The organism is uncultured Maribacter sp. (assembly GCF_947495965.1).
Lineage (GTDB): Bacteria > Bacteroidota > Bacteroidia > Flavobacteriales > Flavobacteriaceae > Maribacter_B.
Map to the genome: position 1 here is coordinate 230686 of NZ_CANMBB010000005.1, position 57671 is coordinate 288356.

Below are 57671 nucleotides of genomic sequence, written 5' to 3' on the forward strand. Positions count from 1 at the left end.
ATAAAATCTTCTTGCAGCAGTATTTTGGATTGTTTGAGGAATTGTACCTTCTAAAGGGTCTATATATGTAAGAGTAAAGTTTGTTGTTATACTCGTACCTCTAGAGGGTATTTGATAATTAGCATCACATATAGGATCATAAGCTACCCTTGTTAGAAAGAATGTAGATCCCAATTTACCTGCAATTTGATCGGCAGCTATATGGTTTTCATACGTAAACTCAATTTCTGGCGTAGACGAATCATCATTCCTTGTAGGAACTCTTTTTAAATTTATAGCACCTTCAGGTGTAGTGTTAGTACCTGTATTAGAAAATGGATAACCTTCTCTAATACTATAGTTTGATGGAGGCTCTACTTTATAGGTGCCAAAAATTAAAAGAGGTCTATATTCATTTGGAAAATCGTCGGATCCTGTAGCAGAATCCATTCTAAAATAACCATTATCGGTAATTCCAGTACATGTGATATCTCTAGTAATATCATATACCTCTAATTCAGGTATTAAAATAGAAAAATCAGTGGGTTGAGAAGTAGTACAACCATAATCTCCATTCGTTTTTACTCCATAAAACTTAGCTCTAAAAACATCGAGCTGAAAAGCTCCACTATTAAGCGAAGTAGCCGATTTAGAGGGGAATTGTAATTCTAATCCTGTTACCGTAATCTGTTGCTCAACACTATTAGTAATATTAACTCCTGTTACAGTATAAAGATATGTTATTCTTTCCCCTGCAACTGTAATTTGAGGGTTACTTAAAGTATATGAGCTACCTCCAACTGAAATAGAACCATTTGTTTGATGATTTAACAGACCGGCATCATCTTCATTCACTCTATTATAAGCGAACTCAAAAAATAACGTATTATATGTTTCAATAACGGTCCCTTGAAGTACTCTACCTTCTGCTTCAACTATGACTTTATCTAAAGGGTAAGCCTTATTTAACTCTATTCCAGACGAAGTTGAAGAAATTCTAGGAGCACTTGATAATTCATTATTTGTATAATATGAACTTGAGGATGGATCAACGTAACCAAAAGTATTCCTATCCACATTAAAAGAATCCGTAACAAAATCGCAACTACCTCCACCTCCACCACCTGGACAGTCATAATCTGTAAAAATAGATTTTGTTAGACTGGCTATTGAAATAGGCTCCAATGAACTATAATCACTACAGGCATCTAAATACATATCCCATTTAATGTCAGCAATTTCTGGAGCAGCAACATCTGGGCATGCAACAACAATATCTAATTCATAACTCCCCGAATTACCTCCTCCAAAAACCCTATAGGTGTTTCCGCTTTGTGAAACAGTTAAGGAAACAGATGGATTTTGAGACCATCGAGCTCCTACAACACTAAAACCTAATGGTAATACAAAATCTGAATAATAACCCCCAAAAATTAAACCATTTACAGGTCGCGCATTCATTGCTGTACGATTAACACTAAATTCAAATATAGCAGTTTCTCCAGTTGATATCTCTGAAGGAAAAGTTCCACTTGGTTCACTAAGTACTGCTGAAGAGTAATATAAATGCCCCATAGAAGTAGAATAACTAGATGGATTACAATCAGTATTTGAATAATAACCATACGGTCTTAACAGCCATTTTGTATTGACATCAAATAAAGTAGCATTCCAACTGGTAGAGAATGTAACTCGTAGGACAATACTATTACCTGCTGGTAAATCATCATAATAACCATCCTTATCAACATCCTCAAGTCCAACACCAATACCATCAGGATCTGTAGTTAGCAACGAACTATCTTTTAAATTAGCGCGATAAGCAGTTCCCGGATCAGCGTCTGGAAAACTAATTCCGCCTATAGTATAAGTTGTTCCATAACCATAAGTTTCTATAATAAAAACATCCAAAGCATTCCCTGAATTTGAAACTGAAGAAGAACTCACATTGTTCTTTAATTTAAATTCATAAATTCCAACATCTGAACACAGATTTCCAGAGTCAACCACTACTGCTTCATTAAATGATATTGACGGGGAGCTACTAACATATGAAACATACGCAATAGAAGTAGCTTCTAAATCACCTACATTACAAAATGTAGCATCACATCCCCAATTAGCTGTATAATTCGTCTCTAAAGCTGACTCACAGGTTCCAAAAAGCAAAGAAACTTTATCTTCAAAAACAAAAAGTTCATCTTGATCAAAATAGGAATCGTTATTTCCTATTCCTGTAAAGTCCGTAAAAACATAAGTATACCTATCCAAATTAGAATTTGAAGGAGATACACCATTGGATGTTGGAGTTATAACTTGTCCTCCAAGCGAAATTTCACTGAACGAGATTCTATTATCTATATCTACATAAAATGTATATTCAGAAAGTTTTCCTAAACCAGAGTTACGGACTTCTATTTCTCTTGTAAAAACAGTACCATCCGTATCTTTCTCAAGTACCCCTGTAAATTGATTTACATCCTCATCTTTTACCTTAACCTCTAATTCTGCAAAACGGACATTAAACGATTCTGAGTTTCCAGTAAAACTTTGAGACGGCCCATTATTTAAACTGTAACTAATAGTATTTGAAGCGGAAACTTCGAACTCCGTTTCATCATCAATGGTACCATTAAACTCTTCTAACCATTCACAAGTACCCTTAATAGTGTAGCTAAAAACATACGTTTCATTTGGGTTTATCGCAGGGATTTCAAAAAAAGGGAAATCACTAGATCCTGTATTAGGTAAGACTAATGAGGATTCTACAGAAATACCAATAGGTAAGTCTGATTTATATATAATATTTGTTGCAATTACAGGAGACAAATTAGTTACAGTTACCGTTACAGTTTCTGCATCTCCACATAAATTTAATGCATTGGAAACACTTGTTGTAACCGATACATTAGTATCCGATTGCGCTTTGACAAACAGAGAAAATAATAAGAATACTAGGATATAATAATTTCGCATTTCCAATATTTTTTTAATCTATATTTTTTTGGTAAGAATCGATAACCTTAAAATCTTTATCTATAAGTTTTACTATTACGGATGGCTCTGATAATAAACCATAATTATGCGTAAACTTAAACTCTACATTGTCTAAAAAAACTTGGTTCTCTTCTCCTTTAAAAAAGAGATAATATCTACCATCTCTCTTTTTATTTAGAGAAGCTTCATAAATATCTAAAGATTTTCCTTTTTCTAAAAAGTGAATCTGAATATATTGTATATCAATATCTCCTGAAACTTGTAATTTTAGTTCATAATTATTCCCATCTATTCTTTCTATCTCATAATCAAACAAAGCCCCATCCTGAGCAGTAGTAATAAAAGAAAATAGTATAAACACGAATAAAACTGCTATTTTTTGCATATTGCTGGCTTTTTAATTTTGGTCGATTTTTACTTCAATTCCAACTTTTGGTGATTCTACAGGAGTAGTAAAAGAAGGATCATTTGGTGAAATTGGTGTTGTATTTGTTTTAATATATTTATCTCTTTCTACAAAAGTATCTCCAGGCCCTGTTGGGTTATCTCTTGTTACATACGGGCTTTCACATTGAGAAAAGTCTTGTACTACCCACTCTTCATCCTCATTCATTACATATACTGCTTCTATAGGAAAACCATCCACATCATACGTAAGAGACGTATTGTAATTTCCATTAGCATCGCATTTGCTTGGAATATCTAGTACTATATCCCATTCTTTAGCTTGTATCCACCTAGAATATTCCGCATAGGTTAGTGATCTTCTTATATCCCAAATAGAGGGGTTAGAATTATAATCATATTTTTCAAAAGTTCCTGTTGTCGATATATTTTCAATTATTGTTACCTCACCAGTATCTACAATAGATGCATTATTAGGATCTATAACTTTAAGAGTTTGGTTTTCTCTATTAGATAACCCAGTTACCACGGGGCCACTTACACCGAAGTCTATATAGGAAATATTAAAATCGTTACTTGTTGCTGGACTACCACCAAATTCTAACGGAGATCTTGTTGGCAAACGACATGGTTCATCTGTACAAGCAAATGAAGTAATAGCACATTGCGATTTGCATTGTTCCACTATTTGATCTACCATTAATTCTATATCTGCTAATGGTACAATATTATCATTTGCCGTTATTTTACATTCTCCTATCTCATAACAACGATCCACAAAAGCTTTAATTAACTGCTCCCTAAATTCACTCCTTCTTTCATCGCAATCTCCTGCGCATTCTTGTTGCATAGCATAGGCATCATTCTCTATAAGGCTGACCCCGCTAGTTTGCACATCTCCATTAATATCCTTTAACTCCACAACACCATTAGACTGTAGAGAAGAAAAAGTATTAACTAGATATGTATCTACTAACCCTTTGGATAAGTATTTTAAATCTACCAAAGCATCTAAAGTAATATCGCTATTCGTATACTGCAGTTGAAAATCACCCGTATTACTTTGATCTTCATTTAATAGTATACCATAATCCGGATTTATAACATACTCGGTATCTTCATAATAATTTTCGCAATTAATTACCACTCCTGCTTCTGGCTCTACAGTTTCTTTATAGTTTTTAATCATATCATAAAACGTAAAGCGCTGATCACAACTCCAGTCTTTTTTAGTATAAGGACAGGTTATATAACCTAATCCACAAAAGTTACAGGGCACAGGGTCTTCAACTGTACCGCCACAACAAGGCACCTCATTACCATTAATATCATAACAAATATTGGGGTCTCTATAGCAAGTTTGCACCTCTAAATCTGGAAAAGTACCCGATTCATACCCATAATATTTAAATGCATACACCGGATCCTGTAGATAAGGAAAAATTTCTTTAAGAATATTAGCAGTCTCTATCTCAGGATCCGAAGGCGGAGTTACATATGTTCCTGCAGAAACATCTGGATCTATAGAAAAGTAAGACCAATTCTCTCCTTGTCCTCCATTTGAAAGTCTTTCTCTGTCATATTCCCCATTACCAGGAGACCCATCAAAATCCGTAGAAAATTCTGAAAATTCGCTAGTCTGATCGGTTTCATCTGGATCCAATATATCTGCAAAAGCATAGCCCGTGCATTCCAAAAAGGTCTTAACCAAACTTCCATTTTGTTTTTCTACCTCGTCTGCTATATTGTCCGTTGTGCCTGCTTTTTGCTTTTTTAGTTTCCTTTTTATTTTTGCTCTAGAAATTAAACGAATAATCCAGCTATCAATACTCTCCGCAATATCATCTACTGATGCCCCCTCTTCTTCTTGATCATCTACATTATCCGATACATTGCTACTTTGATCTATATCTGCTTGAAAAGGTTCAATGCAAATACGATTTACAAGTTCTATTACCAAAGGCTCCCAACATTCAGCTAACTCTTGAACAGAATATTGTGCGTTGTTAATTCTAACAGGAGCTTCTGCACCATCGCAAACGTGATAACCGTCTATTGGAGGTGGCAATGGATCTCCCGTATTTGCTAATATATCTCGACTATCTGAACCATCAATTCTATTTGCACAACCAACACTACCATAGCTATCGGTTGCCATATGATAAACCATTTGATTTAACAAACCTGGTTTATGCCAACCACGCATAGCATTATAAATATCGTTTTCTGCATCCGTTATTAAATACGTTGGGTCTACCGTACTCTTACATTGGTACAACATTGAAATAGCATATCCTTCAAAATCTAATGGATAGGCGTTTCTGTTAATAATTGTGATATTTCCATTTCCATCGTCTTCGTATAGAAAATTTTCCTCTGTTTGTGTTAGAAAAAATGTATTTGGGTTTATAAGATTGGAAGATGGTGAGTAATAATTTGTTGCTGTATTTACTTGGTCTACAGCAACAGGGTCATCAATATAAGCCTCCATAGCTTCTGTTGAAGGTTTTTTAAATGGTGGTGTAAAGGCAATTGGTATATCAAAATCACAACAAGGTGTAGAAAACCGCACTTCGACAGGTACAATATCTCCTAAACTTGTGGTAGATCCATAATCTAAAGGAACAAATTCACCAGCGTCATCCACAAAAACTATAGTAACACTATATAAACTTTCGTTGCCTTCATAAAAATCTAAAAATTCAGCAGGGGCTTCTGGATCAGCACTATCCTTTCTATTAAATTGATACGAAATATCTGAACACCCTTCACAATTAAATTCTAATAATCCATTATTCTGAGCTAATTGCTGTTGGTATATTTTCTGTCCATAAAAAAAGATATCATGGTACAAATATTCCATTTCTTCCTCACAGTCTATTTCGTCCAAAGCACTGACTAACCAAGCAAAATAAGGTTCAATAAGTTTTTTCGTATTTTCCTGAGAGGTTACTAACTTTCCAGTTATATTGTTGGAAGGAACTAAACTTTTTTGAATGTAATAACTTCCAGTATCCAAAGTTACAGCTCCAAAATCAATAGTAATTTGTTCATCTAATGGATCTAATAAGGAATCTGCTATACTTTCTCTGTAGAACTCTTTCACTACTTCTCCTGTTTCCACGTCAAATATCTCTATGCGCAGTTCATAATCTAACTCAATTTCTAGATTATTACACAACCCTTCTAATACGGGTTTAGTAATTGAATAACTAATATTAACCTCGGTAGCATCCTCCAAAATAGTAATTCGTTTGGAGGCTTTAAATCCTTTTTCAGTTTTAATATTATTAGATATTTTATCATTTACCCCTGAAACAGAGGAAGATACTGTATCTATATTATCTAATACAGAATCATCTTCACTAAAAGTTAGTCCAGTTGCAATGGTATTTCCTTCTTTAGTGATGTATGCTACAGATTTTGTATTATTTGGATCAATTGTTATTACTTTCGCGGTGCTTTCTGGATCTGGTGCTTCATCTCCAAAAAGGGATACTAATTCTTCTTCCGTTGGAGTACCGTATAGTGTTCTGACAGTACGCCCTTGATTAGATGCCTGACTACCAATCATATGAGTTTTCCCAACTCCAGACTGCTCCACCACTCTATCTGTACCATCATTACTAAAAATTACTCTAGTATATGGATACCCTTCTGCATCAGGAATTCTTTTGTCTACATTAAGACTAGAGTAATAACCAAAAGCACCCGTAGCGTCAATTACAGCAGGTTGTGTATAATTTAAGGCATCATCAAAATGTTTTGCACGATACAATTCTCCATTAGTAGTTACCAAATTACTTTTGTATTTGTTAATTCTTTCTCCTTCCAAAGGAACTGGTAAAGTTGTTAAGGTTGGTCTTCCTGAATTATCTAATATTGTTTGAGAAATAATTTTATAATCCTTGGACGGAAAATAACGCTGCGTTTGTTTTACCTGATTTAAAGTGGTGGCATATGTTGCTTGCTCACTTATTTTATTTCCTTCGGTAAAAACTCTACTATATTGATAATTTGTATTATCATCTGGATCCGTAAAGAAAAAAGCCTCATTTGTTCCTGTAGGTACAACAAAAGAATAATCACTTGCATCGTACATAGAAGTATTCCAAGCGCCCCAGTTTTTACTATTCCCTGCTCCATTTTCATAAAAAGTACCTAAAGGTCTAACTCTCCAGACATAGAATCCTTGCCCTTCTCCTATAGTTAAAGAAATTTGTTTCTCTGAACTATAGGTTTGAAAACTTAATGCTTTAGACCAATCTAAATTGGTTGTAATATTTTGCTCGTCGGTAATTTTTGCAGCATCTTTATTATATAATCGTAAAAGTTGAAATTCATAATTAGGAGCATCACAAGTATCTAACCACTCAAAAGAAACTTCTTTACTATCCGTAACAGAAGTACTACCAACTAAGCTAACTAGATTATTGGATACATCTAACCCATATTGCAACTCATAATTTAGACTTATCTCTAAATTAGTTTGTAAGTCAATTGCGGTATTAGAATCTACTGCCGAATTAACCACAACGGTAACTGCGTTTAGTGTTTCTGTTAAGTAAGACAATCCAGTAGCAACATTCGTATCATCTATGTATTGATTTAAATCTAAATAGACTAAACCCTCTGGTTTTTGATTATCTAAATTCAAATCAAAATTTATAGTGGGGTTAACAGCTCCTGTTGTCTCTAGAATAACATCAAGATTAACAGTAATATCAAAAGGAATACCTACTGTTCCACTTCCAAAATTATACTGTTGTCCTAAATCTAATTTCACCCATACCTTTCCATTTTGAACGATAAAGTTGGAACATGGTGTAGTAAAATTTAAACTTCCTGTTGTTGTAATCCCAGAAGTAGGAACAGCAATCATAGTATTATCTGTTTTAACTCCTAAATCTTGAGAATGTAGATTCATAACCATAACAAAAAGGCTTATGGTTAGTAATAGCTTGGTATAAATCTTTTGACTTTGCATTCTTATCTATTTTCTCTATTATCAATTATTTCAAATCCCTTATATGCAGGCTTTAATTCTTTAGCCCTAAACAAGGCTGTAATTGGGGATGCTATTTTTTTTGAGCTATTAAAATCAAGAGCCTCATATACTATAGTCTGATTCTTTATTTTGTTATATCTATTATAACTATTGTCTACACTTATAATTCGTTCCGACTTATTATTATAAGTTATTTTTTGTTGTAGCAACTTAGTACGCTTAGAAAATTCTGCACTTGGTTTTACTGTAATAATAGTTATATCGTTTTGTTTTACACAACTAATTTCTACAGCAGAATTTAAAAGACTTCGTTGTATATCTAAAAACTTCTTGTAAGTATTAGCATCATTAAAAATTCTTGGATCTGATTTATTCCAATATATTTTTTTAATTTTTGGTATTACAACAAAAACATTTTCTTCATCACCAAAGACCTTCATGTTTTGATCTTTCATCATTAGCATATTCTTACTGGTCATTACTTCCGTAACTGTTTCACTGGAAGATATCTGAAGTTCTTTCGAAAATTCAGTATGCATACGATATCGCACATAATAAACCTTTCCAGATTCTGGTTTATTCATCTTTTCCATTTTTTCTAAATAGGAAAGAATTTTATTTTTACATTCATCAAATGGCGTAACCGTATTAGAGATACTATACACCGGCATTAAAAGAAAAATAATTGCTGTTATTTTAAAAATCTTCACGGTCTTCACGAGGTGTATTATATTGAGTTTCTGTTATCGTTTTTAGTCCTTTTTCCGTTTCTATCAACTTCCTAACCAACTGTCCTTCATTATTATATTGATAATACAAACCAAAATGTTGATCATCAAAAAGGGTCAACAATCTTAGAGATTTTACATCATAGACAAAACAAGTTGTTTGTGATTCTTTTGGGTTAAATTTTATATCATCTATATAAGTAGTATTTACATTATCAAAAGTTAATTGCATGCTTACTTCCTGATTTATAGGAAGAGAATTAGCATTAACAAAGACTCTATACAAACTCCACTCTCCTGTTTTAGCTACAAATTGCGGGATATAAGAATCGCCCTCTACCAAAATATTAGGGTTTTCTAATTTATTCTCCGATTTTGTCCAAAATTTAAGCCAACCACCTGTATCACTTAACAACTTTCTTGATATAACATTATTTACAATGAATGCCCCAGAAGTAATTTGCTGAGAATATTGTCCGGAGTGCGCTACTCCAAAAACTAAATTTGGAAGTGTAACGTCTTGTTTATCTTCAAAATGCTCAAAGTAAATCTCATCATATCTTGCATTTTGTGCAATCATTACCGGCTGTGTAAAGTTGTATCCAAATCTAGAAGAGCTAGGCACTCCCAGTACATCTTCTTCCTCCAATGCATTTCCGTTTGGAGAATACTTAGTAACTTCACTTAATTTAACCCATCTTTCATCTTGAGATGCATTTGAAGTATAATTAAATGGTGTATAACCTTCTAAAATACCACCATTAAATATTTTTCCGAACTCAGTTATCCTATTAGAGGATTTGCTAACCTCTCCTTTAAAAACAAAACTTTGATGTAATCTCCATATCTTCTCTAATTCCGTTGTTGCTCCCGATGAATTATATATAGAATTAATATTGTCATCAATCCATGTAGTTACACCTGCCAAAGTATTAAATGTGTTGGCTCCAGAAGATATTACTTTATCCCCTTTAATATTCCATGTTCCACCTAAATTTATCGGATTGGCACCATCGCCATAAGTTATAACCTGTCCTGAGCTAGCCAATAATTGATTTGTATAACTCTCATCTTCCGTTTTTCTTCCCATTGCAGCATAGTTCCAATGCGCAGGAATATTCATGCTATAAATAGACCCGTCATGTTTCTCTCCTTCTGCAGATACTATTCCATGATAAGCATCATATGTTTTAGTAACCACTGATCTTCCTGTTGCATTATCAAAACCTAAATTTTCTGTAATAGACGCTATATTATCACTATAAGAAACTATTTTCTTTTGAATTGCTGGATAACGAATAACTTTAGAAACAGCATATTTACTTAATTTCTGCTCAGCAAACGAAAACTGAAGCCATCCTGAAACAAATATTGGAGGAGGAAAAGTTAAACCTGCACTCACATCTATTTCAAAATTAAAATCTAAAATTTGATTTTTAAGTTTAAAATTCTCCATAGTAACATCCATTTCCTTACCAGGAGTGTCCATGTAATAGGTTCCATTACCTTTTAACATAGGCACTTTTTCGCCAGGTTCGTAGTAATAAAAATCTTGACCTGAAGAAATAAAACTACTATTTCCATTAGCGTAATCACCTCCGTACGTTCTAATTGATTTTGGTTTACCATCCATACCACTTTGAATAAAACGGAAACCTTGAGAAGCCCATGCCTTATCTAAACTATAACTAAAATTTGGTGTAGGAATACGCAATTTATCATCATAACTCTCATCTTGAAGAACAGAGTAATCAACACCTTTAACTGGTTTAGCTACTCCTATATCATATTCACGATTATCATTAGGGTCATTTTGAGAGTAGTCATAAAGTTTATCAAAAGGATAATCTCTACACGTAAAATACTCGTATACTGTATGGCCAGATCCCGTTTTACCTCTATGGATATTTTCAACAACAACTCTTGCATGCTTAACTGAAGGTGATGGTAATAAGGATTCCCCTATAGGCCCCTCAGATTGCTCCCTATCTTTACCAGCAACCAATCTATTTAGCCAAGATTGATCCTCTTTAGGCAAAAACCCAACTAAAGGGTTTTCTTCTCTCATATCATTTGGTTCATTAGTAGCTACCCCGCTACTTCTCCCATCTTCTAGTTGGTAATTATACTGCTGTCCGTAAATAGCAGCATCCCCAGTTTCAATACCTTTATCAAACATTAAAACTCTTTTCACTCGCATACCATCACCTCTTTTTGCCTTATTAATTGGTATTTTTAAATACGAAAGCGAAGGGTTTATTGCTTTACAAACTTGTGTTTTTAATGGGTATTTACTATTAACTGCCAAGCTGGAAACCAAAGTCATACCAGATGCAGTTATTCCTGCGACTTTTACTGCATCTCCAATATTATCTATCAACTTACCATCACAATCTGCAAGTTGATCCATTTCTTTTCCAAATATTTTTTCAATTTTTGATTCGCAACCTGCTGTATACTTACCCCATCGTTGCGTAACATAATAATCATAACATGCTTGCCTTGGTGTTAGTCTATACCCTTCATCTTCCACGGGATCATCAAACAAACCAACACCTATTAAATTTTTACCATCATTACTCCCGTCTAATTCAATAGAAATTGCCCCGCCATTGAGCTTAACTTTTTTTACTTTAGCATAACCAGTTAGGTATTCTGACTTACAATCTTCCAAATCGGGATAAGAGCCTTCTAAAGCGTACAATAATTTAAAATATATTCGGTTATCTGATTTTAAATTACCAAAGTCATTACTGTATACATTATTGTTTGACAAATTAGTAGCATCGTAGTCCTTCAAAAAATATGCTCTTAAATATTCATATAATTCTTGAATTTTATCCGCATCTTCTGTGCTATTATATCCAATATCACTTAAATCTAATGTATATTCAGGATTTTCATAATTATCATTGGCAGATATTAATTTAACCAATGCCATAACATTACGATCTTGGACATAGGAATAATCTTTACTTTCATATTCTACTAAAATTTGACCCCCTGAAGGTAAAGTTACCTGCTTCAATTGCCATGCAGCTGGGTCAAAAGAATTTATTGGGATATCTCCTTGGTATGGCCATTTTACAATATTTAAATGCCTCTCTGCACCTGCGTACTGATTACCCCCCCATGCATCTAAAGTATAAGGACTATATTCCGGGTTTTGAACATTTACAGAATAGGTGTTACTCAAATTAAAAAAACTATCCAACTCCGAATGTTCATCTATTAAATAAGTGGGATAATCTGCAAAATCTTTATATCTATAATCAAATTTATAAGAGCTTGTACGAGCATTAACTACCCCTTCAAATTCGGACCACACTTTTCTAAGGGTTAACTTACCACTATTTAACTTTGTTGTATTTGATGGAAAGTTACCATTAACATTATTTGGTAAATTAGGAACAAGCGAATAGTCGTATTTAAAATTGGTTGTCTGTAGCGGAACATCTGGCCTATCTTTAGAAAATAAAACAACTTTTTCTAAATATTCTAATTGTTTCAATTCATTTTTAGCACTAGGATTAATAGCTGCTGGATCACTAAATGCCAAATCCGCTGCTGCCAAACCATCAAATCTATCCAAACCAGAACCTTGCAAATATTTTGCCTGAATATCCGAATCATTAACACCAAAACGAGTTGGCTCACTTTTATTTGTAACAAAATAAGCTACATGCGTTTTTGTCTCTACTTTTTTAAGAAAATTAATTTCTTTCTCCCCTGTTGTCACAAAACCAGTATCATCCTTTAAATCCGAAATAGAATTTTTACTATAAAAAAGTCCGTTATACGGTATTCTCCAACGATACCAATTGGAGTTACCCTCATCATTGATATCTCCATATTTTTTAAAGTATTCAAAGGAAGTCCATCCTCCGAAATCTGATTCATCAGGACCAGGAGTACCTAAATCTATATAATCAGAAGTTACAATATTTGATAGAAGAGAAGTAGCTGCATACCCTTCTTTCTTAACATCTCCAACCACAACTCTATGTTGGCACTCTTCAACATTAAACTGATTATCTAAATACAAATTCTTAAAAGCAAGATAATTTTTCTCTACGATATCTTCTTTCTGAACATCAATAGATAGAGAAGCTGTATTTTTAACCATCATATCTACATCATAGGTATATTTTAAACCTGCCTCGTTATAAATACTAAAACCGCTATTTGTTCCTTTTTGAATAAAAGAAGAACCAATTGCTTCTGATTCATTTAAATTATTTACACCAGATGGAGCAGAACCAGAAACATTTGTTATTCCTGGAAAATTTGGTGAAGCCTTTAATTTAGATTTAGAAATATTAGTATCTCCATATTCTACTTTGCCTCCCATATCTCCATAAAAACGATATTGATAATCATTATTAGAATCACTAAATTGGTTTTGATTACTCCATTCTTTAATAGTAGATTTATTATTCCCAAAAGCAAGATTTACACCAACGCCTACATTGGTTCCGATAGCCAATTCCACTCCTAGTCCAAAAGTTTTTATTTTGTTATCATCCCCTTCTATTTTTTCGGGAAAATAATTACCAACACTTTTCCTATATGGCCTAAAACCTCCAGAAAGTCCTTCTCCAGTTAACATATAATTATCCGGAGTTGAGAATGGAATACCTATGAAATAATCACGCTTATCAAAAGACTGTGCTTTTTCTGTAAAATAGTCCATTCTATATTTACCCATCTCACTTGGGGTATTTTCATACCCATAAGTGAAAACCGTTTCAAAAGCTTCTGATATATTTAAGCTAAATGCTCCTGTTAAACCTGTTTCAATACCCACTGGTGCTACTGCTGGGTTTATTTCTACACCAAAACTGGTATTAAAATTGTATCCTTTAAGTTTAGAAAGTGATGTTTGTACTCCGTTATCGGTAAAACTCTTAAATCCAAATAAACTCTGTGCAACTGTCCCTGCTGCAGATAAAGCCGAACCTTTACTAGCCAATATTTGTTCATTAGCCGTAACCTCTTTATCAAATTTAATTAATCCTTTATTTTTTACATTTTGTTTCTCCTTAAGAACTTTTTTTTGCTCTTTCTTTAGTAAACTAAAAGGATTAATAGTTGCACTAAAAGTAATCCCTGTAGCAGACCTATTCATAGAAAGACTCCCAAAACCCTTAGAAAGACTTAATGATATTGTTTTTGCTAGACCTTGAAAATTATTGTACCTAACATATTTTGACACTCCTAAACCTAATCCTCCGCCAGAACTACCACCAGAATCTTCACCTGAATTACTAAAAAACTCAAGATTAAGCTTTTCTGAACCACTAAGCGTCCAATTTGGCCTTGTCCTATTATATATATCTACAGGAGTATTATCATACTCATCTGGGAGCCCTCTTACTCCCTTATTAATAGCTCCAGGATTTAAAGTCCATCCATGGCCAACCCAGGAAGACTCTTCTTCTGGTGATGCCCCGCTATGATAAGATAATGACATAGCATAACCTCCTCCATCTGGACCAGGAATTTGTATAACAGGTAAATTATAAGTAAAGTTACCAGATAATGGGTCTACTAAATTAGTAGTTGCAACTGGCTCAAAACTTGAAAATTCAGGCGAAGCTGGACCTGATGTTAAAGCATAAATAGTATTACCCGATGGTATTACAATAGTTAACATCATATCTAACAACAAAATATAACTCGCTGCTTTTATGTATTTTCTACAAATAGAAATCATAATCTTATTAGTTTATAAATAGTAATTCTGGTAAACACTTAATTTTTTTTTTGTCGAACACAAAATGATTAATTCCTGTTTCAAAAAAAGGATCTTCAAAAACTATATCTATTTTATCTGAATCATCTTCTATCTCTTTAACTTTTGAAAAAACAATGTAAAATGTTTTTTTTCCTCCAATTTCATAGAGATTTTCAAAAGTTGTTAGAACTGGTTTAAACTTTTTTCCATTTTCTGTTTTAAAAAAAATATATTCTTTTATTTGAAAATTAAGTTTTGACACCCTTTCCTTAAATTCTGAAACACTTTGAATATTGTAATTAGTTGCATCTACTCCGGGAATCTGATGCTCAATTGTAAATAAAAAAGTTCTAGACTTATTAAATTCATTAAATAATGATTCATATTTTTCATCAGAATCAAGCCCCCCTTTTTTAACTTCTAAATATGCTAAATACTCCGGAGGAAGATATTTTAAGGATAAAGAAAACCCATTAGCGGAATTCCTTTTGAGATAACCATTTTCTATTTGATTAAGCCAATAGAGAAATTCACCTTCGTTCTTAAAAGAAGAATTACACCCTGTACCCAATAATATACTTAGAAAAATAAACCAAAATCTATTCTTCAACCCCTTTAACATATTCTTGATTTAATGCTTCAATTATTTCTTCTGTAATATCACTTTTACCTTCGACATATAGTATATTCCCTTGTCCATTTGCACCTAAAATGACTTTATAGCCTTTTGACTTACCATATCTTTCAATAAAACCATTTACTTTATTAAAAACTGCTTGAAGTATTTTTCCCTCTTCTTTGGAGGACTTTTCTTCAATGGTAGCTCCCGTTTTAAGCAAGACTTCTTTCATCTTGACCAACTTAGCTCTCTTTATGTTTTTTTCCTGCTCATTAAGTTCCGACTCTAATATTTCAAATTCTTTACTTTTAGATTCATATATTTTGCGCTGCTCTTTAAAAGATTTACTAAATTCCTTTACACGCAATTCATAGGCATCTTTAGCTTCCTTAAAACCATCATATTCCTCTATTACTTTTTGAGAATCTACTACAACAACAGAATCAGTTTTTAAAAAATTAGATATTAAAAAACATAAAAAAACTATGATCAAAAAAATGACCAAACTATATAAAATTTTAATTTTCATTATTAAAAAATAATAAATTGACCATTAAATACTTTTCCCTGCAATTGTACTTTAAACTTATAAACCCCTGGTGATGCTTGTGTTCCATCCCATACGAATTTATTCCCAGCAATATCTGGATCTATAATCACTGAAAAATCAGAAGGGCCAGTAATCTCCCAAGTCCCTCCCTCAATATCAATCAAATCATCCAATACCAGATCTAAGGGGGCAATTCTATTATATTCAACTCCGTTAATTAGATTAAGATCAAACGGATTAACTTTATTAAAATCTTCTTTACTATAAAAGCTTATATTATCCCCTTCTACTTTATAAAATTCAGGAGACAACAATAACCAAAGACCATTTTGAAATACCTCTATTTTATATTCTTCTTGTAACTTAGTTATCTTAAGATTTAAAGCCAAATTCTCTAAAGTTTTAGCAACATTAATTAATACAACCTCATTCTCTCCAGGTACAGATTGCAATTCTACAAAAACTTCGCTACTATTAGCCCCACTAGTTAAATCATTAATAACAGTATCTCCTGATGTAACTTTAAAAGTAGAAATTGGAAGACCACTTGTGTTAATTGTTATTCCAGAAATTTCAGAATCACAAGGCTGAGTAGTTGCATCCAAATAATCATCATTAACATCCGTATACCCTCCCTCTTTAATTACTCTTCCATTTTTATTTACGCGAGGAACACCCTCACCTATAACACCATCATTATCTGGATCCAAAAATCCTGCTTCTAAAACATCATTACATCCATCGCCATCACTATCCAAATCTAAACTATTTAAAATACCGTCACCATCAATATCCCGATTTCCAGAAGCTGAATTAATTATGAATTCAGAAAATATAGCCCTTTTATAATACCCATTTTCACCTTTAAAAGAAGTATCTAAATAAAAATCTAACCCTTTACCTACTTTAATAGATTTAATTTTATTAGCATTCTTAAAGAATACTAACTTACCATTAACATACCTAATTCTAAAATCATCACTATACCTATAAAACTTTTTATTAGTTACACGACTACCGTTTACATATATGGAGTACTTACCTCCGTCAAATCTTATACCGTAGTCAACATCAGAAAAATTAATACTTTCTTCATCAATACCAAAACCTACTATCGCTTTTGTAGATACTTTAGCTTTAAACGATACGACAAAATTATCTAAATAGCCAAAGGAAGTAAAAGGTTGAGAGTTAACGGAATTATTCCATCCACTATTACCACGAGTAAAGTAAACATTATTCTTATAAACGCTTACATTGTTACGATTAACCCAATTATTTATCTTAATTTTTCGAACCCTATTTTCGAATCTATCGAAAATACCATCATTATCATCATCAACATCTTTTTTATCTATAACCCCATCACCATCAGTATCTATTCTATTCTTTTTTTGTGAATAAGATGTACTAATAAAAAAAGTAGCAAGAAAAACAAATACTAATTTTCTGTTCATTAATTCGTTAATTTGGTTAGTTTCGATTTAACTAAAATTAGCTTTATACACTAATAAATAATTATAACAGTTATACTATGAGAATTTAAGTTCCTATAGGTATCAAAATTAATTCATATCACTCTAGTAAAGTGATAGTTTTTATATCATAATCTAAAAAACAAAAAAATCGCCTTCGCATTATTAAAAAACAGGAATTCAAAAAATTTTAACCCTTCAACTGAGTTGTATTTTCTTACATAAAAAAGAATTACACATAAACCAAGTAAACTATTAACCACTTTTTTTAACAAAATTTTATGCAAAAAAAATTACGCCTTCTTATTATAGACGACCATCCTATGACGACTTATGGTTATGAAATTTCTATAAAGAATATTGTACAAAATGATTTTATAGATATTCAAAAAGCTTGTAGTATAGATGACGCACTAAATTTTGTTAATACATCTATTGAAAACCCTTTTGATATACTTTTACTAGACATAAACATGCCTCCTTCAAAAAATCACAAGATTTTAAATGGAGAAGATCTTGGTTTTAAAATTAAAGAACTATCACCTAAGTCTAAAATTATAATTCAAACTTCTTTAACTAATTCAAATAGGATTAAATTAATTCTAAACAAACTACAACCAAATGGTTTTTTAATAAAGACACAAATTACACCTGAAATACTTATTGATGCAATATATGCGGTCTTAGGAAATGAAAATTACTACAGTGTAGAGATAAAACAATTATTAAAGATTAAAAAAATGGAGATTGATTCTTTAGATCAAAAGATACTATACTATATTTCGATTGGAGAAAAAATGAAAAACCTTCCCAATTATATCCCTTTGTCAATAGCAACAATCCAAAGAAGAAAGGCTAAAATTAAAATGAAATTTAATATTCCAGATTGTACGGATAGAGAATTATTATCAGAGGCAATTAACAAAGGATACATTTAATTAAATTCTTTTTATTATTAGTAAATTACAATCAGAAATATAGTAAGGAAAGAAAACGTCTATATTTTTAAATATCCAAGTTTTTTGTGGCTTTATAAAATTTAAATTAACATAATCATCCTTTACATGGCAAATAATTTTTCGGCTAGCCCTCAATTTTTATTTGCTATGAAGAGATTCAATTTAGAACAACTTTTTGTTGGAACAAATCTCGAGTCAATACTAACTAACACTCAAAAAATATTACATAGAACAACCATAATCATTTAACTTTTACTTTCAAGTCACCTATTCGGAGAGCATAAAATTAGAGACTTCTAAAACCTCCCGTATTTAAGTAATTAAGGCGATAGGTTCGAATCCCTCCGGCTCCACATAAAAAAACCACCAATTTTGGTGGTTTTATATTTTTATAGACCTCTCTGGTAATAAGCAATTAACTTTAAAAATTCTCTGCAATACGTTTTAATAAAAAAGTCTCGCGCTCTATAGACATCCCTTTTTTTTCACTTGTAGCAATAGTTTTTTCGTTATGCATTATGGCTTCATGAATATTTACCCACACAGCTCTCATTCCATTTTTTGTTTCGTATTCTTCCATTTTTGATGCTCCAAGTTTCTTATTAATAGTACAGGTATAGCAATAAGAAATCATGTGTTGCACATCATAATCTGGTTTATACCATGGCCTGTATTCTTCGTAAATTCCAAAAGGTTTTATATTCTTAATATTTTTTGCACCAGTTTCTTCAATAAGTTCTCGTACCATACCATCTACTTTATCCTCACTTGCATTTAACCCACCACCTGGAAGGCTATAATCTTCATATCTTTCTGTGTAAAGTAGTAAAATTGCATTCCCATCTATTACAATACTACGGGTGGCTAATCTTGTAAAAACCGATTTATTATCTAACGTTTTTATTTCAGGATGGTAATGGGTTTTTAATATTTGCATTGCAGAAATGAAGCTTTTTGCGCAAATATAGAGCAACTATATTATTAGATGGTATACAATAACTTTATTTATACTTCTCTACACAATCCTATAAATAATCTTTACTTCTTTTTACCTTCATTATAGTTTTTAAAAATTTCTTAAACCTATTACTTGGCAGTTTATCGTATTTAAATAATAATAACTTTCTATTTTCTTTATTAAAGTCATGCATAATAACACTTAAATTTGCGCACTGATATTTAAAACATGACACACTCTTTAGAAGAATTAAAATCAGGGAAATTAATTGGTGCAAAAAGATTAAAACTAGCTTGCGGATTAGAAGAATTTCCCGAAGAGATAATACACCTTAAAGAGACTTTAGAAGTCTTAGATTTATCGGATAACAATTTATCTAAACTTCCGGATAATATATCGCAGTTAAAAAAATTACGAATACTATTTTTTGCAAATAATAATTTTATTGAATTCCCTGTTATATTAGCAAAATGCCCTTCTCTGAGTATGATTGGTTTTAAATCTAATCAAATAAAAACAGTCTCAGAAAATGCATTTCCTTTAACTTTAAAATGGTTGATTTTAACCAATAATAAAATAGAAAAATTGCCTAAAAGTATTGGAGATTGTATTTTACTTCAAAAATGTGCATTAGCTGGCAACCTACTTAAAGATTTACCTACCCAGATGGAAAACTGCGTAAACTTAGAGCTCCTAAGGGTATCTGCCAACAAACTTACCGCTATTCCAACATGGTTATTTAATTTACCTAAATTGTCATGGATAGCCTTTGGCGGTAATCCTGCCTCTTATCAAATACAAATAAAAAATGATTTAAATACTTACGATTGGAAAGGTTTTACAATTAAAGAATTATTAGGAGAAGGTGCTTCTGGAGTTATTTCTAAAGCTCATTGGGATTTTAAAAACAAGGATGTAGCTATTAAAATTTTTAAAGGAAACGTAACTAGTGATGGTCTACCAGAAGATGAAATGGAAATATCTATTGCTGCGGGAGGGAGCAACAATTTAATTCCAATTTTAGGAAAAATAAAAAACCATCCTAATAAAAAGAATGGTTTAATTATGAAACTTATTTCTGCTACTTACACTAATTTAGGAAACCCTCCAAGTTTAGAAACATGTACTAGAGATACTTTTGACGAAAAATCTGTTTTTAATTTTCATGAATTACTTAAGATAGCAAAAAGCATTGCTTCTGTTTGTTCCCAATTACACCAAAAAGGAATAAATCATGGAGACCTTTACGCTCATAATATTTTAGTAAATGAAAAAGCAGAGTGCCTTTTGGGAGATTTTGGTGCTGCTTCTTTTTATGACACAAATTCTGAGTTATCTACTACTATTGAGCGTGTAGAAGTAAGAGCATTTGCGTGTTTATTAGAAGACTTATTAAATCTTGTTCATGATACAACGGATGAAGCCTCTAAAAAATGGCAAAATTTAATTGCAGATTGTACAAAATTAGAAGTTAAATTTCGCCCTAGTTTTTCTGAAATTCTAGAGTTATTAAACACATTTTCTTAAACAATAGATGAATAGTAACAACTCTTTTCCATACACAATTATAAAACTGATGTTTAATACCCTTCAAATTAATAAATATTAGTAATAAAATTCTTGATTATTGATTCTTATAAAAAAATAGCCTAAGTTTAAAACCTGTTAATTTTAAGAGTACTAAAAATGAAAAAGTTTTTTATAGTTATTATATCCCTAATTTCTTTACAACTATTACAGTCTTGTAAAGAAGAAAAAAAAGAAATTAGCAGCACTACACTACCTACACCAGATAAAAATAACGGAGATATTAGCTTGCCTAAAAATTTTGGAGCTTTAGTAGTTCATAATGGACTAGGGAAAATGGCAAGACATATAACAGTAAGAGATAATGGCGATATCTACGTAAAAATGCTAAAAAAAGTAGACAATAATGGTATAATTGCTTTTAGAGATACTACTGGCAATGGAAAATCTGACATTGAAAAAGAGTTTGGTAATTTCTCAGGTAGTGGTATAGATATTAACAATGGTTATTTATACGCCTCTTCTACAACAGAAGTGTATAGATACGCTCTTAAAAAAGATAATTTACTACCAAACTTAGAACCAGAATTGGTAATCTCTGGTTTTCCTAAACAAAATGACCATTCTTCTAAACCTTTTACTTTTGATGATAATGGTAACATATACGTAACCGTAGGCTCCCCCTCTAATGCATGTCAAAAAGAGGCTCGCAGCCCTGGAAAAAAAGGAATGGACCCTTGTCCGCATTTAGATTTGCAAGCAGGAATATGGAGTTTTAAAACTAACAAAACAAAACAAATTCATGGAAAAGATGGTTTTAAATATGCTACAGGTATACGAAATGCCATGGGACTTGATTGGAATTTTACTACCAACAGTTTATATGCTATGCAACATGGCAGAGACCAATTACACCAACTATGGCCAGATTTATATACTAAAGAACAAAATGCGCAATTACCAGCAGAAGAATTCTTGCAAGTAAATAAGGGCGATGATTTTGGATGGCCATACTGCTATTTTGACCAAAATGAAAATAAAAAAATGTTGGCTCCTGAGTATGGAGGTAATGGTACACAACAAGGAAGATGCGAGGGAGTAAAACCTCCTATTATGGCTTTTCCTGGACACTTAGCCCCAAATGATTTATTATTTTACACAGGCAACCAATTTCCTGAACGCTATAAAAATGGTGCTTTTATAGTATTCCATGGTTCCTGGAACAGGTCTCCTCTACCCCAAAAAGGATTCTTTGTAGCATTTGTTCCAATGAAAGATGGGAAACCATCTGGAGAATGGGAAATTTTTGCAGATAATTTTGCCGGCATGGAAGAGGTTAAAAACCCTGCAGATGCAATAAATAGACCTATGGGAATTGCACAAGGCCCAGACGGTTCTCTATATATTACTTCCTCTGCTACTGGTAAAATATGGCGCGTTATGTATTACGGAGAAAACTCTAATGTAAAAGAAACTGTTATAATCTATAAAGAACCCGTAATAGAAACTGCTACTAATGAAACTGATAACCCTAATGGAAAAAAAGTTTATGATACTTACTGCTTAGCTTGCCACCAAGCTAATGGAAAAGGTGTTTCTGGATTAAACCCACCTTTAGTAAATACAGATTGGGTTAAGGGAGATAAAAAAGCTCTTATTGGGGTATTACTTAATGGTATGGCTGGGGAAAAAGTAGATGGGGAAGTGTATAGCAATGTAATGGCTGCTCATGATTTTCTAACAGACAAACAAATAGCAAATGTACTAACCTATGTACGTTCTAATTTTGGAAATGATTATAGTAGTATCGCAAAAGAAGAAGTAGAAAAATTACGAGCAAATAAGTAATCTAAAAATAGTATTTATATTCATAAAAGTGTTTCTACTAAAACTTATAATTATAAAATATCCTATTTTAATGTAGTCCTAAATTAATTTCTAAAACATGAGCAAAATCACCCACTTTATCTTTTGGAAAACTTACTTCTAAAGCCTTTTCTTTTTGATTCCACTGAATTGTTTTTGTACTACCAAGCAAACTAATTCTTTTTATATTAAAAATTCCATATTCGGAGTCTTTTCCTAAACTTCTAATATTAACTATAGAGTTTATTGGCCAATCCATTATAATAGCATAAAGAATATTACCTTTAGTGGTAAAACGAATATCATTTGCAGTCATTTTTCCATTATTTGCCTCTGAATGATGTCCTTTAGCAACTTCAGTAGGTCCTTCACCAAAAGTTTTCCAATATTTAGTATTATAGATGGCATCTCCATTTACATTTAGCCAAGATCCCATTTTGAGTAATACCTCTTGCTGATCCTCAGGTATTGTACCATCTGATTTTGGTCCTACATTTAATAATAGATTTCCATTTTTACTAACAATATCAACTAAATCATCTATTAATTCATTTGCACTCTTAGATTCCCAATCAGCTACATAGCTCCAAGAGTTTTTTCCAATAGATGTATCTGTTTGCCATGGTAATTTTCTTATTCCAGGAAGCTTTCCTCTTTCCAAATCATAAATAACAGTCCCTTCTGGAAAAGCTTCATGAGAAAAATTTTTATCTTGGAGAACAACTTCTTTTCCCCATTCTATACCTTTATTATAATAGTAGGCAGCAAGTTTAGGTCTATACTCCTTAAAATCTGGAATATCTACATAAAAATCTAACCAAAAAATATCTGGTTGGTAATTATCTATAAGGTCTTTAGTTCTATTCCACCATTTTTCTTTAAATTCTTTAGAAACTGGTTCATTTAAATCTTTTCCTTTTGGGCTATATAGATCAGCATACTCAGGATCTGTGGTATCAAAATGGTCTTTTTTATTGTAAAAAGACCAGTTAAAAGCATAATGCGATGATGCCCCCATAATCATTCCCTTACTTCTACCAGCTTTAAATAACTCTCCTAATATATCTCTCTTAGGTCCCATATTCAGAGCATTCCATCTTGTAGTATTAGATTTGTACATCGCAAAACCGTCATGATGATCAGCAACTGGGACTACATATTTAGCACCAGCTTTTTTAAACAAATCTATCCATTCGTCTGGATTAAATTTTTCTCCCTTAAATAAGGGAATAAAATTTTTATAACCAAATTTTTTAGGATTTCCCCAATTTTCTATGTGGTGTGTGTATACTTTATTAGGACCATTTTTTTCATGTTTTAATTGTGCAGAAAAAGTAGCAGTATCCATGTACATTTGTCTAGGATACCACTCTGATGAGTATGCAGGCACACTATAAGCTCCCCAATGTATAAAGATTCCAAATTTTTGATTATTAAACCATTCTGGGTCTTTATAGTTTTTTTTGATTGATTTCCAATTCGGTTTATAAATTTCTACAGCAGTTTTCTCTTTCTTTTCCCTACTTTTTTCTTTACAAGAATTAATTAATGATAGTAATAAAAAAAATAATAATGTAGTAGTTATCTTTCCTTCAATTTTTTTCGTTATTGACATATATTTTAAAATAAGTAGCCTTAATTAAATAACAAATATGTTATTTATTCTATACCATAAGTAAAGATATTTTTAGATAAAGAATTTATACTATAGAAATCACATTAATGAACAACTGTTTTTTGAATTAACAAGGGTATTTGCTATATGAATTCATAGGGTTTTAGATTATTTTAAATTTATTTAGCCATAAACACTCAGAAAACCTCATGCTATTCTAAATAATTCACCGTAAATTATTTAATAGTTAAACTAAAGTTATTGAAACACCCCTTTAATTATATATTCTCTATTATCTGTTTTAACTAAAAAAAAATAAACACCAGAACTGTTAAATTTCTCAAAAATATTAGCATCATTTATTTCTAAAGTATTTTCTCCTGCATCTTTATATCCTTCAAAAAGTAATTTTATTCGTCCAGATATATCAGAAATGAAAATTTTTACATTTCCTTGTTTTTCAATTGTATATTTTAATACAGACTTATTTGTTATTGGGTTTGGGTAAAGAAGAGCTTTAGGGCTATTTTTATTTTTAACAACAGGATTTGTGTCTAATACTATTTTAAGCTTAGTATAAACATGAATACTATCTTTTCCTTTATTACTTTTAATAATATCTTTATAAATTCCTTCTTTCTTTATAAAATCTCCTAAAATATTAATACTATCTCCTTGAACTATTTCTTGCTCTTTATTTTTTAATTGTATCCAACTATCTTGACCTTCAATAATTTTTAATGAAACATTTATAGGAATATTTGTAAATACATCTTGTTTACCTCCCATCCATTCAACCACTATTTTTTTTACTAATTTACTGTCTCCTAGTCCAAAGTGTACTATATTACTATGAGTAGACAAATAACTAGATCCCCCATCTACTTCTCTTATAAGGGTTTCATTATCTGTTTCTAGAGAAATACGAGAACCGTATCCATTTTTATTAGACATAGTTCCTTCTAGCTTTATTGCTAAAAAATTATTTTCATTTTGTAGTTGATTTTCATAAAGCAAGGTATTCGCATTAGTTTGGTGATCTTTTGAAACAACTCCTAATAAAATATCCAAATCACCGTCATTATCAATATCTCCTGAACTTAACCCTCTACAATTTTCTGGTGTATCTATAGCAGCTTCCAATGAAATATCTTTAAAAAAACCACCTCCTATACCTTTATAAAGTTTATTTTTTTGATCTTGGGTAGTTAGTTTCATTATTTCTCCATTTGCAACAAACAAATCTAAATCCGTATCATTATTATAGTCAAAAAAAACTGTCCCCCAACTTGTACCCTCTAATGATACTAATTCTCTATCTTCACTAACATCCTTATAACTTATTGCTTCATTAATATTTTCATAAAAAGGATTTTTACTCATGTTTGTTATATAATAATCTAAATCTAAATCTTTGTCATAATCACCTATTGCTACTCCCATGGCATTAATATGAGCATCTACTTTTGCTTCTTTACCTATTTTTTTAAAACTCAATAGCGGATATTCATTAATATACAATTCATTAGGGAAAAATTTATATCCAAAATCATTAGCAACCATAATATCTAAATCACCATCGTTATCACAATCTGTAAAAGTAGTTGCCAAACCGCAACCAATATCTGCAACTCCCATTTGTTCTGCTACTTCTTCAAAAGTATTATTGCCTATATTTTTGTATAAAAAATTTTTTTGTCCTCCTTTTATATTCATATCAAAAGGAGGTTTTACAAAATCTACATAGTTTACAACATATATATCTAACAAACCATCTAGGTTATAATCTCCAAATGATGCAGATGTACTCCATGAAACATGATTAATACCTGCTTCTTTAGAAAAATTTATGAATGTCCCATCTCCATTATTTATAAATAATAAGTTTGCAGAATTTTCATTTGTTGTAATAAAAATATCTTCATCTCCATCATTATCTGTATCACCAACAATAACACCCATTGTCGTTATTCCAGAAACAATTAAGCCAGACTGGTTACTTACATCAGTAAATGAATTATCCCAATTATTTTTATATAGTTTAGTACCATTTTCTCCACCAATAAGTAAAATATCCTGATAATTGTCATTATTATAATCTATAAAAGCTGTTCCACCACTCATTAATCTACTATCCTTACAATAAGAAGAGATACCAGCATCTTTAGAAATTTCTTTAAATACCTGTGAGTTTATAAAATTAATCGTGAAGAATAGGCATAAAAATATTTGTGAACTTATATGTTTTTTTTTCATGATTATTGAATTAAATCTGTTACTTATTAATCTTAAAATATTTTACTTCTTCATTATTAATAGCTATTATTACACCTGTTTCTCCAGTTTTTTTATTTTTTATAAGCTGAATATCTTTAACATTATAGGGAACAAAAAATCCGCTTTCAAATGGTTTTGTTGTTTTAAAAGTGCCGTCTTTTTTTCCAATCATAAATACACCTGGTGAAGCATCTGCCCTTGTGGTTTCTACTTCAGCATCAAATTTATTACCCGCTATTAATAAATCTAGAATACCATCCTTATTAAAATCATTAGCCACAATACCATTAGCAACAGAAAATTGAGCTTCTTTTGGTAAAGGTATAATGCTAAACTTACCGCCATCATTTTTTAAAATAACACTACTAAATAAATGAGCTTCATATTTAAGAGCCTCATTAGTTTTTTCTTCCCCTAAGATGTTTTGTAAATTAGATTTTGCAAACTGATCATAGGTTCTAAATTTTTGAGTTAAACCTGGTATTTGTTGTGAAGAACAATCTATACCTCTTACTGGAACAATTGTGTCGTTATTATATTTTGCTAGAAAAATATCATTTGTTCCATTATCATCAAAATCATTAGCATATACAAAAAATGGTTTTTTTTCTGAAGCTTTAAACTTATAGTTTAAACCTAAATTTCCTGCAACAAAATCCATATCACCATCCCCATCATAATCAAAAGGAATAATTTTATTCCACCAACCTGCTGTTTTAGATAAATTATACTTACTTGTAACGTTTTTCCAACTATTATTTTCTTTTTTAAATATGGTTAATGGCATCCATTCGCCAACAATTATAAGTTCTTTTACACCATCATTATCAACGTCTGCTGCTGTTGCAGATGACACCATACCTATATTTGCAATTTCTGGTGCAATAGTTTTGGTAACATCTAAAAATTCACCTTTGTTATTTTCCAAAAAATAAGAATTGGGTGCTGCAGGATATTTATTTGGTAGTACTCTACCTGCCACAAATAAATCTAAATCACCATCGGAATCAAAATCTATGGGTACGGCACATGAGCCACTACTTTGTATTAATGGAATACCGCTTGATTTTAAAAATTTTCCTTGACCATTATTATAATACAATCTGTCTTGAAAATAATTAGGGATATCCGTTAGTTCATTTCCTCCACTAACTACGTATAAGTCCAAATCATTATCTCCATCTGCATCAAAAAAAACAGCACCTACATCCTCATGTTTTTTATCTTTATGAATCTGTGGTTGTTTTAATTTAATAAATTCTCCATTTATATTTTGAGTATAAGTTGCCCCTGCCTGCCCCATTGCACCTCCAATAAAAAAATCTTCTAAATCATCTCCGTTTATATCTCCAACAGATATGCAGGGCCCATTTTGAGATAGTTTATGAGGAAGTAATATTTGATCCTTATAATCATCATACTCATTTTCTACATGCTTAAATGGGTCTTTAATTTTTTCATCTGTCTTATCAACAAATAACAATGGAGATTTGTCTTGTTTTTTAGAAGAGTTATTTTGTTTGGCGCTGTTATAATTTAATGTAATTGTTTGGTTTACTTTTAAAGATTTTATTCTTGTAAATTTTCCATCTTTCCATTCTACTTGTAAACTATCAATCTTCTTATTTTTTCCTAGTCCAAAATGAATTGTAGGTTCTACAGATGATAAGTAACCTCTTACCGTTTTAAATTCATGATATTGTATTTCTTTACCATAATAAATTTTTATTTTAGATCCTAAACCTAAAACATTTTTAGTAGGACCTTTTAGTTTTATTTTTATATAGTTGTTTTTTAACTTATCTGCTCTATTTTTATAAAGGAAAGCTTTTCCTTCTAAATTATTTACTACTAAATCTAAATCGCCATCATTATCTAAATCTCCTACTGCTGCACCGTTAGAGAAACTTTTTTTGTTTAACCCCCAGTCTTTTGTTTTTTTGGAGAAAGTTAGATCTCCATTATTTTTATATATATAATTTGGAATCTTATTGGGTTTATAAAGGTTAATTATATATGCTGCATTTTCTTCATTAGATCTTTTTCTAACCGTTTTACTTTTCATGTATCTATTAAAAAAAGATTTTACGTCTTTATCCCAAACATCTCGTCTATAACCATTGGTAACAAAAAGGTCTCTATACCCGTCATTATCAAAATCACTTCCTAAACACGCCCAACTCCAGTCTGTTTTATCTATACCAGCTAATTGACCTATTTCACTAAAAAAACCATTCCCTTGGTTTAGTTGTAGTGTATTGTGCATATACTGTGTATGAAAACCGCTTTCTTGTAAATTTTTAAATAGTGGAATATTCATGGAAGCCATAGTAGTTTTAGATCTATAATAGTCTTCAGAAGTCATATCTAATTCTATGATATCTTCTAGTCCATCATTATTAATATCTACTACATCTAAACCCATGGCATAAAAAGAAGTGTGGTTTGTATATTCTTTAATGCTTTCTTTAAATGTATGATTACCCTGGTTTATGTATAAATAATCGTTTTCTAAATAATCATTAGAAACATAAATATCTATTAAACCATCATTATTAATATCTGTAGTTGAAACTCCTAATCCAAAAGAGAAATTATTTTTGATGCCTGCTTTTAAACCTATCTCTTTAAATTTCCCTTTATCATTTAAAAATAATTTGTCTCTATAAAGGTCATTCTCTTCTTTTTTTCCTTTAAGTACTTTTTTATAATCTAAAAAAAACTCATCTGGTCTATTTATTAAATACATATCCAAATCATTATCATTGTCCATGTCAAAAAATGAAGCCATCATGGAGTATCCATTATCATTTAAACCAAACTCCTTACTACGCTCATTAAATGTTAAATCTCCATTATTTATAAATAAGCTATTTTCTCTATTTTGCGTATCAGATTTGGGACCTCCTTTACTAATGTATATATCTAATAAGCCATCACCATTTACATCGGCCATTACAACACCATTACACCAGCCATTATCATCAGCTACACCTGCACTTTCTGTAATATCTTCAAATCTAAAATCTCCTTTATTTAAATATAGTTTGTTTTTAACTTCATTTCCCGTAAAATAAATATCTGATAGTCCGTCATTATTTATATCTCCAATAGCTACTCCTCCTCCGTTGTATACATTCTGAAATATGGCAAAAAAATTAGTATAATTTTCTTCTACTTGATTATTAAAATTTATTCCACTATGAGTTGGGTTAATAAGCGTAAAGAGTGGGCTTTTTGGGGAGGTATATTCACTATCTTTATCCGCTTTTTTAGGAGAACAACCCATAAGAAGTATAAAGAATAAAAAATAAGAAAACTTCATTGTTACATTTTTTATAATTAATAGGAAAAAAAAGCCCATTTCTAGTATATAAAATGGGCTTTAACTAACTAACTCTATTTAAAAAATTAAAAAAACTATTTAGTAACCTGAGTTTTGTTTTAAATTAGGGTTTCTTTCTAATGCTGGTTGCGGAATTGGCCACCTTAATTTATGAGGTGCCCAATTGGGAGCAGGATTAGGAAAAGCAGCTCCTTCTTGTATATTAATACCTAAAATAACCTCTTCCATTTTTCCAAATCTTATAAGATCAGCTTTTCTCCAACCTTCTAAGAAACCTTCTAATCTACGTTCATTTAATATTGCATCTGCAAATTCCTGTCTACCTGTTAAACTAACAAAATCTATAGGAGTTGCATTAGACCTTAATCTCACACGGTTTACAGTTTGATTCCATGTTGTAACCGTTAATTTATCTTGACCATTTAGTGCTTCTGCATAAAGTAATAAAACATCTGCATATCTAATAAATGGGTTATCAAAAGGGGTGTCACTTGTATAATTGTTAGGTTTTTCTGCATGCCATTTCCATCCAAAAAATTGAGAGGGGTTTGTTGTTCTTTCAACATTTGGATCATCTGAGAATGCCTCTTCTGGTGTGTAATCATTGGCATTGTGGTATGCAATATTATTTCTTCTTCTAACATCGTCTCTTTCATATGCAGCTTCTAATGTTGGATTTACAAAATGAGAGCCCCATCCAGCGCCATTTTCTAAACTTCCTCTTGGTCCTGCAAAACTACTAAGTTGCCCTCCACTATCAAGACCAGGGCCTTCCATACCCCATGCAAAAATAATTTCTTCACTCTGTTCATGGTCTAAGTCAAAAACCCAATTATATTCTTCTAAAAGATTATAAGTACCACTTGCAATGACCATCTCTAATTGTTCTTCTGCCAAAGCATAGTAAGATTCATCATTAATTGGATATCCCGTCATTTGCAAGTAAACTTTTGCTAACAAAGCTTGTGCTGCACCTTTAGTAGCACGTCCTTCGCCTTGCTTTTGTTCCAGAACTGATGATGCATCTTTAAGATCTTGTATAACTTGTGCATATACTTTATCTGCTGTAGTTTGTTCTACGTTAATATCATCAAGACTTATCGTTTCTTCAATAATTAATGGTATATTTTCCCAAGCTTGTACAGCCCAAAAATACAAAGATGCCCTTAAAAATTTTGCTTCTGCAATTATTCTATTTCTATCTGCAGGTTTTATAGAGTCATCAGGTAAATTACCAATTCTTCTTATTACACTATTACATTGGTTAATTGCCTTATACGTTTTTGACCAATGACTATATAAAGCTGGTTGTTGTGGTGACACTATATGTTGGTGAAATTCACCATAAACTTTTTCCCAAACATAAGGTACCAGTTCATCTACACCATAAATACCCCAATGGTTAGCCATCCCAGTTCCTCCTAAATCATTTTTAGACCCATGACTAAGATTATCCCTAGATAAATCATAAGCTCCATTTAAATATAATTCTGCAGTTTCTAAATCAACAATTAACTGCTCTGGGTTGGCAAATGTTGTTGGTTCTTCTATTAAGAAATCTTCTGAACACGATGCTATTACCAGCAATAATACTGGTAAAATAGTTGTTATTTTTACTTTCTTCATTTTATTTTTTTTACAATTGATAATTTAGAAACCTACCTGTACTCCTATTCTAAACTGACGAGATCTAGGATAAGAATCAATATCTTGCCCTGGTGTAATTTGATTTCCACCAACACTTACATCTGGATCATACCCTGTATAGTCAGATAATAAAAACAAATTATCTCCAGAGGCATAAATTCTTAAATTTCTTAAACCTATTTTTTCTAATACTGATTTAGGTATATTATATCCAAGTGTTATATTGGATAATCTAAGATAGCTAGCATCTTCTATTTGCGTAGAGTTGGCAGAAAAACCAAAGTCACCATCGGCATCTCCTAAAATAGACATAATATCAGAATCTGGATTTTCTGGAGTCCAACGATCTCTTATCCATCCTAATTTATTAAAATGTGGAATTGTCTGTGCACCACCTTTTTGTCTATTTTTATTGTATACCTCATTACCATAGGACCAATTCATTACAATACTAAGATCCAGGTTTTTGTATTTAAAATTATTGGTAAAACCACCATAATGATCTGGTTGTGTGTTCCCAAGAATTACACGGTCTTTATCATCTACAATATTGTCCCCATCTTGATCTACAAACTTAGGCATACCTGGTCTATATTTATCATAAGGAGCAGAAGTTACAGTCCCTTCTTTTAAAGTATAAAATTGAGAGTACCAACCTTGAGTTCCTCCATTAGAGTTAATCAAATCTGCTGCTTCTTGATTGGTTAAACCATCAAATTCTACAAAATCACTATAGGTATAAACACCATCTCTTTCATAACCAAAAAACGAGCCTAATGGTTCTCCTTCTCTTAAAATAAAATCTGATGTAGATTTGTTTCCAAACCCGTTAAAAAATAGTTCTTCCGTAGTTACAAGATCATCTATAGTATTACGGTTAAAACTTATATTAAAATTAGAAGTCCATTTAAAATTTTCTGTATCTACATTAATTGTATTCAATGAAAACTCTAACCCTCTATTAGACATGGCTCCAGCATTTTCTATAGATCCTGTAAAACCAGAAGTTTCAGGTATTGGCTTAAATAATAAAAGTCCATCTGTTTTTTTTATATAATAAGTTGCATCTAAAGACACTCTATTATCAAACAAACCAAAAGAAATTCCAAAATCTGTTTGCTTTGTAGTTTCCCATGTTAAATTATCTTGTTGTAACCTATCAAGAAGAGCTCCTGATTGGACTTGATTCCCCCCAAATGTGTAAGGTGTAAATATCGCAGCTCCTAAAACAGAATAACTAGCTATAGAGTTGTTACCTGTTTCCCCATAGGTTGCTCTTAATTTTAAATCACTTAAAGTTGTAAAATTAGCCATAAATGGCTCTTCACTAACTTTCCATGCTACCGCTGCTGAAGGGAAAAAACCCCACTTTTGAGCAAAATTTGAAGACCCATCATAACGACCACTTAAAGTAAGTAAGTATTTATCCTTAAATTTATAATTAACACGTCCTAAATAAGACGATATACTTCTCTCATCCCTACCTGTATCAGTTTTGTTTGATACTGCAGCAGATTCTAATGCATCTAAATTTACACCTGGCAAATCAAAACCATCTGAACTAACCTTAAGCTGTTCGTTAACATTAAATTGACGCTCATGAACTGCTGTAGCAATTAAATTATGATCTCCAAATGTTTTATTATAAGTTAAATTAAAGTCACCTATAATATTGGTGTTTTGTGAATGTTGATAAAATGCTCTACCACCTGCACTTGCTCCCCAACCATACTTTTCAGAATAGTAAGCTTTACCTCTACTAGACCATATACTACCACCAAGAGTAGCTTTTGCCGTTAAACCTTCCATCAATTTATAGGAAAGGTATGATTGTGCAAATGCTTGAAACTCATTACGAATATTAGTATCGCCAAATAATGTAATTTTAGGATTTACTATATCTCCATTTCTTAAAGATATAATCCTACCTCTTTCATCAAACTCTGCCCCTTCTACAAATTCTTCATTATAAGGACCTTGTACCGGAGCATATAACAAAGCTCCAGTAAGCAAACCGTTTTGCCCACCTCCATTAGAAGATGATGCCGAAACAACCCCACTATTTTTTGTAAAACCTGTATTAATAGATAAACCAGCTTTTAATTTAGAAGTAACATTTTGATCTACCCTTAAATTGGTAGAAAATCTTTCAAAACTAGAATTTTCTACAATTCCTTTTTGATTTAAATAACCAACAGATCCACTATACTTAGTTTTTTCATTTCCTCCATTAAAACCTAATCTATAACTATTAACTGTTGCAGGTCTTATAACTTCGTCTAACCAATTTGACACTATTACCCTGTCATCATTTGCCGTAAAAGGCACTCCAGACTCATCTCTAAAAGTATCAATCCCTGTATCTTCAGGTCCTGCATTTGGATCATAAGGAGAAAACTCATTTCTCCAATCAATAAACTCCTGAGGAGATAAAACATCTATCTTTCTAGCAACACTAGAAATTCCTGTAAAAGTCTCAAAATTTAATTCCGATTTTCCTACCTTACCTTGTTTTGTAGTTATTATAATTACTCCATTTGCGCCCCTTGCTCCATAAATTGCAGTTGCAGATGCATCTTTTAAAACCTCTATAGACTCTATATCTGCTGGATCAATTGTACTTAATGGACTAGAAAAGCTATTTCCTATCCCAAGACTTGAAGAATTACCAGAACCTAATAACTGAAAACCATCAATAACATAAAGAGGATCACTACTTGCGTTTATAGAAGTTCCTCCCCTAATTCTTATTTTAGACGCAGAACCAGGAGCTCCTTGAGATGAAGTTATTTGTACACCTGGTGCTTTAGCAACAAGACCTTGCTCAAAAGAAACAGATTGTACAGGGTTCATATCTTCACTTTTAAGAGAGACAACAGAGCCTGTAAGGTCTTTTCGTTTTATTTCACCGTAACCAATTAGCACAACCTCATCTAATTGTTCACTGTCTACCTTCATCACAATATTAATAACGGATTGATTAGCAACTAATATACTGCGATCCGAAAAACCTATATAGGTAAAATTAAGCACCGCATCTGGCCCAGAAACAACAATAGAATAATTTCCATCAAAATCTGTTACAGTTCCTTTAGTAGAGTTTTTAACGACAACTGAAACGCCAGGAAGTGCCATTCCATCTTCTTCAGAAGTTATTTTACCTGTAATGGTAGTTTGCGCAAAAATACTTCCTTGCAACATAAAAACAAACAATGTAAGGACAACTTTTAAATAAGGAATCCTTAAATTATTCAATAAAATTGGTATTACATGTTTCATAAAATTTTAGTTTAATTTGTTATTGGTTTACTGGTGTTAAAATTAAGTTAACATAGATGTAGGCTATTAAACTAAATAATAGAATAAAAGAAGGTAGAATAAAAAATAAAAGGTATTTGATTAAAAAAAACAATGGTAAATACATTCATTGATTTTTAAACTTCACTTTTCTTTAATTATATAGTAAATTGTTTTAAGGTATTATTAAAACAATAACAATTACTAATTACATTATATTTAAAATATTAAGAAATTTTTTATCCGTATGCTAAAGAGTAATCCTTTTAAAATAAAATATTTACTATTACTTGTATTCCACATTTACTTTTACGGTAGCTCCCAAGAATTTAGCAATCACTTTGATAAACTGAATACAAGAAACGGATTGTCGCAGAGTGATGTTAGGACTCTTTACCAAGATAAAGCAGGGTATATTTGGATTGGCACATATGACGGTTTAAACAAATACGATGGGTATTCTATAAAAGTTTACAGAAAAACACTTGGGAATTTAAATTCCCCTAGCAGTAATTTAATTAGCTGTATTACCGAAGATTCTATAGGAAATATTTGGTTTGGAACAGATGACCAAGGTTTATCTAAATTTGAAAGAAGTACAGGTAATTTTTACCATTATAAAAATACAACAGAGAACCCAAATTTTTTATCGGATAATGAAATTACCTCATTAGTAATAGATAAAAAAGGTTTTATCTGGGCTGGAACCCCTAATGGCTTAAATAAATTAGAAATAAACCCTAAAACAAAAAAGGTAAAAAATCAAATTTATAAAAAAGGAGAAGATTACTATGGTGCAATTCAAAATGATAAAATTTCATGTTTATATAATGATGAATTTGATAATATATGGATAGGTACAGAAAGTGGTCTTTCTCGCTTTATTGGTAACAGTAGTGATAATAAAGGGCAGTTTCAAAACTACAACATGGAAATACCTAGACAGGTAAAATCTATTCAAGAAACTTCAAATAGTATAATTATAAGTGCACATAATATTTATGAATTAAAAAAGACCGATATAAATAAGAGTAACCCAACCATTAATTATTTAGGAGAAATACACGCTTATAAATTATTAGTTTATGATGAAAATACTATATGGTGCGCAACAAGTAATGGCGTTGTTATTTTATCCTATGATGGCTGTGAAATAAAAAAAATTAAACATTTTACAAATCAATGGGGTAACCAAGAAAGCTTAAGTAATGACAATGTTCTTGACCTTATTAAGGATTCTTCTGGGATAATATGGATTGGCACCAATGGTGGTGGCATAAATATTTATAAACCAAATAGAAGAAATTTTAGACACTACCGCCGTAATGAAAGTAAAAATAGCATCTGTAGAAATAAAATTAGAACAATTTATGAAGATTCTAATTGTAATCTTTGGATTGGTACAGAAGATGGGGAGAGTTTAAATTTTTTACCCAAAGAAAATGCTGAAAATTATGAAACAGGATTTAAAAGAATTAAAACACCCCTTACTCCTGGTGTTCAAAGACAAGTTTTTTCTATAAATGAGATTAAATCTTCAAATGAATCTACCTTGTTAATAGGGGCAGGTTATCCCAATAATTTTATATATGGAAAAAACAAACAAGTAGTTAATGAAATATTTTTATCAGGAACCAATACTATAAAGCTCAAAGAACAAGTTTACGCCTCTTTAGTAGATGCAAAAAATGTAGTTTGGTTAGGCACTTATCATGGGGGTTTATTTAGATATGAATTAGATGCTAATGGAATAGTATTAAACCAAGCAAACTTTAAGTTTCAATCAGATAACGAAACTTCAATTTCTTCTAATATAATCCGAAGTTTAGCACAGGATCATAATGGGAATATATGGATTGGCACTGCTAATGGTTTAAATAAACTTACACCTCAAGAACAATCTAAAGCTAATCCAAATTTTATTAAATATTTTCACGATAACACTAATAAATACTCTATAAGTCATAATTATATCCTACCAATTTTTGTGTCAGCTAAAGGTCAAATTTGGGTTGGAACTTTAGGAGGCGGGCTTAATAAAGTTATTACCCCATCTGGATCTAATGAAGATCACTTTATATCTTATAGTACTTTAGATGGTTTACCTAATAACGTAATAAAAGCAATTCTTGAAGATGACAATGGTAATCTTTGGTGCTCCTCTAATAAAGGTTTAACAAGATTTTCCCCTGAAAAATTAGAATTTCAAAATTTTGGATTGGAGGACGGATTACAAGATATGGAATTTTCTGAGCTTGCAGCTTACAAAAGGGCATCAGGGGAAATGCTTTTTGGTGGTATTAATGGATTTAATGCCTTTTACCCTAAAGAAATTTTATCGGATAAGTTTAATGTTAATTTGGTATTTCAAAATCTGCAAATTTTAAATGAAAACGTTAAAATAAAAGACACTATAAATGGCCGTGTAATTTTACCTAGAGATATTAATGAAATTGATGAATTAACATTAAAACACAAAGAAAGAAGTTTTTCAATTGGTTTTTCTACATTACACTATGCTGCTCCGCAACAAAATAAATACGCATATAAACTTGAAGGTTTTGATTCTGATTGGATTTACACTACAGCATTAAATAGAATTGCAAAATATACAAATCTTTCCCCCGGAAAATACACCTTAAAAGTTAAAGCTTCCAATAATAATGGGTATTGGAGCAACAATGAACTGCAATTAGGAATAAAAATTAAATCTCCTTGGTGGGCTTCAACTTTATCACTCATCATATATAGTATTGTACTTCTTGGAGGGTTATGGCTATTTAGAAAGTTTACTATTATTAAAACAACTAAGAAAAATCAATATGTTGTAGAAGCAATGGAGAAGCAAAAAATAGAAGAACTAAACCAACTAAAATTAACATTTTTTACAAATATTTCTCATGAATTTCGTACACCATTAACATTAATTATAGGGTTTATAGAAAGATTACAAACATTTTCTGCAACTATACCCGAACAAAACAGACAAAAATATTACGATAAAATTTTTAAAAATTCTAAAATTTTATTAAAACTAATTAACCAGCTAATTGGCTTTAGAAAACTAGAACACGGTAAATTAAATCTAAAAGTTTCATATAGTAACTTAACTAATTTTATTTCACTACTAAGTGAAAATTTTAATGAGGTTGCCAATAAAAAACAAATTAAATTCAATGTACATTATGAAAAACAAATAAACACATGGTTTGACCCCGAAATTATTGAACGCGTAATATTTAATCTACTATCTAACGCCTTTAAGTTTACTTCTGTAAAAGGTGAAATTAATGTAAAATTATATTCTGATGATGATTACGCCTACATTGAAGTAAAAGATAATGGTAAAGGTATACCCCAAGAAGTTCAGGAACATATTTTTGAACGGTTTTCAAACACAAACTCAGGAGGTAAATTTGGTTCTGGAATAGGGTTGTCTTTTATTAAAAATTTAATAGAAATACACCATGGTAACATTACATTTAAATCAATTGAAGAAAGAGGAACCACCTTCAAAGTTATCTTACCTATGGATAAAAACACCTACAATTATGTTGAAATAACAGAAGAAGATATAACGCTTATAGGCGAAATAAAAAATCAACATTGGCTCTTACCAAGTATTGACACAGATGAAATTATTAACATAGAAACCGAAAACACTAAATTTCAAACTATTTTACTTGTTGAAGACAACAAGGATATTCTTTACTTTCTAGAAGAAACATTTAAAAATAGATTTAATATTTACAAAGCCGAAGAGGGTAAACAAGCTTTTGATATCTGCTTGGATAATAATATAGATTTGGTTATTAGTGATATTATGATGCAAGGTATGGATGGTTACTCCTTTTGTGAAAAACTAAAGTCTGATCAAAGAATAAACCATATTCCTATAATATTGCTTACTGCAAAAAACACTTCTGAAAGCAAAATTAAAGGCTACTCATTAGGAGCAGAAGCATACATATCTAAACCTTTTAATTTAAAGGAATTAGAAGCCCGTATTGAAGCCTTATTAGAATCAAGAAATAATGTTATCAAAAAATTTAAAAATGAAATAGAAATTTCTCCTTCCGAAGTAGGTTTAACTAGTATAGATGAAAGATTTATTAATAGAGTAATGTCTTGTATAGAAAAAAACATTTCTAACTCCGGTTTTACCGTAGAAATATTATCTAAAGAATGTGGGCTAGGTCGTATGGAACTTAACAAAAAACTTAAAGCTTTAGTTGGTTTTACCTCCAATGCTTTTATAAGGAATATTAGAATAAAACGTGCAGCCCAATTACTACAAAAAAATATGTATTCAGTGTCAGAAATCATGTATGAAGTAGGTTTTAACGATCCGCAATATTTCAGAGAAACTTTTAAAAAACAAATGGGTGTAACCCCATCGGTTTATAAAAAAAATAAGTTAAAAAGAAATGAGGTTTAAACTTTCATATTTACCAAGAAAAATTAAAGAAAAGGTAGATTAGAAAATCATGAGGAATGTAACGTAAACTACCACAAAATAATTTTAATTATTTATGTTTAAATAAATTAAATTGTAAAAAATGAAACCCCAACTTATTAAAGTACCCAACAAAACAAATGCATCTTTATATATAGCAAATGAAAGGGTTCCTTATTTTTACAACCCTTTTCATTATCATAGTAAATTAGAACTCACTTATATTATAGAGAGTTCTGGAACAAGATATATTGGAAATCATGTACAAAAATTTAATCCAGGAGAGCTAGTTCTTGTAGGACCTAATGTACCCCACTGCTGGAAAAATGACTCTTCCTATTTTAGTGAAAAATCTATACAAAAAGCACATGCTATTGTAATTCATTTTGACCTTAACTTCTTAGGGGAAAGTTTTTGGCAAGTTTCCGAAATGATTTTAATTAAAAGACTTCTTTCTGAATCTAAATCTGGAATAAAATTTAGTAAAAAAATAACCAATTCTGCACTACAAAAATTAATAAATCTAGAGCACCTTACAGACCCTTTAAAATTAATTAGTTTTATTGAAATACTAGAACTATTAAGTAATGACAATAAACGGAAACTTTTAAGTTCTACACCTATTGATTATTCTATAAAAGATAAAAATTTAATTAAAATAAATAATATTCTTAATTATATTTCTAATAATTATAAGGAAGATCTTTCTATACAACAACTTTCAGAAATCACTCACTTAACTCCCAATGCGTTTTGTAGGTATTTTAAAAAACATACCCGAAAAACATTTAAAGAATACTTAAACGAACTTCGAATATCCAACGTTTGTAAATTTTTACAAGAAACAGATATGAGTATAAATGAAATTGCTTATTCTAGTGGTTATAATAACCTTTCTCATTTTATAAAAATGTTTAAAAAATTTAAAAACATACAACCCAATCAATACAGAAAAAAAATACAAGAAACTAAAAGTATAAATAATAAAACTATTTAATTCTTATTCTGTAAGTAGAGACCTATCTAAATGTACATACCCCCCATCACAGAAAATGAACTGCCCTGTGGTATGAGATGATTTATTTGAAATTGTAAACAAACATGTATTTGCAATTTCATCGGGTGTAGTCATTCTATTCTCTAATGGAATTTTATCTACTATAGATTTCAATAACTCTTTACCATTTTCTTGTGCTCTAATCCAATTATCATACGCAGGCGTCCAACTCTCTGCAATAATAATAGCATTAACTCTAATAGCATCTTTTATTAAGTCTACAGCCCATTCTCTAGTTAATCCAAGAATCCCTCCTTTCGCAGCTGCATAACCAGAAGTTCTCCCTTGGCCTGTAAGGGCAACTTTAGAACCTATGTTTAATATATTTCCCTTAGATTTTTTTAAATAAGGAAGAGCATATTTAACAACTAAAAAGTAACTCACCATATTTAATTTTAAAGAATTCATAAAATCTTCATAAGACGCATCTAAACCAACCCCATCATTTACTCCTACGTTATTTATAACAACGTCTATTTTTTGATGCTTTTCAATGATACTATCTAAAGCGTTTTTTATCTGATTAGGATCCGTAACATCAGTTTGGCAAAACATAGCATCAACACCTCTTTTCTTCAACTCATCTATATATTCAAAACCTCTAGCATTTCTGTCTATTACCGCAGGGATTGCTCCTTCATCAGCCAATTTCTGTAAAATAGTTTCCCCTATACTACCTTTAATTCCTGCAGCACCTGATATAACTACTACCTTTCCTTTTAAATTTAAATCCATAAAAAAATATCTAATTAAAGTTAACAGTTGCCTTAATTACACCTGTTTCTGGTTTTAACCAACTATCAAAATCATTTATCATTTCTGTAAAAGGAACGCTGTGTGTAATAAAAGATTCTGTTGGAAACTGATTTAAAACGCTTATAACATGCTCAAAATCTTCCGTAGTAGCATTTCTACTACACATTATTGTAATTTCTTTAGCATGTATTTTTGGATGGTTATAAGTAAGCTCTCCTTTAGATAAACCTACTAGAATAAAACGCCCACCATGCGCCATATAATCTGGTCCTGTTTCTAACGCGAATTTATTGCCAGAGGCATCAAAAACAGCCGTTGCCATATCTCCATTTGTAATTTCCTCAATTTCTTTAACAGGGTTTTTACTTACGTTAACCGTATAATCAACTCCAATTTTATCTTTAGCGTATTTTAGACGATCTTCATTCATATCTAATGCAATAATTTTTGCACCAGCAATTTGAGCCAATTTCATAATACCAATTCCAATGGGGCCGCAACCTACAACAACTATAAACTCATCTTTTTGAACAGCTGCCCTTCTAATAGCATGTGCCCCAATTGCTAAAGGCTCTACAATAGCCATTTGATCATTAGAAAGATTATTTGCAGGTAACAATATATTTGAAGGCACCGTTATTTGTTCTTGCATACCACCATCCGTATGTATGCCCAAAACTTTAATATTTGTGCAACAATTGGTTTTACCGTTTCTGCAAGCAATACACGTATTACAACTTAAATAAGGCATAATAACAACATTATCACCTGCTTTAAGACCTCTTTCATTCTCCCCAATTTCTAATATTTCTGAAGCTAATTCGTGTCCTAATATTCTAGGGTAGGTAAAATAAGCTTGATCTCCACTATAGGCATGCAAATCCGTACCGCAGATACCAACTTTATTAATTTGTAAAAGCGCTTCATGTTCTTTTCTAGTAGGAGCTTCTTTTTCTTTTAGAATAAATTCTCCTGGTTTTTCACAAACAATATATTTCATGAATAAATATCATTTTTTTTAGTATTATATATTTAATCCATTAAGGATTTCCCTACTTCTAATTCTGCTACAATAGCTTTATCACCATTGGCTTCAAGTATTTCTAATTTAAGGTATCTTACATCAGATTTCGGAAATGCTATAGTTCTATATTTGGAGTTAACTTCCCATTTTTGAGTAGCTAATTCTTGGTAACTCTTATTATCTTTACTTCCATATACTTTAGCAAATGTAATATTACCTTCTGCCAAAGCAGTCTCTGGTGCCGGTTTGCATCTATGATTAGGCACTACTGTTAATACATCAATATCGCTTACTACTTCTCCTAAATCTATGACAATATTTTGTGGGAAATTTGTATCTGATTCCCAATGAAAATGATCCGTTTTTACTTGTTTTGCATCATATAAATTTTCGGATTTTCCGCTACTAGCGCTTACTGATTGTATTGGAGCAGTAGTTATTATTTGTGGGCCTTGATTAGGCAAACTTGCCCTAGATAAATTTGGTTTCCACTTGCTACCAATTTCTGCAAGCATATTTATATAAATAGGATCTAGAAGACCGTCTCTATTGGGCATACAATTCAACATAAAATTACAATATCTATCTTCACAATCATTAAGTTTTTTCAAAATGGTTTCTACGCCATCTCCTTTTATTAAACCATTTGGTGTTTTTTCATTCCAAAACCAACCATTACCTTTAACACTACAATGCCCTAAAGCAGATGCCATAGTATTGCCTTCCGCTGGGTACGCTCCAAAGGGACCTTCAAAATAAGGGATATCCATATGATAAGGAGCTTGTAAATGTGTGTGGTCTGTTATTAAACAATCTGGTTGTAATTCTCTTATTAAGGCTCTAATTTCATGATATGGTACTTCTTTATGCCCCATTCTCCAAAACCATCCGTCCATTACAAAATAATCAACTTTACCATAATTTGTAAGTAACTCTGTAATTTGTCCTTTTATAAAGCCTAATTTTTCTTCATCTATCCTATCTTTTTCAACATCATTAGTACTATCCCAAATAGAATAATACAAACCTACACCTAATCCTTTAGCTCTAAAAGCATCTACATATTGGCGCACTATATCTTTTTTATAAGGTGTTGAGGCTACATCATAGTCTGAATATTTAGTATCCCACAAAGCAAAACCTTCATGATGCTTGGTGGTTAATAATCCAAACTTCATACCCGCAGAAACTGCTGCTTCTGCCCATTGGTTACAATCTAACTTTTGAGGATTAAAGGATTCTATAGGATAATTAGCTTCACCCCATTCTGCACCATAAGACATGATATTATAGCAAATAAACATCCCAAAACGTTTATCTATAAATTCCTCTTTTAATTGCTGCGGGGATTTATTAATTACAGTATTCGTTTTCTTAACTTCATCATTTGCTACTGAAGTAGTTTCTTTCTTAGCGTCTTTACAAGTTATAAATAACATTGAAAACAATACAACTGTTACCTGAAATAAAATTCTATTTATTTTCTGCATTTTATAAATTTTTTATTAGTTAATAAGATGTTCTTCCTATCTCTAATTCGTTAATTATTGCTGAAGGTCCGTTAGCTTCTAGAATTTCTAGTTTTAGGTACCTAGCATTACTCTTTTTAAAACTCATAGCTCTATATTTAGCATCGGGTTTCCAACTTTGCATACCTACCTCTTCAAAATTCTTATTATCTACACTTGTGTATATCTTGCATTTTGTTATATTACCTTCTGCTAAAGCTATTTGTGGTGGCGGTTCACTCCTATGATTTTGAACCGCAACTAAGACGTCTAAATTGTTTTGAACTTTTCCTAAATCCATCAAAATAGTCTGAGGGAATATAGAGTCAGATTTCCAAACATTAAAATTACCGCCTTCTATTTGACGACTATCAATAAGATGTGCTGCTATACCGCTACTTGTTTTTACAGATTTAATAGGTACAGATACAGCCACTTGCGGCCTATCGTTAGGCAATGGTTTTCTAGTAGTGTCTTCTTTCCATTTTTTTCCTATTTCAGAAAGCATATTAATATACAGTGTATCTAATTGTCCGTCTCTATTAGGCATACAATTCAACATAAAGTTACAATACCTACTTTCACAAGTTATTAGTTTATTAACCACAGTATCTACGCCGTCATTTGGTTTCATTCCATTTGGGGTTTCTTCATTCCAAAACCATCCATTACCTTTTACACTACAGTGACCTAGTGTAGTTGCCATAGTATTATCTTCTGGAGGATAAGCTCCCAATGGGCCTTCAAAATAAGGAATATCCATATGGTAAGGTGCTTCTAAATGGGTGTGGTCTGTAATTAAACATTCTGGTTGGAGTTCTCTAATTAATTCTCTTATTTCATGATAAGGCACTTCGTTATGTCCTATACGCCAAAACCAACCATCTATTACAAAATAATCTACTTTACCATAATTTGTAAGCAACTCTGTAATTTGACCTTTTATAAATTGTAACTTTTTATTGTCTATACTATCCTTAACAATATCATGTGTAGAATCCCAAATAGAATAATATAAACCTATTCCTAAATTTTTTTCTCTAAATGCATCTACGTATTGTTTAACAATATCTTTTTTATACGGAGTAGATGCAACATCATATTTGGTATATTCACTATCCCAAAGACAAAAACCTTCGTGATGTTTGGTGGTTAAAAGACCATATTTCATTCCCGCGGAAACTGCTGCTTCTGCCCATTGGTTACAATCTATTTTTTGGGGGTTAAAGGATTCTATAGGGTAATTAGCTTCCCCCCAATAAGCACCATAGGACATAATATTATAACATATAAACATCCCAAAACGCTGGTCTATAAACTTACTTTGTAATTGATGTAGTGTTTTTTTGGAATTAGATTGCTTTGAAATAGAGTTGCTTTTTTTTGTATTACAACTAACTAGATTTATTAAAAGCACCAGTATCGCTAAACTATTAAAAAAATTACGTGTCATTTTATATTTTTCTTTAATTGTAATTACTAATTTATATTTTAAAACCCTACCGCAGCACCACCATCAACAGGTAATAAAACACCATTTACATATTTTGAAGCATCTGAAGCCAAAAAAACAGCAGCATTACCTATATCTTCTGGTTGTCCAAAATCTTTAAAAGGTATGCGATTTAAAATTTTATTTTTTCGTTCAGCATCACTGTCCAAAGCTTGGTGCAGCATTTTAGATTCTATCCAACCTGGCGCTATAGAATTTACACGAATACCATCCTCCGCATAGTCTGCTAACAAACCTCTCATTAATCCTAGCATTCCTGTTTTAGCACTAGTATATGCAACAACTTGTGTCATGGCCATAATTCCTGTCATGGAACTAATCATAATAATAGAACCTTTTATATTATTTCTTTTCATAGACTCCATAACCTCTCTACTAAGTGTAAAAGAACTTAATAAATGGGTTTGGATTACATTTAAAAAACCATCGTCTGTAGTTTTAGAAACCGGTGCTTTTAAATGAATTCCTGCATTATTTACAAGAATATGTATAGCACCACAATCTGCTTCAATTTTAGCAATCAATTGTTTCATGCCAGATTGATTGGTAATATCATACACGTAATAACTAGAATTAACTCCTAATTCTTTACATGCCTTTTCAAGAGTAAGTTCTGTTCTTCCAATAATAACAGCATGTCCTCCTGCTTCTACAAAAGATTTTGCAATTCCTAAACCAATTCCAGAACCACCACCTGTAATTAATGCTGTTTTTCCTGTAAGACTAAATTGTGATAAACTCATTTTTTACTATATATTACCCTGGTAAACAGCCAGGTTCTAGTTCATTAAATTTTTTATATGCTAGCTGAAATTCTTGATGCAGCAATTGTTCTGATTTAGACAACTCTCCATTAGCAACGTCTATAACACATTGTTCTAACTCATTAGCAACATCATCTAAAGATGCTTCTCCGGTTAAAATTTTACCTGCATTAACATCCATATCCTCTACCAAATTGGTATACGTTTCTGGATTAGCACAAATTTTTATGACTGGCGCTACTGCAGAACCAACTACGGAACCTCTTCCTGTAGAGAATAATACCATATGAGAACCACAAGCTATTAATTCTGCTATTTCGGCGTTATCATTAGCATTAGGCCAACCAAACATAGGGTCACCATCTGGTACAACATCCAATAAAAACAAACCATTAGTTGTAGGTGCAATAGTTGGTTTTATAATCCCATTAATTTTGGAGTTACCACTTTTACTGTAAGCTCCCATAGATTTTTCTTCAATAGTTGATAACCCACCTTTAGCATTTCCATCGGAAAAACTACCAAAACCCATTTTCATGTAGTAATCTTTGGCCTTATCTACTGTTTTTACCAATTGCTTCGCTAATTCAGGAGTGGCAGCTCTTTCAGCCATAATATGCTCACAGCCAATTAACTCTCCAGTTTCTTCAAAAATTGCAGTTGCGCCTTGACTTAATATACTATCAAAAACTTTTCCTATTACAGGATTTGCTGTTATACCACTAGTAGCATCAGAACCACCACAGATTGTACCAACAATTAATTCTTCCATAGGCATATCTACTAATGGCTGCTTTTGCAATACTTGCAATTGTTCTTCTACCCATTCTCTACCTAAATTAATGGAGGTTCTGCTTCCTTTTGATTCTTGAATTGTAATGGTCTTTGCAAGTCTTCCTGTAGCTATTATTTCTTTTTCAAGAGCTTCTTTATTTAAATTTTCACAACCTAAAGAGACAATAAGTACAGCACCAACATTTGGGTGTGTACAAAGGGCTTGCATCATTTCATTAGCATAATCATTAGGTGCACAACCATGAAAACCTATAACATGAACCCCAGATTCTCTATAAGGATATTGTATTTCTCTTGCTACATGGTGCGCACACTCTACAGTATAGGCTACCATGGTATAATTACGAATACCTTTTTTACCGTCTTTTCTTAAATATCCTTTTAACATGGCTATTTTGTATATTGTTTCATGTACAAGCTTTCTATATTATGTACATGTATATGATCCCCTGGATTTATATCTGTTGTTGTTACGCCAATTGGCACACCATACTTTTTAACAATAGTTCCTACAGGTAACTCTTTCAATGCAATTTTATGACCAAAAGATACATCTGAAGTGGCACTAATCATCTCTTCATTTAAAAAAATGACATCTCCTTTGGTAATGTTTGAAATAACGATACCAACATTATCATTAGAATTTAGAATTAAAATTTTTTTACTAGACATGTTCTATTAGATAACTACATAATTCCAAAAGTTTCAAAAGCCTCAACCGTACTCATACCATTCTCTAAGGCTTTTTGAACCGCTTTTTCTCCTCTAGCTTTTTCTAAAGCCAAAGTAAACGCTTCTTCAACAGCATTAGAAGGTACAATTAGCACACCATCCCTGTCACCATAGACAACATCTCCAGGGTGAACTGGTATACCACCAAACTCTATTGGAATACCATAATCTATAACTTTTCCTCTAGGTCCTTGGTCTTGAGCAAAAGTGCCTGCACTAAACGTAGGGAAATCCAATCTTAATATTTCAGCTGTATCTCTAGAATAACCATTTACTACAACACCAGCTGCATTAAGTTTCATTGCTCTAGTACTCATTAACCCACCCCACAAAGCATAATTATATGAGGATCCAGAACATATATACACTTCATTTTTTTTTAGACTATCTAAAGCTTCAAACATAATCCCAAATGGTTTAGCCATCATAGGGTTTGCTGTACCTTCTAACTTTTCTGCAAAAACATCTGCTTCTAAAACTGGCATAGCTCTACCTATAACCACCATATTGTCACTTAAAGGTTTTATTTGTTGCGGTAAAAATTGGTGCAAAAACCCCATTTTATCCAATACATCGCCCACTAAGGCTACAAACAACTCTTTTTTAGCAAGTTGAAATAACTCATCATCATCTTTCCAAAGATTCATTTTCTATAAATTTAATATTATTCAAATATTTTTTAATGTTTTAACCAAGACCTTTCAATATCTTCAATTGTACGCCCTTTAGTCTCAGGCATAAGAAATTTAACCACTACGAATAAGAGTATTAATTCTATTGCAAAAAAGAAATAAATAGTTCCTTCAGAGGTAGAAGCCTCAATAATAGGGAATATTTGCGCTACCAAAGCACTTGTTACCCAAATACAAACTGTTGCCAATGCAATAGCTTTTCCCCTTACTTTGTTCGGGAAAATTTCAGAAACAATTACAAATTTTACCGGTCCAATTGCACATGCAAAAAAAGCAACAAACATGTTAATAGCAACTACAATAGGCCAACCTGTAACTCCTTTCATAAATAAAAAACCTATTGTTATATGAGCAAAAAATGCACCTATAACCCCAATGCCTAATAATTTTCTTCTACCTATAAAGTCAATAAAAGCTAATGCAAATAGTGTTGCAATTAAATTTACTATTGCTATACTAGCAAACCCACCAAGAGAACCACCTAAATCAAACCCAGCACTTTCAAAAATTTGTGGGCCGTAATAAAAAATAACGGAAACACCACAAGCCTCTGAAAGTATACAAACTAAAACAGCTAATAATAATGGACGGCGTAATCTATTTCTAAATAAATCTGTAAAACTTACATTGGTTTCCGTAATTAATGCATTTTCTATTTCATTTCTTATTTCTTTTGCTCTTAATACACCGTTAATTTTTGTTAATACAACTTCTGCCTCATCTCCTCTATTTTTATTTACCAACCATCTTGGGCTTTCGGGAATAAAAAAGGCGCAAACAAGAAATAATACTCCAGGTATAGCTTCTGCCATAAACATAGCACGCCAGTTTTGCTCAATAGCGAACCACTTTATAAAGGGTGATATAGATTTAGAATTAATATTACTTTCTGCAAAATTAAAAATTCCCCAATTTGCAAAGACACACAATACAATCCCTATTGTTATTGTTAATTGAAATAGGGTTACCATACGACCACGATACTTTTCTGGAGAAACTTCAGAAATATATAATGGACAAACCATAGTGGCTGCACCAATGCCCAAACCACCAACTAACCTAGCCAAAATTAAATGCATTTGATTAATTGCTAAACCACTCCAACTTGCAGAAATAAAAATAAGAACAGCAGCAATCATTAAAGTTTTTTTACGCCCATAAGAATCCGATACAGGTCCTGCTATAGCAGAACCAATAGCACAACCCCACAATACACAACTTACATAAAAACCTAATTGCGCATTAGAAAATGAAAATTGCTCTACCACTTGTGAATTTGTTCCTGATACTACAACAGCATCATACCCAAAAAGCAATCCACCACATGCAGCTACAATACAAATGAAATATAAATAAGTATTAGCACCTTGATTTTCTTTATCACGAAACTTTTTCATAGAAACAAAATTTTCATATTAGTGCTATATCTAATTATTTTAACATCAAAACCTAAGGCTTATAATTTTATCATTTTTAAATTACACTACTACAAATTTATAAAAAGACGTACTTTGAAAGTATCTCTAAAATATCTAAAAATTACACTAAACTACCCAAAAAATATACTTTGACTTATTTTTATGTATGATAAATATAATTTTCATAATCAATAGAAATCTGCATACGTGTTATAAGTAATGTCTTATTTATTTTAAAAAATACGAACTGACATATATAATATTTTTAATAAATAAACAGTAAAAAACTGTACATTTTAAGAGAATTTCTCACACAACATTAAAATAAGTCTTTCTTTTCACTTATAAATACCCTCCAATGGGTATTGTTTTATATGACTAACATATATATTTTCGTGATTTATCTAAAAAAAGAATTAAACTACAGCGCAATATAGTTAACATATAAACTAACAACCCTTTACAAAAAACTTAGTTAATACTCGGGGGAACTATTGCTAGGAAAGTATGTGAAGGGTTTATTTATTTATATTCTATAATTCTAAAGAATATACTCCTACACTAAATCTCATTAAGACAGACATTTATATACTTATTAAATCAAATAAAAACAGTATTTTTACGGTAACGTTTTAGAATATGATTTTTTTAAACGAATTTGTAAATACCATTTTTTATAATCAAAACTAAATTACATACTACACACGTTCCCCAAATTTCCAAAAAACAAAACATTTAACCTATAAATGTATTATCTATAATACCAGTTTATAACGAATGAGAGAAAATGAGGAAATAAAAGATTTGCGCCAAAATATACAAGAAAACTTTGGTGCGTATCACAAAAAACTTGAAGACTACGATTATTTTAATAATTTCCCTTTAAATAGTAAACAATGTTTATATGTTGCAAATTGGAGATCTAGAGGTATTGTATACGAAAAAGGTCTAGAAAATTTAACTGGTTACAAATTAGAAGAATTTAATACAGAAGATATTATTTCCTATACACATCCTGAAGATAGAGAACTTGTAAAAAACATTACAAAAGGAGTAGTAATGCATGTTGTTAATACTCCCATACAAAATGAAGAAGCACATTTATTACTCTCTTTTAGGTTTTTAAAAAAAGATGGCACATACTGCAAACTTTTAGTGCAATCTTCTGTACTAGAAAGAGATGAAGAAGGTAAAATGATAAGTAATTTTTCTTTACTTACAGATATTTCTTTTCTAGAAACTCATGATCGTGTAGAGTGGAATTTTCAAGCAAATGAACTAGACTTAATTGAATTTAAGAAAGTAATTTATAAATTGTATACTAACTTTTATACCAAAAGAGAAAAAGAGATTATACATTTAATTGAACAAAAAAATACATCAAGAGAAATTGCAGACCAATTATCTCTTAGTAAATTAACGGTAGAAACACATCGAAAAAATATTCTAAGAAAAGCTAAATCACATTCTATAGATGATGTTTTATCTTTTTGTAAAAAGAATGGGATTATAGATTAAGTCTAATATTCTTTCATAGAGTTTTGCAAGAAAACATATATATTTCATAACTTTCCTCATAAGAAATATAGCATGTATACCATAATTGATATAGAAACTACGGGAAATGGAATTAAAGGAAATAAAATTACCGAAATCTCTATTTTTAAATATGATGGTAATGAAATTATAGAAGAGTATACAAGTTTAGTAAATCCTGAATGTGAAATTTCTTATTTTATTACTAGCCTAACTGGCATAGATAATACTATGGTTCGTAATGCACCTACCATAAAAGAAATTGCTTCAAAAATAATAGAGATTACAAAAGACACCATTTTTGTAGCACATAGTGTTGGGTTTGATTATAATGTAATTAAAAATGAATTACAGCATATTGGAATACCTTTTAGCAGAAAAAAATTATGTACTGTTAGGTTATCCAGAAAACTAATTCCTGGCTTAAAATCTTATAGTTTAGGAAAATTATGCACTGCTTTAGAAATACCTCTTAGTAATAGGCACAGAGCTAGAGGAGATGCCCACGCAACTTTACTCCTTTTTAAAAAGCTTTTAAATGCTAAAAATGCAGCGCATGTTTTTAATTCTTTTTTAAACTCTAGGTCTCAAGAAAACACATTACCTGCTGCCCTACCTAAAGAAGAATTTAATAAACTACCCAATAAAGCGGGTGTTTACTATTTTAAAAATGAAAAAAATATAAGTATATACATTGGAAAAGCCATTGCTATAAAAAAAAGAGTTCTAAGTCACTTTTATAATAAAACAACAAAAGAAATTGAAATGTGTTCCAAAACTGCACATTTAGATTTTAAGCTTTCTGGTAACGAACTTATAGCATTATTAATGGAATCTGCCGCTATAAAAAAAGAAATGCCAAGCTACAATAGAGCGCAAAAAAGAACTGCATTACAATATGGCATTTTTAGTTATGAAGACCGTAACGGCATTTTACATATTGCTTTTAATAAAATAAAATCTGCTCCAAAAGCAGTACAACATTTTTATAGTATTACAGACTGTAGGCTTGCATTAGAGAAAATATGTGAAAGGTATAATTTATGCCCTAAGTATTGCCATTTACAAGAGAATATTGCACACTGTTCCCATTATAAAATTAAAAAATGTAACGGTATTTGCAAACAACAAGAAACAACAATACAATATAATGAAAGGGTAAAATTAGCTCTAATGGATTTAAAAACCTCTAATGACAGTTATTTTATAAAAGAACAAGGAAGAACTAAAGATGAGATTGGAATAATAGCTGTTTTGGAAGGCCAATATAAAGGGTATGCCTTTATTCCAATAGAAGAACAAATAAATAATATAGAAGAGTTAGAGTCTTTTATTATTCCGCAAAAGAATAATCTAGATGCACTTAAAATTATAGAAAGTTATAAGTACAAAAAACCGCATAATGTAGTTTATTTATCGTCTAAAAAACAGCATATTTAATTACGCTGCCTTTTAAATTTTTTAAGCATTTGATACGCAAATAAAAGCCACAAAACAAAAATGATGGATATAAGAACTATATACAGTGAAATAAAATTCATATCTCTTTTTAATTTAAAAAAGTTGATGCCTATAATTAGCTATATATAAATACAGACATCAACTAACCACTAACCATTAATTTTCTTCAATACTATAACTTATAAATATATCTTTTAGTGTACAATACGTAGTTTTATTCTTACATAAATATAAGTAAATATTTATAAATAGAACCAAAAAGGATAATAAATTAATACATGTTGTATTAATTTATTATCCTTTTTATATTCGAAACAATTTATAAGGTAGCTAAATAGCTACACCCTACTTTTTACCGCTATTCATAAAAACTACTAACACTCCTATTAAAATTAAGACTACTACTCCAAAAACACCTATCATTACAATACCATTGGACCAATCTACTAACGGAAAAATATGTGCCATTTTTTAAAGTTTTATTGTTTACATAAAATTACGCAAGCAAAGTCTTTAAAAATATGATATATGTCAGTTCGTATTTTTTATAATTTTAGAATACACTTATTTAAATAAATACAGTATTAAAAATGTTCCTGCAGAACTAACAAATATGGAACTTTGCCAGAAATAAACTTTATTTCCCCAAATGGTTAGCCATTTTCTTCCAAATTCATTTTTAACATATATTCTAAGAACTTTAGAATACAAAAAGTTTATAACTAAAAAAGCTACTAATGCTATTGCTATTACACTTATTTTTTCCATAAACTAAATTTTTAAAGGTTGTATTATTTTATAAATCGTTAATAACTATAAAGTAGTGGGGCACACAAATTCTGATACTTCGATATTAGATTTTTTAATTGCAGCAAACCCACCAGCAACATCAACCAAATTATGTATACCTCTACTTTTTAAAATAGACGCAGCTATAACAGAACGGTAGCCTCCTGCACAATGTACATAAAAAGTTTCCTTTTCGGGAAATTCTCTTAAATAATTATTTAAATCGCTCAATGGCGTATGCTTTGCATTTTTAACATGTTCTGACTGGTATTCTCCAATTTTGCGAACATCAAAAACCGGTGTATTAGGGGCGTTTAAAATATCTTCAATATCTGCTGCTGCAACAGAAGATATTGTATCAAAATCCTTTCCTGAATCTTTCCAGCTTTGTAAACCTCCTTTTAGATACCCAATAGTACCATCAAAACCAACTCTAGATAAACGTATTACCGCTTCTTCTTCTTTTCCTTCTGGTATAACAAGTAATATGGGTTGTTTTACATCTGCTATTAAAGCGCCAACCCAAGGAGCAAAATCTCCATTTAAACCAATAAAAATAGAACGTGGAACATGCTCTTTTACAAACTCTGCCTGTGTTCTTACGTCTAGAACAATAGCTCCTGAAGTGTTAGCTAAATTTTCGAAGGCATCTGGAGATAATGCTGTTTTTCCTCTATCTAAAACAACATCTATATCTTCATAACCTTCTTTATTCATTTTTACATTTAAAGGAAAATATTTTGGTGGAGGCATTAATCCATCTGTCACCTCTTTTACAAATTCTTCCTTAGTCATATCTACCCTTAATGCATAATTCATTTTTTTCTGATTCCCCAGTGTATCCACTGTTTCTTTCATCATGTTTTTACCACATGCAGAACCAGCTCCATGTGCGGGGTACACAATAACGTCATCTGCCAAAGGCATGATTTTATTTCGTAAGCTATCAAACAAAGTTTCTGCTAATTGTTCTTGCGTTAAGTCAGCAGCTTTTTGTGCTAAATCTGGCCTACCAACATCTCCTAAAAACAAAGTATCTCCAGAGAAAATAGCATAGTCCTTACCTTTTTCATCTTTTATTAAATAGGTTGTACTCTCCATAGTATGCCCCGGAGTGTGTAAAACTTTAATTACCAAATCTCCAAGTTTAAACTCTTGCTCATCTTTCGCTATTATAGCATCAAAAGAAGGGGTTGCTGTAGGACCATAAATTATTGGCGCTCCAGTTTCTTTAGACAAGGTTACATGACCACTAACAAAATCTGCATGAAAATGGGTTTCAAAAATATATTTTATGCTTGCGCCTGCTTCTTTTGCCTTTTTAATATACGGCGCTACTTCTCTAAGTGGGTCTATAATTGCTACTTCTCCTTTACTTTCTATATAGTAAGCTCCTTGTGCTAAACAGCCAGTATAAATTTGTTCTATTTTCATAACTCTATATTTAGTTTAACAAAACTATAAATTACTTTCATCTTCTTTTGTAACATTAGTCACTGTTCATCTTATTCTGGTGGGCTATTTTAAAACCTAAGCCTGTTTCTATCTTTGGATGATTAAAATGCATTACAGCTTCATTTGTTTTTGCAAATAAGTTTTCTCTTTTTAAAACCTCAATAATACCACTTGCGTATAAAATATCTCTGGTAGGTCCTATAGCACCAGCTATATAAAAGTTTATATTCTTACCTTCTAATTCTTTTATTAGTTTCTTTAGCATATTAGCCGCAGTAGAGTCTATATAATTAATTGCTTCAGCATTTAAAATAATACCTCTTAAATTTACTCCCTTAGCATTTATACATTTATCTATTTCTTTTTTAAAATAGGATGCATTTGCAAAATATAATTGCGCATCAAAACGAATTATTAATAAATTATCCTGTAAAACAACATCTTCCTCAAATCTATTAACATTCCTATAATAGTCGGTTCCTTTTATTTTACCTAACACTGCAAAATGTGGATTAGAGGTACGGTATACCATTAACAAAAGTGAAATTAAAACCCCTACTAATATTCCTTCTTTAATACCTATAAAGAGTGTTATTAAAAAGGTAATTACTAATACTAAAAACTCATCTTTTCTATGATTTAACAACCTTTTGGCGTATTCTAAATCTATTAATCCAAATACCGAAACCATTATTATACTTGCTAAAACTGCTTTAGGTAGGTAATAAAATACTGGTGTTAAATAAAGTAATGTTACCACCACCATTATTACAGAGAATAAAGCCGCTAAATTAGTTTTTGCTCCAGCCTCACTATTTATAGCCGATCTAGAAAAACTTGCTGTAACAGGGTATGCCTGAAAAAAAGAACCCATTACATTAGAAGAACCAATTGCTATTAATTCTTTATTAGCATCTATAGTTTCTTCCCCTGTTTTTTCTTCCATAGCTTTACCAATAGAAATAGCTTCTAAATATCCTACCATTGCTAATGCTATTGCCATTGGCCACAAATCTGTCAACACATCTAAACTTAGATTTGGCATTTTAAATGAAGGTAAACCGCTTGGCACTTTACCAACCAGATTAACCCCTATACTTTCTAGGTTTAAGAAGTAAACACCTATAATTCCTATCACTACAACTATAAGTATAGATGGTATTTTTTTATTTATTTTTTTAAGGAGAATAATTATTACTATTCCTAAAGCTCCTATTAAGAAATCATACTTATTTGTTTCCGAAATTTTAGAAAAAACGTTTACTAACAACTCATGAAAATAGGTGGCTCTTTCTACTTTTATTCCTAGTAAGTGTTTTATTTGACTAAAAATGATAATTAATGCTGCAGCAGAAGTAAAACCGCTTATTACAGGCCTTGATAAATAGTTTACTAAAAAACCCATTTTAAAAACACCTAATAGTATTTGTGTTGCTCCTACTAAAAATGCAAGAACAATTACCATGGCAATATAGTTTTCTACACTAGTAATAGCCAAAGTTCCTAAACTGGCAGCTACTAAAAGGGAATCCATAGCAACAGGTCCAACTGCTACTTGTCTTGATGTTCCTAAAAAAACGTATGTTAGTATTGGTAGTAAAGACGCATATAAACCGTACACAGGTGGCAAACCAGCAATCATAGCATACGCCATACCCTGCGGAATAAGAATAATACCAACAGTGAGCCCAGCTATTATATCTTTAGATAAGTATGCTTTTTTGTAGGTTCCTAACCATTGCTGAAATGGAAAAAATTTATACATTTTACAAAGTTAAGCTATTCTACGAAAACGATTACTTAATATCTCCTCCTACTGGCAAACCACTAGGAACTTTTTCTGGAATCTCTTTATCAAAATCTGTATCGTTTAACGTATTTAAGAAAGATATTATAAGAGACATTTCTTTTACAGACAAATCTAACTGCTTAATAAAAGGGTCATAATTTTCTGGAGGTACATTTTTATTTGTTGTTTTCTTATTAGAAATATCTTCATAAAACTCTAACACTTTCTTAAGGCTTAAAAAACTACCATTATGCATGTAAGGAGCAGTAAATCTAAGATTACGCAATGTTGGCGTTCTAAAAGCATAGCTTCTATTTACTCCACTATCTATCTCTTTAATTTTTAGATTTTCTGGTACTCCCAAAACATGTTCTTTATAATCTGAAAACATTGGGCCATTATGGCAATTAGCACACCCAACTTGCTTAAAAAGAGAAAAGCCTTCTTTTTCTGATAAGAGCATGGCATTTTCATCTCCGCGCATATACTGATCGAACCTAGAATTATTTGCTACCAAAGTTCTTTCAAAAGAGGCTATTGCTTTTCCTAAATTTTCTTTACTTATGGCGTTCTCTTCATTAAAAGCATTTTTAAAAAGCTTTCTATACTCTGGAATTTGCTTCAGCCTTTTTACTACTTCTGGCAGAATAGTTTCTTCTGTAAATTTATGGCCTCGCATTTCCTCCAGTGTTTTTATTGGCATTAAAGCTTGCCCTTCTAGACTATTTGCCCTTATATCCCAAAACATAGGCGCATTTTCTGGGTCATAGTCTACATCTTGTCCTATCCCATTAAAAGCAGTATTTAAAACGGTATGCGCATTTCTTTTTACAAATGGTATCGTATTGGGAAAATTAAATGCCCTTTTGCTTCCAAAACCTTTGGCGTTAGTACCTATAGAAACGTCTAAAAACTCTGCATAGCCTGTACTAGGAT

At 31.3% G+C, this 57671-nt stretch carries 35 protein-coding genes (2 of these 35 only partly in view); 7 read left to right on the top strand and 28 right to left on the bottom strand.

The features are described 5' to 3' along the window. The 8 genes in view from Q0820_RS11920 to Q0820_RS11955 are tightly spaced (at most 13 nt apart) and all read right to left on the bottom strand, a layout consistent with a single transcriptional unit that may run on beyond the window. Positions 1-2955 carry the 5' portion of a hypothetical protein gene (locus Q0820_RS11920; RefSeq protein ID WP_298487865.1) on the bottom strand. The gene continues 7809 nt to the left of window position 1, outside the view, so the window shows 2955 of its 10764 coding nt (coding positions 1-2955); its start codon is at positions 2953-2955; the stop codon falls past the left edge of the window. Between the two features lie 13 nt (positions 2956-2968). Next, positions 2969-3361, bottom strand: a complete 393-nt coding sequence (locus Q0820_RS11925; RefSeq protein WP_298487866.1) for a hypothetical protein — start codon at positions 3359-3361, stop codon at positions 2969-2971. Positions 3362-3373: 12 nt separating this feature from the next. Continuing rightward, positions 3374-8368, bottom strand: a complete 4995-nt coding sequence (locus Q0820_RS11930; RefSeq protein WP_298487867.1) for a hypothetical protein — start codon at positions 8366-8368, stop codon at positions 3374-3376. 2 nt (positions 8369-8370) lie between these two features. After that, positions 8371-9108 carry a hypothetical protein gene (locus tag Q0820_RS11935; RefSeq protein WP_298487868.1) on the bottom strand — a complete coding sequence of 246 codons (738 nt, stop codon included), beginning with the start codon at positions 9106-9108 and terminating at the stop codon, positions 8371-8373. After that, positions 9086-14833: a hypothetical protein gene (locus tag Q0820_RS11940; RefSeq protein WP_298487869.1), complete on the bottom strand. Its 5748-nt coding sequence runs from the start codon at positions 14831-14833 to the stop codon at positions 9086-9088. The genes Q0820_RS11935 and Q0820_RS11940 overlap by 23 nt, the downstream gene beginning before the upstream one ends. A gap of 7 nt (positions 14834-14840) precedes the next feature. Beyond that, positions 14841-15476, bottom strand: a complete 636-nt coding sequence (locus tag Q0820_RS11945) for a hypothetical protein (protein ID WP_298487870.1) — start codon at positions 15474-15476, stop codon at positions 14841-14843. Further along, complete coding sequence (locus tag Q0820_RS11950; protein ID WP_298487871.1) at positions 15454-16002, bottom strand: OmpH family outer membrane protein; 549 nt, start codon at positions 16000-16002, stop codon at positions 15454-15456. The genes Q0820_RS11945 and Q0820_RS11950 overlap by 23 nt, the downstream gene beginning before the upstream one ends. A 2-nt stretch (positions 16003-16004) precedes the next feature. Further along, positions 16005-17480: a hypothetical protein gene (locus tag Q0820_RS11955; RefSeq protein WP_298487872.1), complete on the bottom strand. Its 1476-nt coding sequence runs from the start codon at positions 17478-17480 to the stop codon at positions 16005-16007. Positions 17481-17779: 299 nt separating this feature from the next. Between Q0820_RS11955 and Q0820_RS11960 the strand changes: the two genes are divergently transcribed. Then, positions 17780-18436: a response regulator gene (locus tag Q0820_RS11960; protein ID WP_298487873.1), complete on the top strand. Its 657-nt coding sequence runs from the start codon at positions 17780-17782 to the stop codon at positions 18434-18436. Between the two features lie 442 nt (positions 18437-18878). On the opposite strand, the gene Q0820_RS11965 is transcribed toward Q0820_RS11960, so the two are convergent. Beyond that, positions 18879-19394: an NUDIX domain-containing protein gene (locus Q0820_RS11965; protein WP_298487874.1), complete on the bottom strand. Its 516-nt coding sequence runs from the start codon at positions 19392-19394 to the stop codon at positions 18879-18881. Positions 19395-19643: 249 nt separating this feature from the next. Here Q0820_RS11965 and Q0820_RS11970 point away from each other — a divergent pair, with 249 nt between their 5' ends. Then, entirely contained in the window at positions 19644-20942 is a 1299-nt protein-coding gene (locus Q0820_RS11970; RefSeq protein WP_298487875.1) for a leucine-rich repeat-containing protein kinase family protein, read from the top strand. A gap of 159 nt (positions 20943-21101) precedes the next feature. Further along, complete coding sequence (locus Q0820_RS11975; RefSeq protein WP_298487876.1) at positions 21102-22790, top strand: PQQ-dependent sugar dehydrogenase; 1689 nt, start codon at positions 21102-21104, stop codon at positions 22788-22790. Positions 22791-22857: 67 nt separating this feature from the next. Here the strand turns inward: Q0820_RS11975 and Q0820_RS11980 are convergent, their stop codons facing one another. The 5 genes from Q0820_RS11980 to Q0820_RS12000 form a co-directional block, all read right to left on the bottom strand. Next, positions 22858-24423 carry an alpha-L-fucosidase gene (locus Q0820_RS11980; protein ID WP_298487877.1) on the bottom strand — a complete coding sequence of 522 codons (1566 nt, stop codon included), beginning with the start codon at positions 24421-24423 and terminating at the stop codon, positions 22858-22860. A 258-nt stretch (positions 24424-24681) separates the two neighbouring features. Continuing rightward, positions 24682-26679 carry an FG-GAP-like repeat-containing protein gene (locus Q0820_RS11985; RefSeq protein ID WP_298487878.1) on the bottom strand — a complete coding sequence of 666 codons (1998 nt, stop codon included), beginning with the start codon at positions 26677-26679 and terminating at the stop codon, positions 24682-24684. A 19-nt stretch (positions 26680-26698) separates the two neighbouring features. Next, positions 26699-30025, bottom strand: coding sequence for a VCBS repeat-containing protein (locus Q0820_RS11990; RefSeq protein ID WP_298487879.1), 3327 nt, complete (start codon positions 30023-30025; stop codon positions 26699-26701). Positions 30026-30124: 99 nt separating this feature from the next. Next, positions 30125-31672 (bottom strand): RagB/SusD family nutrient uptake outer membrane protein, encoded by a 1548-nt coding sequence (locus tag Q0820_RS11995; RefSeq protein ID WP_298487880.1) that lies wholly within the window; start codon positions 31670-31672, stop codon positions 30125-30127. Between the two features lie 24 nt (positions 31673-31696). Then, the gene (locus Q0820_RS12000) at positions 31697-34972 is read right to left on the bottom strand and encodes a TonB-dependent receptor (protein WP_298487881.1); all 3276 of its coding nucleotides are present in this window, start codon (positions 34970-34972) and stop codon (positions 31697-31699) included. A gap of 265 nt (positions 34973-35237) precedes the next feature. On the opposite strand from Q0820_RS12000, the gene Q0820_RS12005 reads away from it, so the two are divergent. Then, positions 35238-39428 carry a hybrid sensor histidine kinase/response regulator transcription factor gene (locus tag Q0820_RS12005; RefSeq protein ID WP_298487882.1) on the top strand — a complete coding sequence of 1397 codons (4191 nt, stop codon included), beginning with the start codon at positions 35238-35240 and terminating at the stop codon, positions 39426-39428. 121 nt (positions 39429-39549) lie between these two features. After that, entirely contained in the window at positions 39550-40443 is an 894-nt protein-coding gene (locus tag Q0820_RS12010) for an AraC family transcriptional regulator (RefSeq protein ID WP_298487883.1), read from the top strand. 3 nt (positions 40444-40446) lie between these two features. On the opposite strand, the gene Q0820_RS12015 is transcribed toward Q0820_RS12010, so the two are convergent. Genes Q0820_RS12015 through Q0820_RS12055 form a run of 9 tightly spaced genes read right to left on the bottom strand, consistent with a single transcriptional unit; the run spans position 40447 to position 49684 of the window. Continuing rightward, entirely contained in the window at positions 40447-41238 is a 792-nt protein-coding gene (locus tag Q0820_RS12015; RefSeq protein WP_298487884.1) for an SDR family oxidoreductase, read from the bottom strand. A 10-nt stretch (positions 41239-41248) separates the two neighbouring features. Continuing rightward, entirely contained in the window at positions 41249-42259 is a 1011-nt protein-coding gene (locus tag Q0820_RS12020) for a zinc-binding alcohol dehydrogenase family protein (RefSeq protein ID WP_298487885.1), read from the bottom strand. Between the two features lie 32 nt (positions 42260-42291). After that, positions 42292-43773 (bottom strand): alpha-L-fucosidase, encoded by a 1482-nt coding sequence (locus Q0820_RS12025; RefSeq protein ID WP_298487886.1) that lies wholly within the window; start codon positions 43771-43773, stop codon positions 42292-42294. 19 nt (positions 43774-43792) lie between these two features. Then, on the bottom strand, positions 43793-45244 hold the full coding sequence (locus Q0820_RS12030) for an alpha-L-fucosidase (protein ID WP_298487887.1): 1452 nt from the start codon (positions 45242-45244) through the stop codon (positions 43793-43795). A 38-nt stretch (positions 45245-45282) separates the two neighbouring features. Continuing rightward, positions 45283-46047, bottom strand: coding sequence for an SDR family oxidoreductase (locus Q0820_RS12035; RefSeq protein WP_298487888.1), 765 nt, complete (start codon positions 46045-46047; stop codon positions 45283-45285). 13 nt (positions 46048-46060) lie between these two features. Beyond that, positions 46061-47251, bottom strand: a complete 1191-nt coding sequence (locus tag Q0820_RS12040; protein WP_298487889.1) for a UxaA family hydrolase — start codon at positions 47249-47251, stop codon at positions 46061-46063. Positions 47252-47253: 2 nt separating this feature from the next. Beyond that, positions 47254-47535, bottom strand: coding sequence for a UxaA family hydrolase (locus Q0820_RS12045; protein WP_298487890.1), 282 nt, complete (start codon positions 47533-47535; stop codon positions 47254-47256). Positions 47536-47549: 14 nt separating this feature from the next. Then, positions 47550-48242, bottom strand: a complete 693-nt coding sequence (locus Q0820_RS12050) for an RraA family protein (RefSeq protein WP_298487891.1) — start codon at positions 48240-48242, stop codon at positions 47550-47552. Between the two features lie 32 nt (positions 48243-48274). Then, positions 48275-49684 carry a sugar porter family MFS transporter gene (locus Q0820_RS12055; RefSeq protein WP_298487892.1) on the bottom strand — a complete coding sequence of 470 codons (1410 nt, stop codon included), beginning with the start codon at positions 49682-49684 and terminating at the stop codon, positions 48275-48277. A 798-nt stretch (positions 49685-50482) separates the two neighbouring features. Here Q0820_RS12055 and Q0820_RS12060 point away from each other — a divergent pair. Next, positions 50483-51223, top strand: coding sequence for a LuxR C-terminal-related transcriptional regulator (locus tag Q0820_RS12060; RefSeq protein ID WP_298487893.1), 741 nt, complete (start codon positions 50483-50485; stop codon positions 51221-51223). A gap of 72 nt (positions 51224-51295) precedes the next feature. Then, positions 51296-52681 (top strand): exonuclease domain-containing protein, encoded by a 1386-nt coding sequence (locus Q0820_RS12065; protein WP_298487894.1) that lies wholly within the window; start codon positions 51296-51298, stop codon positions 52679-52681. A gap of 366 nt (positions 52682-53047) precedes the next feature. Here the strand turns inward: Q0820_RS12065 and Q0820_RS12070 are convergent, their stop codons facing one another. From Q0820_RS12070 to Q0820_RS12090, 5 genes are all read right to left on the bottom strand, one after another. Then, complete coding sequence (locus Q0820_RS12070) at positions 53048-53170, bottom strand: hypothetical protein (RefSeq protein WP_298487895.1); 123 nt, start codon at positions 53168-53170, stop codon at positions 53048-53050. 96 nt (positions 53171-53266) lie between these two features. After that, positions 53267-53470, bottom strand: coding sequence for a hypothetical protein (locus Q0820_RS12075; RefSeq protein WP_298487896.1), 204 nt, complete (start codon positions 53468-53470; stop codon positions 53267-53269). A 45-nt stretch (positions 53471-53515) separates the two neighbouring features. Then, positions 53516-54925: an MBL fold metallo-hydrolase gene (locus tag Q0820_RS12080; protein WP_298487897.1), complete on the bottom strand. Its 1410-nt coding sequence runs from the start codon at positions 54923-54925 to the stop codon at positions 53516-53518. Between the two features lie 55 nt (positions 54926-54980). Next, on the bottom strand, positions 54981-56711 hold the full coding sequence (gene sulP / locus Q0820_RS12085) for a SulP family inorganic anion transporter (RefSeq protein WP_298487898.1): 1731 nt from the start codon (positions 56709-56711) through the stop codon (positions 54981-54983). Positions 56712-56742: 31 nt separating this feature from the next. After that, positions 56743-57671: the 3' portion of a cytochrome c peroxidase gene (locus Q0820_RS12090; RefSeq protein ID WP_298487899.1), read on the bottom strand. The gene runs 253 nt beyond the window's last position; the window shows 929 of its 1182 coding nt (coding positions 254-1182); the start codon falls outside the window, past its right edge — the gene reads right to left on this strand; its stop codon occupies positions 56743-56745.

Excerpts from the sequence above, each read along its gene's own strand:
- Q0820_RS11990 (WP_298487879.1), bottom strand. The coding sequence starts at position 30,025 with ATGAAGTTTTCTTATTTTTTATTCTTTATACTTCTTATGGGTTGTTCT.
- Q0820_RS11940 (WP_298487869.1), bottom strand. The coding sequence starts at position 14,833 with ATGATTTCTATTTGTAGAAAATACATAAAAGCAGCGAGTTATATTTTG.
- Q0820_RS11975 (WP_298487876.1), top strand. The coding sequence starts at position 21,102 with ATGAAAAAGTTTTTTATAGTTATTATATCCCTAATTTCTTTACAACTA.
- Q0820_RS12055 (WP_298487892.1), bottom strand. The coding sequence starts at position 49,684 with ATGAAAAAGTTTCGTGATAAAGAAAATCAAGGTGCTAATACTTATTTA.
- Q0820_RS11980 (WP_298487877.1), bottom strand. The coding sequence starts at position 24,423 with ATGTCAATAACGAAAAAAATTGAAGGAAAGATAACTACTACATTATTA.
- Q0820_RS12070 (WP_298487895.1), bottom strand. The coding sequence starts at position 53,170 with ATGGCACATATTTTTCCGTTAGTAGATTGGTCCAATGGTATTGTAATG.
- Q0820_RS11945 (WP_298487870.1), bottom strand. The coding sequence starts at position 15,476 with ATGTTAAAGGGGTTGAAGAATAGATTTTGGTTTATTTTTCTAAGTATA.
- Q0820_RS12035 (WP_298487888.1), bottom strand. The coding sequence starts at position 46,047 with ATGAGTTTATCACAATTTAGTCTTACAGGAAAAACAGCATTAATTACA.
- Q0820_RS12010 (WP_298487883.1), top strand. The coding sequence starts at position 39,550 with ATGAAACCCCAACTTATTAAAGTACCCAACAAAACAAATGCATCTTTA.
- Q0820_RS11970 (WP_298487875.1), top strand. The coding sequence starts at position 19,644 with ATGACACACTCTTTAGAAGAATTAAAATCAGGGAAATTAATTGGTGCA.
- Q0820_RS12075 (WP_298487896.1), bottom strand. The coding sequence starts at position 53,470 with ATGGAAAAAATAAGTGTAATAGCAATAGCATTAGTAGCTTTTTTAGTT.
- Q0820_RS11955 (WP_298487872.1), bottom strand. The coding sequence starts at position 17,480 with ATGAACAGAAAATTAGTATTTGTTTTTCTTGCTACTTTTTTTATTAGT.
- Q0820_RS12015 (WP_298487884.1), bottom strand. The coding sequence starts at position 41,238 with ATGGATTTAAATTTAAAAGGAAAGGTAGTAGTTATATCAGGTGCTGCA.
- Q0820_RS11960 (WP_298487873.1), top strand. The coding sequence starts at position 17,780 with ATGCAAAAAAAATTACGCCTTCTTATTATAGACGACCATCCTATGACG.
- Q0820_RS12005 (WP_298487882.1), top strand. The coding sequence starts at position 35,238 with ATGCTAAAGAGTAATCCTTTTAAAATAAAATATTTACTATTACTTGTA.
- Q0820_RS11965 (WP_298487874.1), bottom strand. The coding sequence starts at position 19,394 with ATGCAAATATTAAAAACCCATTACCATCCTGAAATAAAAACGTTAGAT.
- Q0820_RS12060 (WP_298487893.1), top strand. The coding sequence starts at position 50,483 with ATGAGAGAAAATGAGGAAATAAAAGATTTGCGCCAAAATATACAAGAA.
- Q0820_RS12000 (WP_298487881.1), bottom strand. The coding sequence starts at position 34,972 with ATGAAACATGTAATACCAATTTTATTGAATAATTTAAGGATTCCTTAT.
- Q0820_RS12045 (WP_298487890.1), bottom strand. The coding sequence starts at position 47,535 with ATGTCTAGTAAAAAAATTTTAATTCTAAATTCTAATGATAATGTTGGT.
- Q0820_RS12050 (WP_298487891.1), bottom strand. The coding sequence starts at position 48,242 with ATGAATCTTTGGAAAGATGATGATGAGTTATTTCAACTTGCTAAAAAA.
- Q0820_RS12065 (WP_298487894.1), top strand. The coding sequence starts at position 51,296 with ATGTATACCATAATTGATATAGAAACTACGGGAAATGGAATTAAAGGA.
- Q0820_RS11925 (WP_298487866.1), bottom strand. The coding sequence starts at position 3,361 with ATGCAAAAAATAGCAGTTTTATTCGTGTTTATACTATTTTCTTTTATT.
- Q0820_RS11950 (WP_298487871.1), bottom strand. The coding sequence starts at position 16,002 with ATGAAAATTAAAATTTTATATAGTTTGGTCATTTTTTTGATCATAGTT.
- Q0820_RS11985 (WP_298487878.1), bottom strand. The coding sequence starts at position 26,679 with ATGAAAAAAAAACATATAAGTTCACAAATATTTTTATGCCTATTCTTC.
- Q0820_RS12040 (WP_298487889.1), bottom strand. The coding sequence starts at position 47,251 with ATGTTAAAAGGATATTTAAGAAAAGACGGTAAAAAAGGTATTCGTAAT.
- Q0820_RS12025 (WP_298487886.1), bottom strand. The coding sequence starts at position 43,773 with ATGCAGAAAATAAATAGAATTTTATTTCAGGTAACAGTTGTATTGTTT.
- Q0820_RS11995 (WP_298487880.1), bottom strand. The coding sequence starts at position 31,672 with ATGAAGAAAGTAAAAATAACAACTATTTTACCAGTATTATTGCTGGTA.
- Q0820_RS11930 (WP_298487867.1), bottom strand. The coding sequence starts at position 8,368 with ATGCAAAGTCAAAAGATTTATACCAAGCTATTACTAACCATAAGCCTT.
- Q0820_RS12030 (WP_298487887.1), bottom strand. The coding sequence starts at position 45,244 with ATGACACGTAATTTTTTTAATAGTTTAGCGATACTGGTGCTTTTAATA.
- sulP (WP_298487898.1), bottom strand. The coding sequence starts at position 56,711 with ATGTATAAATTTTTTCCATTTCAGCAATGGTTAGGAACCTACAAAAAA.
- Q0820_RS12080 (WP_298487897.1), bottom strand. The coding sequence starts at position 54,925 with ATGAAAATAGAACAAATTTATACTGGCTGTTTAGCACAAGGAGCTTAC.
- Q0820_RS12020 (WP_298487885.1), bottom strand. The coding sequence starts at position 42,259 with ATGAAATATATTGTTTGTGAAAAACCAGGAGAATTTATTCTAAAAGAA.